The organism is Cohnella cellulosilytica (assembly GCF_042431195.1).
In the GTDB taxonomy this organism is placed as follows: domain Bacteria; phylum Bacillota; class Bacilli; order Paenibacillales; family Paenibacillaceae; genus Cohnella; species Cohnella cellulosilytica.
In genome coordinates, this window is the sequence record NZ_JBHMDN010000029.1 from 1 (window position 1) to 50992 (window position 50992).

Annotated in this window: 45 protein-coding genes, 1 tRNA gene and 1 pseudogene; 42 read left to right on the forward strand and 5 right to left on the reverse strand. The window is 56.9% G+C overall.

The genetic code is table 11. From position 1 onward, the window contains the following. The first annotated feature begins 521 nt into the window (after positions 1–521). From ACFFT4_RS20580 to ACFFT4_RS20610, 7 genes are all read left to right on the forward strand, one after another. Positions 522–1484, forward strand: a complete 963-nt coding sequence (locus ACFFT4_RS20580) for an ABC transporter permease (protein ID WP_378050700.1) — start codon at positions 522–524, stop codon at positions 1482–1484. A gap of 18 nt (positions 1485–1502) precedes the next feature. Continuing rightward, entirely contained in the window at positions 1503–2393 is an 891-nt protein-coding gene (locus ACFFT4_RS20585; protein WP_378050701.1) for a carbohydrate ABC transporter permease, read from the forward strand. A gap of 116 nt (positions 2394–2509) precedes the next feature. Further along, entirely contained in the window at positions 2510–4216 is a 1707-nt protein-coding gene (locus ACFFT4_RS20590) for a type 2 periplasmic-binding domain-containing protein (protein ID WP_378050702.1), read from the forward strand. A 118-nt stretch (positions 4217–4334) separates the two neighbouring features. Continuing rightward, positions 4335–6233, forward strand: coding sequence for a cache domain-containing sensor histidine kinase (locus tag ACFFT4_RS20595; protein ID WP_378050703.1), 1899 nt, complete (start codon positions 4335–4337; stop codon positions 6231–6233). After that, a complete protein-coding gene (locus tag ACFFT4_RS20600; RefSeq protein ID WP_378050704.1) occupies positions 6208–7782 on the forward strand; it encodes a response regulator in 1575 nt (524 codons plus the stop codon). The genes ACFFT4_RS20595 and ACFFT4_RS20600 overlap by 26 nt, the downstream gene beginning before the upstream one ends. A gap of 829 nt (positions 7783–8611) precedes the next feature. Further along, complete coding sequence (locus tag ACFFT4_RS20605) at positions 8612–11827, forward strand: efflux RND transporter permease subunit (protein ID WP_378050705.1); 3216 nt, start codon at positions 8612–8614, stop codon at positions 11825–11827. A 36-nt stretch (positions 11828–11863) separates the two neighbouring features. After that, positions 11864–12760, forward strand: coding sequence for a TetR/AcrR family transcriptional regulator (locus ACFFT4_RS20610; RefSeq protein WP_378050706.1), 897 nt, complete (start codon positions 11864–11866; stop codon positions 12758–12760). A gap of 68 nt (positions 12761–12828) precedes the next feature. Here the strand turns inward: ACFFT4_RS20610 and ACFFT4_RS20615 are convergent, their stop codons facing one another. Beyond that, positions 12829–13704: an aldose epimerase family protein gene (locus ACFFT4_RS20615; RefSeq protein WP_378050707.1), complete on the reverse strand. Its 876-nt coding sequence runs from the start codon at positions 13702–13704 to the stop codon at positions 12829–12831. 152 nt (positions 13705–13856) lie between these two features. Between ACFFT4_RS20615 and ACFFT4_RS20620 the strand changes: the two genes are divergently transcribed. Then, on the forward strand, positions 13857–15017 hold the full coding sequence (locus ACFFT4_RS20620; protein WP_378050860.1) for a phosphodiester glycosidase family protein: 1161 nt from the start codon (positions 13857–13859) through the stop codon (positions 15015–15017). Between the two features lie 45 nt (positions 15018–15062). Continuing rightward, the gene (locus tag ACFFT4_RS20625) at positions 15063–15764 is read left to right on the forward strand and encodes an SDR family oxidoreductase (RefSeq protein ID WP_378050708.1); all 702 of its coding nucleotides are present in this window, start codon (positions 15063–15065) and stop codon (positions 15762–15764) included. Positions 15765–16003: 239 nt separating this feature from the next. Here the strand turns inward: ACFFT4_RS20625 and ACFFT4_RS20630 are convergent, their stop codons facing one another. Together ACFFT4_RS20630 and ACFFT4_RS20635 are read right to left on the reverse strand one after the other, a co-directional pair. Then, positions 16004–16612: a DUF3298 and DUF4163 domain-containing protein gene (locus ACFFT4_RS20630; RefSeq protein WP_378050709.1), complete on the reverse strand. Its 609-nt coding sequence runs from the start codon at positions 16610–16612 to the stop codon at positions 16004–16006. A gap of 85 nt (positions 16613–16697) precedes the next feature. Continuing rightward, entirely contained in the window at positions 16698–17348 is a 651-nt protein-coding gene (locus tag ACFFT4_RS20635) for a response regulator transcription factor (protein WP_378050710.1), read from the reverse strand. A gap of 197 nt (positions 17349–17545) precedes the next feature. Here ACFFT4_RS20635 and ACFFT4_RS20640 point away from each other — a divergent pair, with 197 nt between their 5' ends. From ACFFT4_RS20640 to ACFFT4_RS20725, 18 genes are all read left to right on the forward strand, one after another. Beyond that, positions 17546–18691 (forward strand): HD-GYP domain-containing protein, encoded by a 1146-nt coding sequence (locus ACFFT4_RS20640; protein WP_378050711.1) that lies wholly within the window; start codon positions 17546–17548, stop codon positions 18689–18691. A gap of 73 nt (positions 18692–18764) precedes the next feature. Further along, positions 18765–18840: transfer RNA gene (locus ACFFT4_RS20645), tRNA-Thr, on the forward strand. A 161-nt stretch (positions 18841–19001) separates the two neighbouring features. Beyond that, positions 19002–19889: a glycoside hydrolase family 25 protein gene (locus ACFFT4_RS20650; protein ID WP_378050712.1), complete on the forward strand. Its 888-nt coding sequence runs from the start codon at positions 19002–19004 to the stop codon at positions 19887–19889. Between the two features lie 269 nt (positions 19890–20158). Beyond that, the gene (locus ACFFT4_RS20655) at positions 20159–20860 is read left to right on the forward strand and encodes an LpqN/LpqT family lipoprotein (protein ID WP_378050713.1); all 702 of its coding nucleotides are present in this window, start codon (positions 20159–20161) and stop codon (positions 20858–20860) included. A gap of 172 nt (positions 20861–21032) precedes the next feature. Next, positions 21033–22748 carry a sensor histidine kinase gene (locus tag ACFFT4_RS20660; RefSeq protein ID WP_378050714.1) on the forward strand — a complete coding sequence of 572 codons (1716 nt, stop codon included), beginning with the start codon at positions 21033–21035 and terminating at the stop codon, positions 22746–22748. A 12-nt stretch (positions 22749–22760) separates the two neighbouring features. Further along, entirely contained in the window at positions 22761–24347 is a 1587-nt protein-coding gene (locus ACFFT4_RS20665) for a response regulator transcription factor (RefSeq protein ID WP_378050715.1), read from the forward strand. A 79-nt stretch (positions 24348–24426) separates the two neighbouring features. Next, entirely contained in the window at positions 24427–25725 is a 1299-nt protein-coding gene (locus ACFFT4_RS20670) for an ABC transporter substrate-binding protein (protein WP_378050716.1), read from the forward strand. Between the two features lie 14 nt (positions 25726–25739). Continuing rightward, positions 25740–26633, forward strand: coding sequence for a carbohydrate ABC transporter permease (locus ACFFT4_RS20675; protein ID WP_378050717.1), 894 nt, complete (start codon positions 25740–25742; stop codon positions 26631–26633). A 12-nt stretch (positions 26634–26645) separates the two neighbouring features. Next, positions 26646–27512: a carbohydrate ABC transporter permease gene (locus ACFFT4_RS20680; protein WP_378050718.1), complete on the forward strand. Its 867-nt coding sequence runs from the start codon at positions 26646–26648 to the stop codon at positions 27510–27512. A 20-nt stretch (positions 27513–27532) separates the two neighbouring features. After that, positions 27533–28894 carry a sulfatase family protein gene (locus ACFFT4_RS20685; RefSeq protein ID WP_378050719.1) on the forward strand — a complete coding sequence of 454 codons (1362 nt, stop codon included), beginning with the start codon at positions 27533–27535 and terminating at the stop codon, positions 28892–28894. A gap of 171 nt (positions 28895–29065) precedes the next feature. Further along, positions 29066–30112 carry a LacI family DNA-binding transcriptional regulator gene (locus tag ACFFT4_RS20690; protein WP_378050720.1) on the forward strand — a complete coding sequence of 349 codons (1047 nt, stop codon included), beginning with the start codon at positions 29066–29068 and terminating at the stop codon, positions 30110–30112. A 220-nt stretch (positions 30113–30332) separates the two neighbouring features. After that, positions 30333–31637: an alpha-galactosidase gene (melA, locus tag ACFFT4_RS20695; RefSeq protein WP_378050721.1), complete on the forward strand. Its 1305-nt coding sequence runs from the start codon at positions 30333–30335 to the stop codon at positions 31635–31637. 56 nt (positions 31638–31693) lie between these two features. After that, entirely contained in the window at positions 31694–32992 is a 1299-nt protein-coding gene (locus tag ACFFT4_RS20700) for an ABC transporter substrate-binding protein (protein WP_378050722.1), read from the forward strand. 59 nt (positions 32993–33051) lie between these two features. Further along, positions 33052–33936, forward strand: a complete 885-nt coding sequence (locus ACFFT4_RS20705) for a carbohydrate ABC transporter permease (RefSeq protein ID WP_378050723.1) — start codon at positions 33052–33054, stop codon at positions 33934–33936. A 10-nt stretch (positions 33937–33946) separates the two neighbouring features. Further along, the gene (locus ACFFT4_RS20710) at positions 33947–34774 is read left to right on the forward strand and encodes a carbohydrate ABC transporter permease (protein ID WP_378050724.1); all 828 of its coding nucleotides are present in this window, start codon (positions 33947–33949) and stop codon (positions 34772–34774) included. 41 nt (positions 34775–34815) lie between these two features. Next, positions 34816–36036, forward strand: coding sequence for an MFS transporter (locus tag ACFFT4_RS20715; RefSeq protein ID WP_378050725.1), 1221 nt, complete (start codon positions 34816–34818; stop codon positions 36034–36036). A gap of 1 nt (position 36037) precedes the next feature. Continuing rightward, entirely contained in the window at positions 36038–36973 is a 936-nt protein-coding gene (locus tag ACFFT4_RS20720) for a carbohydrate kinase family protein (RefSeq protein ID WP_378050726.1), read from the forward strand. 346 nt (positions 36974–37319) lie between these two features. Beyond that, positions 37320–38864, forward strand: a complete 1545-nt coding sequence (locus tag ACFFT4_RS20725; RefSeq protein WP_378050727.1) for a choice-of-anchor Q domain-containing protein — start codon at positions 37320–37322, stop codon at positions 38862–38864. Between the two features lie 218 nt (positions 38865–39082). On the opposite strand, the gene ACFFT4_RS20730 is transcribed toward ACFFT4_RS20725, so the two are convergent. Continuing rightward, positions 39083–39634 (reverse strand): ImmA/IrrE family metallo-endopeptidase, encoded by a 552-nt coding sequence (locus tag ACFFT4_RS20730; RefSeq protein ID WP_378050728.1) that lies wholly within the window; start codon positions 39632–39634, stop codon positions 39083–39085. A gap of 80 nt (positions 39635–39714) precedes the next feature. Continuing rightward, entirely contained in the window at positions 39715–40113 is a 399-nt protein-coding gene (locus ACFFT4_RS20735; protein WP_378050729.1) for a helix-turn-helix domain-containing protein, read from the reverse strand. A 258-nt stretch (positions 40114–40371) separates the two neighbouring features. Here ACFFT4_RS20735 and ACFFT4_RS20740 point away from each other — a divergent pair, with 258 nt between their 5' ends. The 15 genes and pseudogenes from ACFFT4_RS20740 to ACFFT4_RS20810 all read left to right on the forward strand — a co-directional run. Beyond that, the gene (locus tag ACFFT4_RS20740) at positions 40372–40938 is read left to right on the forward strand and encodes a sigma factor-like helix-turn-helix DNA-binding protein (RefSeq protein WP_378050730.1); all 567 of its coding nucleotides are present in this window, start codon (positions 40372–40374) and stop codon (positions 40936–40938) included. A gap of 108 nt (positions 40939–41046) precedes the next feature. Beyond that, complete coding sequence (locus ACFFT4_RS20745) at positions 41047–41892, forward strand: hypothetical protein (protein WP_378050731.1); 846 nt, start codon at positions 41047–41049, stop codon at positions 41890–41892. 14 nt (positions 41893–41906) lie between these two features. Next, the gene (locus tag ACFFT4_RS20750; RefSeq protein WP_378050732.1) at positions 41907–42092 is read left to right on the forward strand and encodes a YqzN/YkzM domain-containing protein; all 186 of its coding nucleotides are present in this window, start codon (positions 41907–41909) and stop codon (positions 42090–42092) included. Position 42093: 1 nt separating this feature from the next. Next, positions 42094–43542 carry a phage tail sheath family protein gene (locus ACFFT4_RS20755; protein WP_378050733.1) on the forward strand — a complete coding sequence of 483 codons (1449 nt, stop codon included), beginning with the start codon at positions 42094–42096 and terminating at the stop codon, positions 43540–43542. A gap of 15 nt (positions 43543–43557) precedes the next feature. Continuing rightward, positions 43558–43965, forward strand: coding sequence for a phage tail tube protein (locus ACFFT4_RS20760; protein WP_378050734.1), 408 nt, complete (start codon positions 43558–43560; stop codon positions 43963–43965). 19 nt (positions 43966–43984) lie between these two features. Then, positions 43985–44389, forward strand: coding sequence for a phage tail assembly chaperone (locus tag ACFFT4_RS20765; RefSeq protein ID WP_378050735.1), 405 nt, complete (start codon positions 43985–43987; stop codon positions 44387–44389). Between the two features lie 23 nt (positions 44390–44412). Then, a complete protein-coding gene (locus ACFFT4_RS20770; protein WP_378050736.1) occupies positions 44413–44559 on the forward strand; it encodes a hypothetical protein in 147 nt (48 codons plus the stop codon). A gap of 1 nt (position 44560) precedes the next feature. Next, positions 44561–46027: a glycine zipper domain-containing protein gene (locus ACFFT4_RS20775; RefSeq protein ID WP_378050737.1), complete on the forward strand. Its 1467-nt coding sequence runs from the start codon at positions 44561–44563 to the stop codon at positions 46025–46027. Between the two features lie 33 nt (positions 46028–46060). Next, positions 46061–46678, forward strand: coding sequence for a LysM peptidoglycan-binding domain-containing protein (locus ACFFT4_RS20780; RefSeq protein WP_378050738.1), 618 nt, complete (start codon positions 46061–46063; stop codon positions 46676–46678). Beyond that, positions 46675–47640, forward strand: a complete 966-nt coding sequence (locus ACFFT4_RS20785; protein WP_378050739.1) for an XkdQ/YqbQ family protein — start codon at positions 46675–46677, stop codon at positions 47638–47640. Before ACFFT4_RS20780 ends, ACFFT4_RS20785 begins: the two co-directional genes overlap by 4 nt. After that, positions 47633–48052 (forward strand): hypothetical protein, encoded by a 420-nt coding sequence (locus ACFFT4_RS20790; protein ID WP_378050740.1) that lies wholly within the window; start codon positions 47633–47635, stop codon positions 48050–48052. The genes ACFFT4_RS20785 and ACFFT4_RS20790 overlap by 8 nt, the downstream gene beginning before the upstream one ends. After that, on the forward strand, positions 48045–48494 hold the full coding sequence (locus ACFFT4_RS20795) for a DUF2634 domain-containing protein (protein ID WP_378050741.1): 450 nt from the start codon (positions 48045–48047) through the stop codon (positions 48492–48494). Before ACFFT4_RS20790 ends, ACFFT4_RS20795 begins: the two co-directional genes overlap by 8 nt. Continuing rightward, complete coding sequence (locus tag ACFFT4_RS20800) at positions 48494–49606, forward strand: baseplate J/gp47 family protein (RefSeq protein WP_378050742.1); 1113 nt, start codon at positions 48494–48496, stop codon at positions 49604–49606. Before ACFFT4_RS20795 ends, ACFFT4_RS20800 begins: the two co-directional genes overlap by 1 nt. A gap of 7 nt (positions 49607–49613) precedes the next feature. Then, positions 49614–50168, forward strand: a complete 555-nt coding sequence (locus ACFFT4_RS20805) for a YmfQ family protein (RefSeq protein ID WP_378050861.1) — start codon at positions 49614–49616, stop codon at positions 50166–50168. Beyond that, a pseudogene (locus tag ACFFT4_RS20810) lies at positions 50168–50992 on the forward strand (hypothetical protein); the annotation flags it as partial. The gene ACFFT4_RS20805 and the pseudogene ACFFT4_RS20810, both read left to right, overlap by 1 nt.

Genomic DNA, 50992 nt, shown 5'->3' on the forward strand with positions numbered 1-50992 from the left:
ATACCAAGGTTAGCGGCGGGGAGGGGGAGAAAAAGCACGGTCGCAATGACCATGCCTTTTCCACAGTTAATCGACAGCTTCTGTCAGACCGCTAAAAGCGGGCATCTGCCCGAATGGGCCTGCGTAACGGCCTGGCAGACCGCTAAAAGCAGGCATCTGCCCGAATGGGCCTGGGTAACGGCCTGGCAGACCGCTAAAAGCAAGCATCTACCCGAATGGGCTTGCGTAACGGCCTGGCAGACCGCTAAAAGCGGGCATCTGCCCGAATGGGCCTGCGTAACGGCCTGGCAGACCGCTAAAAGCGGGCATCTGCCCGAATGGGCCTGCCGAGCCGTAAGGAAGGTTGGTTGAGTAGGGGGGAGCGATTTTTCGAGTTCATGTATGCGAATTGGTCGGTCATAATTTTTTTATACCCGAAAAAATGCAACCTCCGGAGAAATTTGAAGCCTTATGCTCCCGGAGAGAAATGCTTATACTCGATGAAGAAAGTGCTTACAAGCTTGCGAGGAGATGTGGCCGTCATGGAAGCGAACGCAGAGGTTCAGGTCCCGGTGCGAAAGCCAGACAACAGAAGAAGGACGAGTCTGCTGCGGAAATTTTACGGCCAGCGCTATTTGCAGGCGATGGCGCTGCTCGGCGTCGCCTGGATGCTGCTGTTCCATTACGCGCCGATGTACGGAATCGTGATCGCGTTTAAGCAGTACATCGGAATCGGAGAAATCAAGAACGCGCCCTGGGCGGGCTGGGAGCACTTCCGGGCAATCTTCGAGGACGATCTGATGCTCAAGGTCATTCGGAACACGCTCGGCATCAGCTTGCTCAAACTGATCATCGGCTTCCCCATTCCCATTCTGTTCGCGTTGTTCCTCAATGAACTGCGTTCGTTAAGATTCAACCGGATCGTGCAGACGATTACTTACCTGCCCCATTTTCTGTCCTGGGTTATTCTCGGCGGCATCTTGATTACCTGGTTGTCCGATGTGGGCGTCGTGAACGACTTGCTTATGAGCCTCGGACTCGTCAAGGAACCGATCTTCTATCTGGGCGAGCCGCAATATTTCTGGAGCATCGTAATTGCGTCCGACATCTGGAAGGAGTTCGGCTGGTCGGCCATCATCTATATCGCGGCCATTGCGAGCATCTCCCCGGAGCTGTACGAGGCGGCCACGATCGACGGAGCCGGCAGGTTCCAGAGAATGCGGTACGTGACCGTGCCTTCCATCAAGGGGACGATCTCGATTCTGTTCATTTTGTCGGTCGGCAGCATTCTGAACTCGAACTTCGATCAGATTCTGGTGCTGAAAAACCAGGTGAACGAAAGCGCCAGCAGCGTAATCGATATTTACGTCTATGAGATCGGCATCAAGCAAGGGCGGTTCTCGTATTCTGCCGCGGTAGGGTTGGTTAAAGGCGTCATCGCTCTCTTCCTGCTGCTTCTTGCGAATTCCTTCTCGAAGAGAATGAACCAATCTTCCCTATTCTAGCCAAGGCGGTGAGACACAATGTTTGCTCGAGATCGCAGAACCCGCGGAGAAATGCTGTTCGACCGCGCCAACGTTATCGCGATGCTGGTCATCTGCTTCGTGACGCTGTACCCGATCTGGTACGTGCTCGTCAATTCGTTTAACGACGGAACGGACGCGATGACGGGCGGGCTGATCTACTGGATTCCGCGCAAGTTCAGCCTGGAAAACTATCAAATCGTGTTTTCCAACGCCGGCATTATGACCGCGATGGGCATTACGGTAGCCAAGACGCTGATCGGAACGGTCATTCACGTCTTCTTCACCGCGATGGTCGCTTACGCGCTGTCCCGCAAGGAGCTGATGTTCCGCAAGCTTTACATGGTAATGGGAACGATCACGCTGTTCTTCAGCGCCCCGCTCATCCCCAACTACTTGTGGCTGCGGGATCTGGGGCTGCTCGATACCTTCGGGGTGTACATCTACCCGGCGATGTTCAGCTTCTTCGATCTGATCATCTTCCTGACGTTTTTCCGGGAAATCCCGGAAGGTCTGGAGGAGGCGGCCAAGATCGACGGAGCCAACGATTTCTCCATCTTCGTCCGCATCGTGCTGCCGGTATCGCTGCCGGTGGTCGCCACGATCGCTCTGTTCCACGGCGTCTGGCAATGGAACGACTACTTCGTCGGGGTGCTCTATACAAACAGCGATCAGCTGCAGCCAATCCAGACGTTCCTATATCGGGTTATCGCCCAGTCCAGCTCGAATCAGATCGTGGGAGCGACGGGCGGCGCAATTAACCGAACCGTCACCTCGCAGTCGATCAAGCTGGCGACGATGATCATTACGACCGTCCCGATTATCGTGGCGTATCCGTTCCTGCAGCGTTATTTCGTCAAAGGCCTCATGATCGGATCGTTGAAAGGCTGACAGGAAAGTGCCGTCCGACCGAAGATACAGCAAAGCGCAGACCCGATGGGCCGAAAAAGGGTTTTACTCTCCCGCAAGGGAATTTTCATAACAATATCGTTCAAAGGGGTATGACAATGAAAAAGTGGCTTAGCTTGTCCATCGTCGCCGCGCTGATGATTGCTCTCGTCGCCTGCTCCGGCGGTAACAACAAGGAGGAAGCAAGCGGCAGCCCGAGCGCTCCCGCAAGCCAGACGCCCTCGGCCAGCTCCGAAAGCCCAAGCGCCAGCGAGGAACAGCCGGCCGCGGACGAGGCGGGCTGGAAGGCCGATACGTCGCCGATTACATTCGACTGGTATTTGAATTTCGCCTGGTTCCCGAACAAGTGGGGCGTCGACCCGACTTCGCAGTACATTACGAAGAAAACCGGCGTCGAGCTGAATCTGATCGTCCCCGCCGGCAACGAGAACGAGAAGCTGAACGCGATGATCGCGGCCAACCAGCTGCCCGATTTCATTACGCTCGGCTGGTGGGAGGAAGGCGTGAAGAAGATGGTCGAAGGCGGCCTCGTCGAGTCGTTGACCGATCTCGCCGAGCAGTACGATCCGTACTTCTTCAAAGTCGCGGACGGCGCCAAGCTGAGCTGGTACGCGCAGCCGGACGGCAAAACGTACGTATATCCGAACGCGTCCTCGTCTCCAATGGACTTCAAAAACTTCGGCACGAAGTTTACGTCCAACCAGACTTTCGTCGTGCGCAAGGATATGTATGAAGCGATCGGCAGCCCGGACATGCGGACTCCGGAAGGCTTCGTCAACGCCTTGAAAGCGGCCAAGGAGAAGTTCCCGCAAGTGAACGGCCAGCCGCTCATTCCGATCGGCTTCCACGAATTCGGCGAAGACGGCAACTATTCGTTCTTCGACGTAGGGCAGGATTCCTCGTACTTGTCCCAATTCCTTGCGCTTCCGCGAGAGAAGGACGGCCAGCTGTACGACCGTCTGACCGATCCGGAGTTCGTCCGGTGGTTGAAGACGTTCCGCCAGGCGAACGAGGAAGGCTTGATCTCCAAGGACGTGTTCGTCGACAAACGCGCGCAGATGGAGGAGAAAATCGCGCAAGGACGTTACTTCGCGATGCTGTATCAGCGCACGGACTTCGCCGCCCAGCAGAACGTGCTGTTCGCGAACGATCCGAACTCCGTCTACATCGCGGTCGACGGACCGGCGAACTCGAATCTGGATGCGCCGACGCTGGCCGGTCCGGCGATCTCCGGATGGACGGTTACGCTCATCTCCAAGAACGTCAAGGACAAGGAACGCGCGATCAAGTTCCTGAGCTATCTGATCAGCGAGGAAGGCCAGAAGGATATGTACCTCGGCGAGAAGGGCGTCTCGTACGACACGATCGACGGCAAAGACCAATTCAAGCCGGAGGCTCTGGAGCTGATGAACACGGACCGCTCCGCGTTCGATAAGCAGTACGGCTCCTCGCATACGTTCTGGATGCTGATGGACACGAATATGCAGCTGCAATGGCAGCCGCCTTCCGTGGAGCCGTCCAAGCAGCTGGAAGACTGGACGATGGGCAAGACGAAGAGCTATTCGGAATACGATCTGATCAACCCGCCGGCGACCTCCAAGGAGGGCATCAACGCCAAGAAGATCGCCACCGAGTGGGGGAAAGTGCTGCCGAAGCTGCTGCTTGCCAAGTCGGACGCGGAATTCGACCAGACGTTTAACGATTTTATCGCCAAGCGCGACAAGACGGGCTTCGCCGAACTGATGCAATACCGTCAGACGAAATACGAAGAGAACGTGAAGAAGCTAGCGGACTTCATGAAATAAATCCGGTAGTCTGTCCGAAAAACCCAGAAACCCTGGGTTTTTCGGACATTTTCCGGACGCGGCAGCGACCGCGCATGATAGAATAAATGCACGACGCCGCGAAAGAGATGTGACGATCATGCCGCGCTATTGGAAGCAGAAGCGGGACAGAATACGATTCCAGCTGGAACAGCTCACCTTGCAGAAGAGACTCGTCATCGCGTACATCCTGATCATGCTGCTTCCGAGCCTTTTGATTTCCATGTATATTTTCAGAGGACAAACGGGCAACGCGGTCCAGGAGCTGGAGAGGAACAACGAATACGCGCTGGAGATCGAGCAGATCAATCTGAGAAACAGCATGGAGACGGTCAAACGGGCGGCGGAGAGGGCTCTGGTCGATCGGCAGATCATTCAATATCTCATGCAGCCCGAGCAGCTCAGCACGCTGGAGCTGATCGATCTGGACCGGATCAGTCTGCAAAATATCGTGTGGATTCAGTACAACAATCCGAGCATCGAAAGGATTCAACTGTTTGCCGGCAACCCGATGACAAACGAAATGATGCCGGTGCTGCTGCACGAGAGCCGGGTCCGGGAAGATCCGTGGTACAAGGAAGTCATGAGCTCCGATAAAAAAGAAGTATGGATATTCAGCCATTCCACCCGCGAGCTCATTCAGAATCGTCCGGGCTTGGAGGAGGATTTTAATCCGAAAATATCGCTTTTTCGACAGCTGCAGTATCCGGAAGGGACTCACGTCGGCCTGCTGCAGGTCGACATGCTGCTGACGAACTCGTTTCCGAATACGTTCAGTCCGCTGCAAGACGAGCAGTCCCAGATGGTCGTGTACGACCGGAACGGCGACATTATCCGCAATCCGGCCAACCATTTTCTGGAGCTGAACGGGGTGGACGACGACCTGTTGAGAAAGCAGTTTTCGACGCTCGCGCCGGAACGGAAAGAGAAGGGGAGCTTTCAATTCCATGCGGGCGGCGTCCCTTATCTTGGCGTGTACTCCTATATCGATCAACTGGAGGCCTACATGCTGAAGGTAGCGGCGCTCAAGCCCGTCTACGACGGCATTAACGATGCGCGCAACCGGATCATTTGGGCCAATGTCATTCTGCTCTCCATTCTCGCGCTTGCGACGTATTACTTGAACGCGATCATTCTCAAGAAGCTGCACGTGCTCACCGATACGATGAAGAAGGTGCGGCAAGGGGATTTCGGCATCGACCTGAACATCCGAGGCGGCGGGGAGGTCGGCGATCTGGCCCACCATTTCCGCAAAATGCTGCGCAAGATCAACGAGCTGATCGCCGACGCGGTCAACAAGCAGGCCGCGGCCAAGGAAGCGGAGCTGGCGACGCTGAAAAATCAGATCGATTCCCATTTTCTGTACAACACGCTGGAAAACATCAAGATGATGGCCGAAATCAACGATCAGAGGGAAATTTCGAACGCGCTGACTTCGTTGGGCGGCATGATGCGCTACAATATGCGCTGGACGAGCGAATACGTCCGTTTGGGAGACGAGCTCAACCATATCGGCAACTACGTGAGCATCGCGAACATTCGTTTTGACGACCGGATTCGGCTGGTGACGGACATTCCGGACGCTTATTTGAATCTGGAGCTGCTCAAAATGTCGCTGCAGCCCGTTGTGGAGAACGCGGTCAAGCACGGGCTGCGGGACGAGGAAATGACGATTGAAATTCGCGCGGTCAAAGAGGACGACGCGGTACTGATCTCGATCCGCGACGACGGAGCGGGCATCGAACCCGAGCGCGTCAGGGAGCTGAACGGGCGCATCGAGCGGGGCGAGCCCGAGGGCAGCTTGCGAGACGGCGGGAGCAAGGGCAACGGGATCGGGCTGGCGAACGTGCACAGCCGGATACAGATGCATTTCGGCAAGGAGTACGGACTGCGGGTCGACAGCGAGCCGGGACAATACACCCGGGTGACGCTCCGCATCCCCTGCATGATAATGAACGGAGGGCTGACGGCCGATGCGAAAGCTGCTGATCGCGGATGACGAGAAAAATATCCGGCTCGGGCTTAAGGCGATGATCGAGCGGGAATATCCCGGCGCGTATTCGATCCGTCTGGCGGCCGACGGGCGACAGGCTTTGGAGGAGCATGGCCGGGAGCCGGCGGATATTCTTCTGACGGACATCCGCATGCCGAATATGGACGGGATCGCGCTGATCCGCAAGCTCGCGGAGCTGGGGAATTCTCCGGTGCTGCTCATTCTGAGCGGTTACGACGATTTTCAGTACGCCAAGGAAGCGATCAAGCACAAGGTCAAAGAATATTTGCTGAAGCCGATCGTGCGCGAGGATCTGTTCGCGGCGCTGGACAAGGCGGAAGCCGAGCTGGAGGAGCGGGAAGCGCTGCGCGGCCGTTTGGAAGAGACGGACAAATATCGCGAAGGCATGAGGCTGAATACGCTGCGGCACGTCTGGTCGGCGCCCGAGCTGGAGCCGGAAGAGGTCGCGGCATTGGCAGGAGAAGCCGGTCTTCAGGATTACGCCTCCGGCTTCTGCGTCGGCATTCTGGATACGTCGGGGCATCAGCGCAACGTAATCAAAGTCATCGAATATCTGGGCGTCTTCGGCAAAGACGATCCGTACATCTGTCTGGAGGACAAAGAAGGACGTGTCGTCGTGCTCGCGGTCCGGGAGGAGCTGCTGACCGGGATGGTGCGGGAGCTTTCCGCCGCTTCGGGCGGCTTGGGGACGTTCTTTGCCGGGCTCAGCGGCAAGGGAGAAGGGCTGGCTCAGCTCAGAATCAAGTACGAGGAAGCGCGCCATGCGCTCAAGTATCGGGTGCTGCTCGGCCGATCGAACGATGCGCTGATCCGCTACGATCAGCTGGCGCTCCGGGATTGCGGCTACCCCATCCCCGCGGAGAAGATCGGCCGGCTGGCGAATATGATGGGAACGGACAGGGACCGGGAGATGAAAACGCTGCTGCAGGAGATGTTCGCCGCGGACGCGCTGGCCCGCGCGGATATCGGGTACTTCGAGGAAGTCGGCCGCCTGCTGAACGAATCGATTTTCGACCAGGTGTTCCACACGTACGGCGAAGCGTCGGTGGACATCATCAAGATGTATAAGCAAGCGGGCAGCTTGTACAATTTTGCGCATATTCAGGACTACATCCATTGCGTGCAAAATTTGCTGCTCGGCCTGAACGACTTTATCCGCCACCTCAGATCGATTCACGTGGATCGCAAGGACATGGACCGGGCGCTTGAGTACATTCACGCCAACTACGCCAAAGATCTCAACATGGCGATGGTGTCCAATTACGTCTCGCTGAATTACACCTATTTCAGCCAGGCGTTCAAAGAATTCGCGGGCGTCAGCTTCGTTCAATATTTGAAAAACGTACGCATCGACAAAGCGAAGGAGCTGCTGGCGACAACCGAGCTGAAGGTGATGGACATCAGCGAGCGCTCCGGGTTCGACAATACGAAGCACTTCAATCGCGTGTTCCGGGAAACCGTCGGCGTCACGCCGCTCGAATTTCGGCAAAGCGTCTCCGAACAGACGGTCAAGCACAAGGAAGAACCTCGCTAATAAGCCCGCTTTGCGGGCTTGTTTTCGTCTTGGCTGGAGCTCTCCCCCCTCGCAATTCCGTCCCAACGCCGCCCCAATGTTCTACAGAATCGATTATCTCCGGGCGAAAAGCCTCGATCCGAGCCACAATGTTCTAAAGAATCGAGTAACTCCTCGCAATTCCGTCCCAACGCCGCCCCAATGTTCTATAGAATTGATTATCTCCGGACGCAAAGCCTCGATCCGAGCCACAATGTTCTAAAAAATCGAGTAACTCCTCGCAATTCCGTCCCAACGCCGCCCCAATGTTCTACAGAATCGATTATCTCCGCGCGAAAAGCCTCGATCTGAGCCGCGATGTTCTACAGAAGAGACTGGCGATTAATTTGTTTCCAAAAGTCTCCCGTCTCTTTTCTTCATGAATTTCAGAAAAGCGAGGGGTCTGATATATATTGATTTATACTCCGCCGTAAGTAATTATCCTGTGTTGCAGCTTTTCCAGGGCTTAGAGTCGATTCTGGGCAGTTTTCGAGTACATTTGTTGTTAAAGCTCCGGCAATAGAACCGTTGCGCAAAAGAGCAGTTCGCTAACCTCCCCCATCACCATGCGATTGTTCCGTACACGAAATGGCGCGAAGCGGGGGATGCTATTGAAGGTGCGGGGACAGGCCTTCGTCTTCGCCCATATGTCTGCTCATCAGTCTGCTATCAGTCTTCCACATTGGAATTGACCGAACGTTCGATAGATATTTCATTGATTTTACACATTTAATTCTTGTATTGCATTTGACATTTGAACGATCGTTCGATAATATTTCAGCAGAGAGACAGTGGAGGAGGAAGAGGACAAATGAAGAGTGTTATCGGATTTTCGTTAAAAAACAAATTCGCGTTATGGATGATCACGATCATTGTCGTCGTCGCGGGTTTGTATTCCGGAATGACGATGAAGCAGGAGAGTCTGCCCAACTTGAGCTTTCCGTTCCTTAGCGTTACGACGGTGGCTCCGGGCGCAGCCCCGGATACGGTCGTACAAGATATTACGGAACCGCTCGAAAAAAGACTCAAAAATACGGAGGGCGTCAAAAATATGACGTCGACTTCGATGGAGAACGTCTCTTCGATCTTCATCGAATACGACTTCGGACAGGACATGGACCAGGCGATCGCCCAGCTTAGGGAAGCGGCCGCGGACGTCAAGCTGCCCGAGGGCGTGCAGACGCCGAACATTTCCAAGTTTTCGATTAACTCGTTCCCGGTCATTTCCTTAAGCGCGTCGGGACACGGCGATCTCGAAGAGCTGACGAGAATCGTATCGGAAGAAGTTCAGCCGGCGTTGGAAGGCGTGCCGGGAGTCGCTTCCGTGCAAATCGCCGGCCAATACGTGAAGGAAGTCACGCTGAAATTCAATCAAGCGAAGCTCGCCGAGCTGGGACTGACCGAGGATACGGTCAAAGGAATCGTCCAGGGCTCGGCTCTGAAAGCACCGCTTGGCCTGTTCCAATTGGACGACACGCAGAAGACGGTCGTTGTGGACGGAAGAATCACGACGATCGACGATCTGAAGAAGGTCGCAATCCCGGTTATGCCGACCGGCGCGGCCGCAGGAGGCGGAGCCGGACAAGCGGGAGCCGGACAAGCCGCACCCGGAACCGATGCCGGACAAGCGGTTCCCGGAGCGGGAGAAGCCGCGGAAGCGCCGGACATGGGCGCGGCTCCGGACACGGACGACGCGATCGATGGCGCTCCGGCGCCGAACTTCGGCTTGCCGACGGTACCGCTCGGCGATCTGGCCGACATCGAGGTGGTGGGCAAAGCTGAATCCATCTCGCGCACGAACGGCTCGGAGTCGATCGGCATTCAAGTCGTAAAAGCCAACGATGCCAACACCGTTGAAGTGGTGAACGGGGTCAAAGACGAAGCCGATAAGCTGAAAGAGAAATTCAGCGATCTCAAGCTCGACATTATGCTGGATCAGGGCAAGCCGATCGAGGACTCGGTCGAGACGATGCTCAGCAAAGCGTTGTTCGGCGCCCTGTTCGCGGTTATCGTTATTATGCTGTTCTTGAGAAACATCCGCACGACGCTGATCTCGATCGTCTCGATTCCGCTGTCGCTCATTATTGCGGTGCTGTTCCTGAAGCAATTCGATATTACGCTGAACATTATGACGCTCGGCGCGATGACCGTCGCGATCGGCCGGGTCGTGGACGATTCGATCGTCGTCATCGAGAACATCTATCGACGGATGTCGCTGAAGGGCGAGAAGCTGAAAGGCAGCGAGCTGGTCAAGGAAGCGACGAGAGAGATGTTCCTGCCGATCATGTCCTCGACGATCGTGACGATCGCCGTATTCCTGCCGCTGGGTCTCGTCAGCGGGATGGTCGGCCAGATTTTCCTGCCGTTCGCCTTAACGATTGTGTTCGCTCTTCTGGCGTCCCTGCTCGTGGCGATTACGGTTGTGCCGATGCTGGCTCATCAGATGTTCAAGAAAGGCGTGAAGGAAGGCAAAGGGCACGATCACGAAGAGAACAGCGGCAAGCTGGCTCGCAGCTATCGCAGCCTCTTGTCCGCCGCGCTGAATCATAAAATCATCACGCTCGTCATCTCGTTCGCGCTGCTGGTCGGAAGCTTGTTCCTCGTTCCGCTGATCGGCGCAAGCTTCCTGCCGGACCAGGAAGACAAATTCGCGATGGTGACCTACAGTCCCGATCCCGGAGATCGGATCGAAGACGTCGAACAGAAGGCGCTGACCGCCGAGAAAATCATCATGGATCAGTCGGACGTCACAAGCGTGCAGTACTCGGTCGGAGGAGAGAATCCCCTGCAGCCGGGACCGTCCAAGTCGGGGCTGTTCTTCCTGCAGTACGACAGCGACACGAAGGATTTTGCGGATAAGAAGTCGGCGCTCATCGAAGAGCTGCGCAAAGCCGTTCCGACCGGAGAATGGGCGGAGATGGATCAGACCGGCGGATTTGGCGGAAGCCAATTCAGCTTAAGCGTCTTCGGCGAATCGCTCGACGATATCGCTCCGGTCGCCAATCAGATCGCCGATCTGATGAATGCCGGCGATTCCTTCGAGAAAGTAAAAACCAGCCTGTCCAAGACGTACGAGCAGTACACGTTCGTCGCCGATCAGGAGAAGCTGAGCGAATACGGCCTCGTAGCCGGCCAGATTGCGATGGAGCTTAGCCCGCAGCGCATCCGCCCCGTATTGACGCAGGTCGAAGAGGACGGCAAGCGTTACGAGGTATTCGTCGCGGTCGAGCAAACGGAATACAACAGCGTAGAAGACATTCTGAACAAAAAGCTGCGCTCTCCGCTCGGATTCGAAGTGCCGATCAGGGAAGTCGCTACCGTCGAAGAAGGGACGTCTCCCAACTCGATCGCCAGACAGAACGGCAAGATGGTCGTCAACGTGACCGGCAACATCACGGAATCCGACGTGGCCAAAGTGTCGAGCGATCTGCAGGCCCAAGTAGACAAGCTGGATTTGCCTGCCGGCGTCGAAGTGCAGTTCGGCGGCGTCACCGAACAGATCAACGAGACGTTTACCCAGCTGGGACTCGCGATGCTGGCGGCAATCGCCATCGTGTACTTGGCGCTCGTGCTTACGTTCGGCGGCGGCCTCGCGCCGTTCGCGATCATGTTCTCCCTGCCGTTCGCGATTATCGGCGGCCTGGTCGCGCTGTACCTGACGGGTGAGACGCTCAGCGTATCGGCTCTGATGGGCGCTCTGATGCTGATCGGTATCGTCGTCACGAACGCGATCGTGCTCATCGACCGCGTCATCCACAAGGAACGCGAAGGCCTGTCCACTCGCGAGGCGCTGCTCGAAGCGGGCGGCACGCGTCTGCGGCCGATCCTGATGACCGCCTTGGCGACGATCGGCGCGCTGCTGCCGCTGGCGTTCGGCTTCGAGAGCGCGGGCATCATTTCCAAAGGGCTCGGCGTGACGGTTATCGGCGGTCTGATCAGCTCCACGCTGCTGACGCTCCTGATCGTTCCGATCATTTACGAGCTGTTGATGAAAATGAGACGCAAACCGAAAAATGCGAATGCATGATGAACGGGTTACCGTCGGAAGGAAGGGAAGTCAGCCATGCAGGATAAAAAAAAGCTGATTCTCGAGGCGGCGATTCGCTGCTTTGCCCGCAAAGGCTTCAACGCGACATCGATCCAGGAAATCGTGGACGAGTTGGGCATGGCGAAAGGCTCCATCTACTTTTACTTCAAATCCAAGGACGATCTTCTCGTCTCGGTCATCGACTATTATGGAGAAATGCTGTACTTGGAAATGAGAGAGCATCCCGGGGAGACGATTCTCCCTCCCCGGGAGAAGTTCGCCATCCAGCTCGAACGCCAATATCGCTTTGTCCATCAGCATCTGGATTTCATGAAAATGCTGCTGAAGGAACCGTTCACCGGTCTGCACCCGCAGATCCAGCAGATGATCATTCGCCTTCGGGCCCGCTCGCAGCTATGGAACGCTTCCCATCTGATGGCGATCTACGGCGAAACCGCGACCCTTTATTTGGCGGATGCGTGCGCGTTGGTGTCGGGGATGTGGTCGCAGTATTTCGAAGCGCTGCTCTTCGGGGAATTGGTGTTCGACGGGCGGCAGCTGAGCCGGTTTATTACGCGTCGTCTGGACGATCTGGTGAACGGCATGCTCCGCTCCGAAGAAACGCCGCTGCTGCCTCCGCTGGATCTGGTCAAGCTTCGGTGCCTGGCGGGGGTAACGGAAGAGGATTTGACCGAGGAGCTCCGGCTGCTGGCCGCGATTAAAAGTCGAATCGTCTCCTGCGAATTTTCGGAGGTTCTGCGAAGGGATCTGAACGAGGCGTTGGCGCTGCTGAAGGAAATGATCGAGATGCCGTCCGCGGGCCATCGTCTGCTGGCGCGAGGGATGCTGGCCTTGCTAAAGCAGAATGGACCGTCGGATCTGGCGGAGACGATCGACCGATTGGACGGCCTGATCGGTTCGATGGAAGCCTGAGAATAAAACCAACAAAGCAGCAGCCCGCACATCGCCGTGCGGGCTGCTGCTTTGCTATGGCGGCAAGCTTACTTATCCAGGGCGAAGCTGAGGTTCAGCTCGAGCTTCTCTCCGGGTTCGATCATAAGCAGCCCTTTCTTGTCGTTCAGCGCCTCGTTCAGCGCGGTCCAAGGCTCCACGCAGACGAACGGCTTGCCTTCGACCGACCACAGCACAACATAACGGAACTGCTCGCTGTAGCTCAGGCGAACGCTGCGGCCTTGGCGCAGCGGGAACGCAATTTCCCGTTTGCCGGCATCCAGCAGGGCGGCGGATTCGACCATGCCCTCCAGCGCCAAGTGCCCTTCGAACGGTTTTTCACGGTTGTCGTTGTAATCCAGCATGCGAGCGGCGTCCGTATCGTAGATGAGGTTTTTGCTCTCCGCGGCAAAATACGGATGGAATCCGGCGACCATCGGCATCGGCTCTCGCGACAAGTTGCGATATTGCTGTTCGATCGACAGAACGCCGTTCTTCAGACGATAGGTGAAGCTTAGCTCGAATTCGAACGGGTAAGCGGCCAGCGTCTCCTCGCTGCTGCGCAAACGCAGCGTAATATAAGCCGAATCCCCGGTGCCCGTCTCCGCGACTTCCCATGCCGACGTGCGCGCCACGCCGTGATTTTTCATCCGGTACGTCTTGCCGTTCCACTCGTATTCCCCGTTCACGAGCTGGCCCGCAATCGGGAACAGCACGGGATTGCCGCCCCGAATATTCGCCTGCGGGTTCGTAAACGTCTCCCGGTCCAAATAAAACAGCTCTTGGCCGTGCAGACGGCAGCTTATGACGATTCCGCCGCGCTCGGGACAGATCGCAAAGGAGGAATCGGTATGTATTTCCTGTAATTCGTAAAGCGGAAAACCGTCGGTATAGGTGCGGATCGTATGATTTTCGTTGGCGGTCAAGGCTCGTTCCTCCTGCTCGTTGGCTTGTGTTCCCTTCATTATACCCTACAAACAGAAGAGTCGTATGCAGGAATGCAACAACCTGACGGTATCGCTCGTATAAAAGAGGTACGAAATTAGAGAGCAGAGGAGCGTGGACGTCCGTGCAGCCATTGCCGCCCAGAACCTCCAGGGCGTCTTCGTTATCCGCGGGCAGCGGGAGAGCCAATCCGGCCGCGCCGAACCGAAGCGGGAAGCCCGCCAGAAGGAAGCGGTCGTTCTTATGGAGCTTATACAAATTTGTTTTCGTGACGGGCTGCTTGTCCGTATTGCTGCTGGCGGGCTGGTTCTACCTTACCCCGTCCGGCAACACGTACCGTTATATGCTGGCCGATACGCTGATTACGACCCAGCACAGAGAATGGGCGAAGTACATTATCGGGGAGAAGGCGCTCCGGGAACGGGTCGCGGCTTACGTGAAGCAGTTCGAGGAGATGGGAGAGGAGCGCGACACGCATACGATTCCGATTGCCGAAGACGGGCCGACAACCGGGGAGCAGGCTGCGGAAGAGCCGACTTCGATTCAAGAGGTCGACGGGGAAGGCTTTCACGGCTATCTGTTGACCGTGCGGGATCCGAAAACGGTACGGCTGGTCGTGCCCAATAAAACGGGCCGCGGCGAGAAGGTGTCCAGCATGGTGAAGCGGACGGGTGCGATCGCGGGCGTGAATGCGGGCGGTTTTGCCGATCCGAACTGGAAGGGGAACGGCTTCAAGCCGATCGGCCTGGTCATCAGCCAGGGCAAAGTCTACTATAACGGCTTGGGCAATACGAAAAGCGTGCAGATCGTCGGGATCGACAAGAACGGCAAGATGCTTGCCGGCAAATATTCGCTCGACGAGCTGATGGAGCTCGGCATCTCCGAGGCGGTCAGCTTCTCGCCCCGAATCATCGTGAACGGCAAAGGGCTGATTCCCAATCGCGCGCAAGGCTGGGGAGTCGCTCCGCGCACCGTCATGGGGCAGCGAGAGGACGGGGCGATGCTGTTCCTCCTCATCGACGGACGGCAGCCGGGTTACAGCATCGGGGCGACGCTGTACGACGCCCAGGAAATTTTGCTGGAGCATGGCGCGGTTATTGCCGCCAATCTGGACGGCGGTTCGTCGACGGTGCTCGTGACGGAAGGCGGGGAGATCGTCAACAAGCCGTCCTCTTCCTCCGGCGAGAGGTATTTGCCGACCGCTTTCCTCGTGTTCGAGCATCCGGAGGCGGTCGACGTGCCGAATATTTGGGCAGGATTGAAACCTTCCGACATCGATGCGGGAAAGTGGTAAAATGGATAAGCTGGGGAAAAACATACGACGGGAGGAAGAAGCGATATGCATATTCTGATTACGGGAGCCGGGAGAGGGCTTGGCTTGGAGCTCGCCAAGCTGGCGGCGGAGAAGGGGCACGAGGTTATCGCCTGCGTGCGCGATCCGGAGAACGTTCCCGGTCCTTTGAACGAACTGAAGGACAAGCATCCCGGGAAAGTGCGAATCGAGCGTCTCGGCGTAACGAACGAGGCGGAGGCGAAGGCATTGGCGGACAAGCTTGGCTCGGAAGGGATCCGGCTGGGCGGTCTCGTCAATAACGCGGCCGTTCTGCTCGGCAGGGAGCATAAGCTGGGCGAGCTGCCGATAGAGCTTGTCCGGGAATCGCTGGAAGTGAATCTGCTCGGACCGATGAGCGCAGCCAAGTATCTGGCTCCGCTCATGGCCAACCATGCGGGGGCAGTCGTTGCCAATATTTCGTCGGAGGCCGGCAGCTTCGCATCCGCGTACGGCGGCGATTATCCGTACGCGCTCTCGAAGGCGGCGCTTAATTACTTCTCCAAGCAGCTCGGCTCCGAGCTGAAGGGCAGAGGCATTCGGACGATCGCCGTTCATCCCGGCTGGATTCGCACCGACATGGGCGGCCAGGCCGCGCCGATGGGCCCTTCCGAGAGCGCGGAGGGTATTCTCGCGATACTGGAAGGACGCGTGCGCCTCGAGGACGACGATTTCTTCGTCGATCACAAGGGGCAGCGGATGCCGCTGTAGGCCGCGATTAACGCGGGGGTGTCCCCTGAGCACAGCTGCTTAAGATATTCGATAGATTAAAGAAGGGGTATGTACCTCCTGGAGAATGCCTCCTACGCTCCTGAAATCACCGATTAACGGGTTTACCTATTCAGGTTTCAGGAGCGTATAGCATCGGAAGGAGGTACATACCCCTTGTATCGTTAATATCGATTATCTTTCCAAGCAGCTTGGTACGCTCAGGGGACAGCCCCCGGCGTTCAATACATCATCGTGCCCAGCGGTCCGTCTTCGTCGATAATATCCTGAATCTCGAACACGGAGATCGGGAAGTAGGGGAAGCCCCAGGCATAGGGGACGAGATCGTATAATTGGAAGTAGATGACGAGCGATTTGTCGGCGATATAGTACTCCTGGTCGTCGCTGATTCCGGGGTAGGGGCCGAGTATGGGCAGCGACCTCGACTTGATCTGCGCTTCGATGATTTTGTTCAGGCGCGCTTTGTAGTCGACGCCCGGCTTGAACAGCTCGCCGAGCTTGTAGCTGCGTCCAGTGTCGGCGTCGAAAGTCAGCGAACGCTGCAGCGTGTTGCCGTGGGCCCCGCCCGTGAACACGTAATTGAGCAGGGAAAGGCTGAGCACGCCTCGTTCGTTCGTCTTGATCTCGTACGTGCCGTCCATCTGCTGGATATCGCTGCTGGGAAAGCCTTGATCCTTCATAAGCCGCTGCGTCGCCGCCGCGATGGCGTTGTTCATTTTTTCCTGCGCCGCAGGCGTCGTGCCTCCGGTGATATAAGGCACGTTAACCTTGACGTTCTTCGCGGTGAACGTGCGCGTACGAATCGGGAGCATTAAAGTCTGCCCGTTCATCTGGATTCCCCCTAATCGGCATGGGCTGTTGTCACCCCATTCTATGCAAGGCGGAGGAATCGTGTGAAGCGAACGGGGACGGCGGTCATACGACCGCCATTTCTTTGAGCCAAATGACGGCCTGCGTCCGGTCGTTCGTGCCGATTTTGTCGTAGATGGCGCTAATGTAATTTTTGACGGTGCCTTCGCTCATGAACAGCTGCTGGGCGATGTCTCTGTTGGTGCGCCCTTCCACCATCAAGGCGATGATGCTCATCTCCCGATTGGTGAATTTCAGGTCGGCGGCGCGGTTTCGGGTGCGGGCTGCGGCCGAGGCGGGCGCGGCCAGTCTGGCCGCCAGCTTGGCGGCGATGGGCGACGGAAGCATGAGCTCTCCTCGCGCCGCATCGCGGATAGCCTGCAGCAGCTTGTCGGTCGGAATGTCCTTCAGCAGAAAACCGACCGCTCCCCCGGCAAGGGCCTCGATTATATATTCGTCTTCGTCGAATGTCGTCAGGACAAGCACTTTCGTGCGCGGAGACTCGGCACGCAGCTTCTTGACTGCCTCGATCCCGTTCATGACCGGCATGCGGATGTCCATCAATACCAGGTCCGGATCGTGAGCCGCGGCAAGACGGCAAGCCTCTTCTCCGTTCTCGGCGGTGGCGATGACCTCGATATCGTCCTCAAGCTGGAGGATCGTCTGCAAGCCATCCCTCATCAGCGCTTGATCGTCGGCAATCAGTACTCTGAGCATGCTGCCTTCTCCCCTTTCTTTTCCATTATAATGGATCGGATGCATTAGAAACAGGTGCAACTCTTTCCGCGGCCGTCCGGAGCCCTCGATATGACGGAAACAGTGACAGGCGTCACTGGTCATATGACGAAGTCTTCCGCTACGATGAGGGAAGGAATGGCATGCGGTGTCCGCACGCGGAAAAGGGAGTGGAAGGCATGATTATTATGCATACGAGTCAATGTCGCCCGGGAATGACGCTGGGGCGGTCTATCTATACGGAACAAGGCCATGTACTGGCGGGAAGAGGTTTCGTGCTGACCGGGCACGCAATCGCCAAGCTGCGGCAGCTGGGCATGCCGTATTTGCATATCGAGGAGCAGGGGACGGAGGATATCGCTCCGGACCAGGCGATCCGCGACGAGACGATGATCGTTATGCACGGGGCGATGGTGCACAGCGTGGAGGAACTGCAAGGAGGCGGCAGGGAGAAGTTGTCCCAGGGCGTCGTCCGTTTTGTGTGCGACGCAACGAAGCTGCTGATAGAAGATTTGAAATCGCGGCGCAACGAGCTTAGCTTGCCGGTTTACTTGACGACGACGCTGGCGGACGGGGACAAGCAGCATTTTCTCGAGCATGCGATGAACGTTGGCGTCTGCGCGACCCGGCTCGGCCTGGAGGAGGGCTTGGCCGCAGAGGAGCTGCATGCGCTGGCGATCGGCGCGATGCTGCACGACATCGGCAGGCTGCTGCTTCCGGACGGGCTGAAGGCGCGCGCGGCGCAAAATGACCCGCTGCACATGAAGCATGCCGAGCTGGGCTACAGGCTGATCCGCGACAGCGGCTTCCCGATTAGAGCCGCCCACTGCGCTTTGTTCCACCACGAAAGATTGGACGGAAGCGGCTACCCGTTCGGGCTGGAGGGGAAGAAGATTCATCCCCATCACCAATGGATCAGTATTTTCGACAGGTTCGATACGTTGGTGAACGGCCGCGACAACGGGACGCCGATGCTGCCGCATGAAGCTTTGGAGGTGCTGTACGGAGGCGCCGGGACCTTGTACGATATGGACAAGGTACGCAGGCTGCGCGACAATATGGCGCTGTTCCCGAGAGGCACGTCCGTGCGGCTGAATACGGGCGAGCTGGGCGTCGTGTCCGCTCTGCACGAGGACAGCAAGCAGCGCCCGATCGTACGGGTCATTCGCACCTCCGGCGGCGAGCTGCTGCCCAAGCCGTACGAAGTCGATCTGAAGCGCCAGCTGCATCTAATGATCAGCGGAATCGGCAGCGAACAATCGTCGGGGAGCGCACCTGCGGAAAGGCGCGAAATGCGTTCGAACAAGGTGTTTCATGTCGTTTGAGCAAAGACCATAAAATACCAGGGACAAAACGCTTGACTTTTTCTCCCGGAATGACTAAGATAATAAAGGATTTGCTGATGTAGCTCAGCTGGTAGAGCAACGCATTCGTAATGCGTAGGTCGGGGGTTCGAATCCCTTCATCAGCACCACTAAATAAATCCTTTAACGACGCGTCTTCCGAAGCTCTCGGGGGATGCGTTTTTGACGTGCTTGAACGGCAGCAATCACCGGGAATTCGGGAGGATCGGTCCATTCGTCGCCTCCGCGGCGGTTGATCCTGAATAGGATATAAGCACGGAGGTGAAGCCGTATGCAAGCAAAGAGCAGCACAAATATAAAAGGAATCGACGTGAGCCGATGGCAGGGCGTTATCGATTGGACCAAAGTCGCCGCGGATGGCGTCCGATACGCCTTCGTTAAGGCGACCGAAGGAGTGACCGGCGCAGACGTTATGCTGAAGACGAATGCCTTGGGGGCAAACGCTGCGGGCGTCAAGGTCGGCTACTACCATTATGCGCGCCCGGAGAACAACGAGGCCGTCGCGGAGGCGCGCCATTTTGCGGCAGCCGTTGCCGGATACCCCTGCCATTGGCCGCTTGCGCTCGACGTGGAGGGAGAAGCGGCCAAGCTGGGGGCCGCCGCGCTGACCCGGTGGTGCGCGGCGTTTCTGACGGAGCTGGAGCGGGTGAGCGGGAGACGCGCCATGATCTACAGCGGTGCCAGCTTCGCCAAAACCTATTTGGGCAAGGAGCTCGCCGGTTGGCCGCTCTGGATCGCCCATTACGGCGTCGACAAGCCGATGAGCAATCCCACTTGGGATAGATGGTCGGTGTTCCAGTATTCGGACAAGGGCCGGGTGGCCGGCATCCAGGGGAACGTCGATCTTAACGCGATGGAGGCGGATTTCTACGGCCGTTACGCGGCCGGGGAGGAGGATAAGCCGATGACGAAGGAAGAGAAGGAAGCGTTCGAGCAATTAAACGCGCAGGTTGCGCGGCTGACGGGCATGGTGGATACGCTGACGAAGCAATTGGAGACCGCAACGGCGAAGATTCCCGCGCCGAAGTGGTTCGTGACCGAATTCGGAGCAAGCGTCGTGGCGCAGATGAGCGATCCGACCGGCACGATGGAATTTTGGCGGGCGGTGGCCGTGTCCCTGCGGGCTCTGAAGCCAACCGGCACGGGAGATTCGGCGTAAAAGAGTAAAAAGAACAGCCGGCTTGTAATCGGCAGGTTGGGGTCAAGTCCTCTGGCTTGCCCCTTCTAGCGCAAAGCATTTCGTCCCTCGATTGCAAGGGGCGGAATGCTTTTTTTGTTTATTTTTCCAGACCGGAAACGAAGGGGAACGTTACCTAAAGATAAGGTTAAATAAGTTTACTTCGCGGGAGAAATGCTGTAGTCTGGTCGAAGGCGCTTAGGGAAAGGGAAATTTTCCCTGAACGTCCATAGAGAGAGGGGAAATGGAGAATGAAGAAACCATCTGCAAATCTGTTGAAAATGTCGTTGTTTCTGGCGCTGCTGGCTTTGGCGCTGAGCGCTTGCGGCGGTAAGGACAACAATGGAGGGGCGCCGTCGGAATCGCCGTCCGCGTCGGAATCGTCCTCGCCTTCGTCTTCGCCGGCGGAGTCGCCGTCCGAAAGCCCGTCGGAATCGCCGTCTGCGTCCGAGAGTCCGTCCGCCGAAGCGAACGAGCCCGCGTCCGTTCCGGAAGGCTACAAGCTGTTCGAGGACAAGACGTTCGGCACGACCATTCAATATCCGGAAGACTGGACCTTGAAGGAAGGCCTGGTCGGCATCGCGGCCTTTATCGCGCCGTCGGAAGGCGCCAACGATACGTTTAACGAGAACATTAACTTTATCGTCGAGGATCTTGGCGGCCAGAGCATCAACGCCAAGGACTATATCGAGCTTACGAAGCAGCAGCTCGGCTCCGGGCAGCTGATCCAGGATTTTAACATCGTGGAAGAAGAGCTGAGCGACGAAGAAGGAATAGATGCGGCCTATATCGCTTATACCGGCAAGCAGGGAGACATGGAATTGACCTGGGCCCAGACGGTGGAAATTCACGAGGGCAAAGCCTATATCGTTACGTTCACCGCGACTCGCGACAGCTTCGACCAATACATCGAACAGGCGGGCATCATTGCCGATTCCTGGACGATCAACTAATCGCATTAACGAGCGCGGCCCATACGGGCCGCGTTTTTTGCATGCCATCGCGGCGCAATTTTGTCCGGCTCCCTTCGCGGAAGAAGTGTGATACGATAAGAAAGCTCGGTTCGACCCGCGCATACTTCTTTTCGGGCGGCCGGCGAGACAGCGAGGGAAGGCGGCGGCGCGGATGCTGACCGGAACGTTTAACAACATGAGAATTCAAAACAAGCTCTTCGTAACGATCGCGCCGTTGTTCCTGATCGGCATCGTCGTGCTCACCTCCGTTGCGTACGAGGCCGCGAGACAAAGCATCGTGCGCCAGGTCAAGGAGTCCAAGCAGCTTCTGCTGCAGCAGGTGGGGGAGAAGCTGGAAGCGATCAATCAGAACATGCTGTCGGTTTCGAATATGTATTATTTGAATCCGAACGTTCGAGATTGGTTAAGAGGCAGCACCCGTTCCACCGAATACGAAAAATACAGGGCGCTGAAACGAGTCGTCGAGACGGTTGGAGATACGGGGAACTATTTTGAACACTTGAAATATTCGACCGCCTTTATCGGATTTAACGGGGCGGTCTATTCGAGCTCGGCGGACGAGCAGGGGCAGTACGATTTCGGCGAAGAGCTGAAAATGAGGGAACGGATGCCCGACAAAAATAAAATGTACTGGAGCGATACGTATCTGCACCACGGGAAGTATGTTTTCTCCGCCGCGCGTTATTTGCGCGATATCTACACCGGAGAAGAGCTGGGTCTGCTCGTTCTGGACTTCGAGGAGCGTCTGCTGTTCGATGCCTATAAAAACTTAACGGGCGTACAGCTGCGAATCGTCAACGAGGCCGGGCGGATTTTGTCCGCGCGCGACCAGTCGGCCGTCGGGAGCTCCATCTCGGACGAAGCTTATTTCGCCAAGCTGTCCCCCTACGCCAGCGGCAGCTTCATGGCGGAAGCGGAAGGGGAGAGCTCGCTGATTACGTTCCGCAAGGTGCCGCAGATGGACTGGATTCTGGTGGAAACGACGCCGGTATCCGTTCTCTTGCAGGACATCAATCAGGTTCGCGATCTGATTCTGTATGCGGCGGCCTTTATTTTAGCCGGGTTGTTCGTTCTGTCCTACTATTTGTCTTATCGGATTTCAGCTCCGATCAAAAGGCTGGTTCGCTCGATGCAGCAGGCGCAGAGCGGGGACTTCAACGTCCCGGTGCACGTCGACCGGAAGGATGAGATCGGCTTCCTGATGAAAAAATACAATACGATGCTCGTCCGGATCGAACAGCTGCTGGACCAGGTCAGACGGGAAAACGAATTGAAGCGATCCGCGGAAATCCAGGCGCTCTATTCCCAGATCAATCCCCACTTTCTGTACAATACCTTAAACTCAATACGCTGGATGGCCAAAACGAACGATACCGCCATGGTCAACCGGATGATCATCTCTCTCGTTCGCTTGCTTCGGCAAAGCTTCAGGCAGGGACAGGAAACGATAACCTTCGAAGAGGAGATGGAGTTTCTCAAGGATTACATTTTGATTCAGAAGGTTCGCTACGGAGATAAGTTCGATGTCGCGTTCCGGATCGAAAACGATGTGAGAGCTTGTAAAACGCTGAATTTGCTGCTGCAGCCTTTGCTGGAGAACGCGATTTTCCATGGAATCGAACCGAAGCCGGGCAAAGGCCTGATTACGATCGGAGCCGGAATCCGGGAAGGGGACGTATGGATTGCGATCGAAGACGACGGAGTCGGAATCGATCTCGACAAAGGGCGGCGCGGTCTCGGCATTCGCAGCGTAGAGCAGCGAATCAAGCTGCATTTCGGGGAGACGTACGGAGTGGAGCTGGAGCGGCTGGAGGAAGGCGGAACGAGGGTTACGGTTCGCATACCGGCGATCAAGGATAACAGCTAGGGGGGACAGCGGATGCTAAAAGTATTGATTGTCGACGACGAGAAACCGATTCGTCAATGGTTCGAGCACGTCATCCGGCAGAACGGGGACGAGTTCGAGATCGCCGGATTGGCGGCCAACGGACGGGAGGCTTTGACCCTGTGCATGTCCTCCGCTCCGGATATTGTGATCACGGATATCAAAATGCCCGTTATGGACGGCCTGGAGCTGATCGAGCAGGCGAGCAAGCTGAATCCGGAAATTTCCTTTCTTATTTTGAGCAATTACGACGAATTCGAGTTCGTCCGTCACGGGCTGAGAATCGGAGTGAAGGACTATCTGCTGAAGGCGGAAACGGACGATCAGGATATCGTGGCCGCTCTGCGGAAAATGGCGGAGGATCGCAGCGGACGGACGCAGGCTAAAGACCGCTGGCAGCTCCGGGACGTGCTGAACAGTCCCGAGGACTGGCTGCCGCCGGAAATGCTGCAGGGCGCCATGCGCTGGCTGATCTGCGGCCGCGACGGGACGCCGAATACGGAAGAGGACGCCGCGTCTTCAACGCTGCTGGAAGCCTGCAAGCGGTGGGCGGCCCAATCTTTTCCTCTGGCGCGGCTGCAAGGCTTTGTCGATGAAGGGGACAATGCGGCACTGCTGCTTGCCTTCACCGACACGGCTCCGCCTTCCGGGGAAGAGCTTGCAAGCCGGTGCAGAGACTGGGGCGCGGAAGCGAGGCTTCGCTTTTCCTACACGGTATCGTTCGGAATCGGGGCGGCTTTCTCGTCCGCCGGAGCGGTGAAGAATGAATTCAGGAAAGCGAAGAGGGCATTCCGCTGCCGGTTCTATACGGGGGAGATGAGCGTGAACGCGGCGAATGCCGGCATGAGCTCGGACCCGTCCGAGGAGCACGCCGAGCTGGCCGAGCTCATGCGTCCGCTGAAATCCGCCGAGCTGCTGGAGCCCGGCTTGATCGAGAGCGTGCTGGAGAAGCTCGATGCCTTGAAAATCAGGAATGTGGATCCCGCGGAGGCCAAGGAGGCGTTCCGTTCCTTCCTGGAGCGGATGGAGGCCCAGTTGCCGGAAGAGACCGGACAGCGCGACGCGAAGCGTCCCGACGCTTTCGGAGAATTGGATCGGCTCGCTTACTGGGAGGAGCTTCGGGATGCGGTTCGGCGGCATTTGCGGAAAATGCAGGAGACAGCCTATCGCCGCACGTTCGTGTACAGCGAGACGACGAATCGGATCATGGCTTATATCCGCGAGCATTACGCGGACAAGCTGTCGATGACCGTGCTGGCGGAACAAGTGCATCTGAACGAAAACTATTTGTCGCAAATGTTCAAGAAAGAGACCGGCAAGACGATTACCCGCTACATGATCGAAGTCCGAATGGAACAGGCGAAGCAGCGACTGGCGACTCTGCGCCACAAGATCAATCGCGTGGCGGCCGAAGTAGGCTATGCCAGCGAAGCGCATTTCAGCACTGCGTTCAAAGCTCATTACGGGATTACGCCCTCTCAATACGTCGATTCTCTAAGATCGCCGAAACCCAATCTAAGCGAGCCGCAAGACAAGACAGACCGCGGCGAAGAAAGCTGGATTGAACGAAACAAAGTCTAATCGGCTCGTATGGTTCGCCGTGCTCCGCTCCTTTAACATGTGATTGTAAGCCATTACAAAATCCTAAAGGAGAATCGGAATGAACAGAAAAACAGGGGGGCTTCTCGCCTCGGTCGTTACGCTGTCCATAGCGCTGGGCGCTTGCTCCGGAGCGGGCGACGGCGACCAGTTAAGCAAAGGAAACGAGTCCGGAGCCGGACAGGCACAGCAAAAGGTGCTTAAATTCTGGATGAGGGGCTCGGGCCCCAACGAAGCGTTAACCCGCAGCGTCGCCTCCGATATTCAAGCCTTCGAAGCGCAAAACCCCGACATTAAGGTTGAGATCGACTATATCCCTTACGCGGACGTGGAAGCCAAGTGGAACACCGCATTCGCGGGCGGAACGGCTCCGGATCTGTTCGAGGTCGGCATTATCAACATCGCCAGCCGCGCCAATCTGGAGCAATTCGCTCCGCTCGACGAGTATATCGACGGCTGGGCCGGCAAGGACGACATCATCGACAATATTTATAAGCTGGGCAGCTACAAGGACCAAATTTACGGAATGGGCTACATGCCGTCTCCGAACGTTTTCGCCTACCGCAAGGATTACTTCGCCGAGGCGAATCTCGATCCGGAACGGCCGCCGCAAAGCTGGGCGGAGCTGATGGACTATTCCAAGAAGCTGGCCGTCGTCGAGAACGGCCAGACGGTCCGGGGCGGGTTCGACGTGCCGAAGCAGAACGGTTCGTTCTGGCTGGAAATCTTCGGCCATCAGAACGGAAGCGCGGTCGTCGACGAGTCGAACGAGACGCCGGTCTTCGACGAGCCGGCGGCGGTGGAAGCTTTGGAGTTCGTCAAGGAGCTGTCGCAGTATTCGATTCCTTACGATGCTCAGAAAGCGGAGACGGTTCCTTTCCGTCTGGGCCAATCGGCGATGACGTATATCGCTCCGGACGCGATCGGCGAAATGATCAGGAACGATCCGAGCCTGGAGGGCAAGATCGGCGTAGTCAGCAACGTGCCGGGCAAGCAGCCGTCCACCTTCAACGGTCTCCGTCTGTTCTCGATTGCCAGCACGAGCAAGCAGAAGGACGAAGCCTGGAGACTGATCGAGTTCTTCCTGAGCAAGGAGCGGGCGGAGCTGAGAATGAAGGAGCTGATGGTTCCGGTCGTGAACAAATCGCTGTCCGACCGCTTCGTCGAAATGGATCCGGAGATGAATGCCGCGATTATGGAAGCGGTTCAAATCGGGGTTGGCAGACCGAAAGTTACCTGGTCGCCGCTGTTCGAGAAATACGCCAATCAAGGGTACGAGGAAGCGATGTACGGAGTGAAGCCCGTCGCGGAGGCGCTTAAGGACGCCGTCGCCGAGCTGAAGAAAGAAATCGGGCGATAAGCGCGGAGGCCATTATGCGATACTTGCGCAGCAAAAACGTGTTTACGGACCGCTCGGGTTATCTGTTCATTCTGCCCTTTTACGCTCTGTTCGCTTACTTTCTGCTGATCCCGATCGCGGAGGTGATCTATTACAGCTTCACGGATTTTAATCTGTTCTCGGGAAGCAAGCTGGTCGGATTGCGCAATTTCGATGACATGCTGCAGGATCAGGTGTTCTGGAAGGCGATGAGGAATACGGCCGTCTATTTCTCGTTCACTTTGATTCCGACGATGGCGCTCGGTCTTCTCACCGCCGTGCTGCTCAATACGACTCTGATCAAGACCTCCTGGGCGCGGGCGCTTGTGTTCATGCCGCATATCGTCTCTATGGTTTCGGTATCCATGGTATGGATGTGGCTGTATGATCCGACCTACGGGCTGTTTAACCGCGTACTGAGCGCGCTGGGCTTTAACCCCGTGCAATGGCTGCTGGATCCCCGGACGGCGCTGCCCTCGGTCATCGCGATGAGCATCTGGAAAGGGATCGGCTATAACATGATTATTTTCCTGGCCGGATTGCAGGGGATTCCGAAGGATTATTACGAGGCGGCCGAGGTCGACGGCGCCGGCCGGTTCAGGCAGTTCGCGAACATTACCGTTCCGCTGCTCGCTCCGGCGACCTTCTTCCTGTTCGTGACGGGAGTCATTAACTCCTTTAACGTCTTCGAGCAGATCAACGTCATGACCTCCGGCGGCCCGGTCAACTCGACGACGACGATGGTGCATCAGATCTATTTGCGGGCGTTCACGGAGTTCAAGATGGGCTATGCTTCCGCGCAATCGGTCGCTCTGCTGTGCGGAGTCGTATTGATCACCGCGCTGAACTACCGGTTCGGAGGCTCGAGGAAAAAGTATGGGGAAGATTAAGGGGGGACTGCGTTGAAGCGGCCGTTGTACCGTAAAATGCTGCTGTGTGCCGCGATCGCGCTCGTGTCCGCGACGGTCGCGCTGCCGTTCGCGCTGATGCTCCTGAGCTCGTTCAAAACGATGGCGGAGATCCAGTCTCCCGTGTTCCGGATATTGCCGCAATCCTTCTCGCTCAGCAACTACTCGGAGGCGATGCGGCAGGGGGATTGGGGGCGCTATTTCACCAATTCGCTAGTCGTTACGCTAATCACCGTGAGTCTGGGTCTGGTGATCATGTCGATGGCGGGTTACGCGTTCGCCCGATTAAACTTCAAAGGCCGCGACCTGCTGTTCTTCTTTTCGCTTATCGGGCTCATGATTCCGGAGCAAGTCATTCTGGTCCCGGTATTTCTGAAAATCAAGCAATTTCCGTTGTTCGGGGGCAACGACCTGTGGGGGGAAGGCGGGATCGGCCTGCTCAATTCCTATCTCGGCCTCATCGTGCCGCAGATTGCCCATCCCTTCGGCGTATTTTTGTTCCGGCAATTTTTCCTGCAGTTTCCCAAGGCGCTGGACGAGGCGGCGAAGATCGACGGCTGCTCCCGCCTGCGGGCCTTGCTTCGAATCTACGTGCCCGCCAGCTTGCCGGTGTTCGCCACCGTCGCGCTGCTCAAGTCCATCGGTTCATGGAACCAGTACACCTGGCCGCTTGTCATTACCAACGACAACAGCATGAGAACCGTGCAGCTGGCGCTTAGCATTTTCAAGACGGAATATTCGGTGCAATGGAATTACATTTTGTCGGCCACCGCCTTGATTGCGCTTCCGGTGCTGCTGTTGTTCTTCGCGCTGCAAAAATACTATGTCAGGGGAATCGTGACCTCGGGCGTAAAAGGGTAACGGGAGAGGAGAAGAACGCAATGAGCGTCAAATCCGCAACGAACGATCGTCCGAACGTCATCTGGGTATTCGGGGATCAGCATCGCGCCCAGGCTCTGGGCTGCAACGGGGACGGGAACGTCCATACGCCGAATATCGACAATCTCGCGGCCGGGGGCGTTCACTTCAACCGCGCGTTGTCCGGCTTTCCGCTCTGCTGCCCGACAAGAGGGTCGCTCATGACCGGACGTTATCCGCATCATTGCGTGCCCGGACACGAGCATCGGCTTCCGGAGGAGCAGCCTACGATTGCCCACGTGCTCAACGACGAAGGGTATGAGACGGCTTATTTCGGCAAATGGCATTTGGACGGCTTTCGCGAGAATCAGGGGCGCGCGGCGTACCACATCGTGCCGCCGGAACGGCGCGGCGGGTTCCGGCATTGGATCGGCTACGAGAACAACAACAGTCCGTGGGACTGCTGGGTGCATGGCGGAGCGGGAGAGGATGCTTTCCACTATCGGCTGCCGGGCTTTGAGACCGACGAACTGACAAATTTGTTTGTCGAGTATATCCGCGAGCGCGGCGAGGAGAAGAAGTCGGGGGCCGGTCGGCCGTTCTTCGCGGTTTTATCGGCGCAGGCGCCGCACAATCCGTATATGGCGCCCGAAGTCTTCCGCGGGAAGCACACTTCCGGGAGCGTGGAGCTGCGTCCGAACGTGCCGCCGATTGCGCGGGTTCGCGAGGAAGCCCGGACGAATCTGGCCGGCTACTATGCGATGATCGAAAATTTGGACTGGAATTTGGGGCGGATCCGGGAAGCGCTGAGCGCCGCCGATCTGGATCTGGATACGCATGTCGTCTTCTTCAGTGACCATGGAGACATGCACGGCAGCCACGGCCAATTCCATAAAACCAGTCCCTGGGAGGAGGCGATCCGCGTCCCCTTCGTCATTGGTGGAGAACGGCCCTTTTACGGCCGAACGACCGGCGTATCCCGGGCGCTGCTCAATCATGTGGACGTTGCGCCGACGACGCTGGGCCTGTGCGGAGTCGCCGTTCCGGAATGGATGGAGGGCACGGATTATTCCTCGCATCGCCTGCCGGACAGAGCCGGGAACGGAGCGGAGGAGCCGGATTCCGCGTATTTGCAGTCGGTTGTCCCGACCGGCCACGGGCACAGTGTGGACAAACCGTGGCGGGGAATCGTCACGAACGACGGCTGGAAGTATGTGTGCTTCGAAGGCGTGTCGTGGCTGATGTTCGATCTGAACGAGGACCCGTACGAGCTGGCGAATATGGCTCATAACAGCTTGTATGCCGGCAAGAGGGCCGAGCTGCTCGGCAAGCTGAAGGCGTGGATCGAACGGACCGGAGATTCGTTTGCCCTGCCGGAGCAATAAGCATCGGGACCGTCCCCATTATGAACTGCCTCCAAAAAGTTAGACGTTCTCTAACGATTTGGGAGGCGGTTCTTCACAAGGGGGACGGTTTTTCTGTTTGACAGATGCGGCCTGTTTTCGCTATGATGAAGAGGTTCGATTTGGGCCCAAAATTCACGAGGCGGTGAAACGATGGCTACTCTAAAGGATATAGCGGAAAAGGTGGGCGTCTCGATATCGACCGTATCCCGGGTGCTGAACAACGACGACAGCAAGATCGTTAACGCCGCGACGAAGGAAAGGATACTGGCGGCCGCCAAGGAGCTCGGATACCGTACGAGCGGATGGTCCAGGCGTTCGGTCGGCAGCGGCGGCGCCAAGCCGGTCCCGTCCAAGCGCGCCGGCTGCATCATCTCGCTTCCGCAGGAGAACTATTCGTATCCGTACTTTTCGCAGGTGTTGAAGGGAATAGAGAAAGGCTTGACCGACAGAGGATACGGTCTGGCTTTCATTCATACGAGGGACGAGCTGCGGGACCCTTCCGTGCAGCAGCAGATCATCCAGGACAGCCATATCGACGGGGCGGTCATTATCGAAGGGATCGACCCGCCGATCTACGAGGCGTTGAAGAAGCATATTCCGACTATCGTCGGCGTCGACGTGAACGATCCGACCGTGCCGACGGTTTCTTACGATCGGGTATCCGCCTCGCAGGCGGCGGTGCGGCATTTGATCGGGCAGGGCCACCGGAAAATCGGCTTCATCGGCGGTCTGGGGCTGTCCGGGGACATGTCGCGCGAGAAGCGGTTCCGCGGCTACCGCTACGCCCTGCTGGAGGCCGGAATCCAGCCCGAGGAGAAGTGGATTCTGAACGCCGACTGGCAGATCGAGACGAGCTTCGAATTGATCAGCCGGCTGGCGAAGGAGCCGCTGTCCGAGCTGCCGACCGCTTTCTTCGCAGCCAGCGACGTCATGGCCATCGCCGCCATGCGCGCCGTGACGGAGGCCGGTCTGCGCGTGCCGGAGGACATCGCTTTCTTCGGGGTGGACAATATCGATATTTCGCAATATACGTCCCCGCCGCTATCGACGATCCATGTGCCCAAATTCGAGATCGGACTGACGGCCGCCTATTTGCTGTCCGATTATTTGGACGGGCGGTTAAGCTTTCCGATCAAGGCGCTGCTTCCTTATGAATTGGTTCTCAGAGGTTCCACGAAAGGGGTCCCGTTCAGGTAAATTCCGTCCCTTCCGGGGCCGGAGCCGCTGCCGGGGCTAGACCCGGAATAAAGCGAAGGCGATCAAGCTGTTTTCCCGATTGGTCGGGGGAATGGCTTTTTTTGTGTTGACAGTTTTGCCCCAAAGGAATTAAGATGGGTTTAGAAAACTTTGGGCGAAAATTATCGGGGTTTTAGGGGATTTTTTGGGCCCAAAGAAAGAAGCGAAGAGGAGCCGGTATATGAACAAAGTGACGATTATAGGCGCAGGCAGCAGCTTCACCAAGGATATCGTCGTGGATATGATCAACATTCCGAACCTGGGCGACGAGGTGACGATCGGCCTGATCGACCTGGACCCGGTGCGGCTGGACCTGGCGAGACAGCTCGTGCGGAAGGTCGTGTCCCTCGCCGGGAAGAACTGGAGCATCGTCGCTTCCACGGATCGCAAGGAGGTGCTGCCGGGCTCGAACTTCGTCGTTAATCAGATCGAGGTTCACGGGCTTCAAACCGTCAAGTACGAATACGAGATTCCGCTCAAGTACGGGGTGAAGCAGTGCATCGGCGATACGCTGGGACCCGGGGGACTGTTCAAAACGTTGAGAACGCTTCCGGCCTGGCTGGAAATCGTCCGCGATATCGAAGCCTATTGTCCGGAATGCGTCATTCTGAACTATACGAATCCGATGTCCGCGGTGACGCTGGCGACCGTCAAGACGACAGAGATTCCCGTTGTCGGCTTGTGCCATTCGATCCAGAACACGTCCTCGCAGCTTGCGAAATATTTGGGCGTTCCCTACGGGGAGCTGAAGTGGAAGGCCGGGGGCATCAACCATATGTCCTGGTTCGTGGAGTTGACGCGAAACGGGCAGGATCAGTATCCCGAGCTCAAGGAGAGAATGAAAAATCCCGAGCTGCTGAGGAAGGACCCGGTCAGGCTGGACGCGATGAAATACTTGGGCGCGTTCGTCTCCGAATCGAGCGGCCATTTCTCGGAGTACATTCCGTACTACCGGAAAAGGGAGGACCTGCTCGAGCGGCATTGCGGAGTCGGCTACAACGGAGGGACCGGATTTTACGCCAACAATTGGCCGATCTGGAGACGGGAGAACGACGAGCAGGTACTGCGCCGCATCTCCGGAGAGGAAGAGATCAGTTTCGAATCGTCCAACGAATACGCGGCCGTCATTATGGACGCCATGATCAATAATACGCCTAAAGTCATCTACGGCAATGTCGCCAACACCGGATTGATCGACAATCTGTCGAACGAAGGGGTCGTCGAGGTCGCCTGCCTGATCGATCGCAACGGGATTCACCCGACGCATTTCGGACGGCTGCCGGAGCACTTGGCCGCCTTGTGCAGAAGCAATATGGCCTTTTTCGACCTGGCGGTAACCGCCGTGCTGAATCGCGACAAAGAGGCTGCGATGCACGCGCTGATGATCGATCCGCTTACGTCCGCGGTCTGCTCTCTGGAGGAAATCCAGGCGATGTTCGAGGAATTGTACGAAGCGGAGAAGCCGTTCATTGGGGAGCTGCGCTAACCGCAGCGGATAAGGCTTTGCAGAAACTATCAACCATTAATCGGGGGGAACGTTTCATGAAAAAGACAATGGCATCGATCCTGGCGCTTCTGCTGATGGCAAGCTTCGCGCTTGCAGGCTGTTCTGACAAGGGGAACCATTCCGGGAGCAACAACGGACAAAGCGACGACAAGCCGGTCAAGCTCGTCTGGTGGGTCCATGAGAACCCGTCCTTCGTCGAAGCGAACAAAAAGCTGATCGAGGATTACAAGAAAGTAAAGCCCAACGTAACAGTCGATCTGCAAGTGTTCCCGTACGATGCGTTCGTGCAAAAAATCCGCGTGTCGATGAACACGAAGAACCCGCCGGATATCGTGCAAATGTTCGGCACCTGGGTGCGGGAGTACGCCAAGAACGGCTTGCTGGAGCCTGCGGCGAACGGGGCCGAGCTTGAGGCGGAGGTCTACCCGGCCGCGATCGGCGGCTTCCAATACGACGGCAAGGTGTACGGCGTTCCCCACGAATTCAACATCGAGAACGCAGCGGCTCTGCGTTATCCGCAGATGTTCAAGGAGGCGGGCATCGACAAGGACCCGTCCACCTGGGCGGAGCTGCTGGAGGACGCCAAGAAATTGACCCGGCGCAGCGGAGACAAAATTACCGTTCGGGGGCTGGACATCACCTCCAACGACAGCATCGTTTTCTATTTCCTCGCGTTTATTCAGCAGCAGGGAGCCGACTTCTGGAACGACGATCAAACGCAGGTCAACTTCTCGACTCCGGAAGCCGCCAAGGCGATGCAGGAGCTGGTCGACCTGGTCAAGGTGCACAAGGTAACCGATCTGACCAAGCTGGGAACGCCGGATGAGCCCTATATGATCTTCTTCAAGGGGCAGTCGGCGATCACGACGGCGGGACCTTGGACGATCGCCGAAGGGATCAACACGTTTAACGTCGAGAACTTCGATTACATGCCGATCCCATCCTTCACCGACCAACCTGCCGTATTCAGCTCCGAGTCGGGCTGGGGCGAGGTCGTATCCAAGCAAAGCCCGAACAGCCAGGCCGCCTGGGAGTTCGTTCAATTCATGATGGAGGAGGAGAACGCGCTGGCCTGGAACTTGCACACCTCTTCCATCCCGGCGAACAAGCACGTAGCCGAAGATCCGAAGTATCTGGAGAGCGCCCCGCTCGTGAAGGCTGCCGTGGAAGCTCTTCCGAACGGACGCTGGATCGGACCGCTGGCCGACCGGGATTATTTCTTCCAGGTGATCATCGATGTGTACGCCGAGATCGTTCACGACAAGACGAGCGTGCAGGACGGTCTGAAGAAGGCGGAGACGGACATCAACAAGATGCTTCAGGCCAAGCAGTAATCGATGAGGCGGAACCGGGGACCTTCGGGTCTCCGTTCCCGATTGGAGGCGGTTCATAGATGTCGAAGCAGCAAGTGTCCGAGCGCAGATTTATCATGCTGTCGCTGGCGCCGATCGTGCTTTTGTTTCTGGTGTTTTCCATCCTGCCGATCGTAATCGGCACGGTGCTGATGTTTTTCGATTATTCTCCTTTATCCTCTTCGGTTCCGTTCGCGGGCTTGAAGCATATTAAGGAGCTGTTTGCCGACGACCTGTTTTTCAAGTCGCTGCGCGTCACCTTCGTTTTCGTCCTGGTGGCGATTCCGGTGAATATCGCCGTCACGCTGATGATTGCGGCCGGCATTAACAAAATTCGCGGCGGCTTCTGGAAAAACAGCTTCCGCACGATGTTCTTCCTCCCGGCGATCGCGCCGTTGGCCGGCTCGGCCGTCATCTGGACGACAATGTTCAACGCGGACAGCGGAGTCGTGAATATGGCGTTTAATCTGGTCGGCCTGGACTCGATCAACTGGCTGACCGATCCGTCCACCGCTTTGCTGTCGATTGTCATCATGACGCTTTGGGCCGACGTCGGCTACAATATCGTGCTGTTCATGGCGGGGCTCGACTCCATTCCGGAGTCGCTCTACGAAGCGGCCGAGCTGGACGGGGCCTCGCCGTGGCACGTTTTCTGGAACATTACGCTGCCCATGCTCAGCCGCACGATGCTGTTTGTTTTCATCATGACGAGCATCTCTTATTTTCAGATGTTCCCCCAATTCCAGATTATGACCAAGGGCGGACCTCTGCATGAAACCTACGTTTTGGCGCTGAACATTTACGACCAGGCTTTTACGTACATGAATATGAGCTACGCGTCCGCGATGGCTTTCGTCATGCTGCTGATCATTCTCGTTCTGACCCTGATCCAGATGCGGATCGGCCGATCCCAATGGGAGCATTAAGGAGGGCGACATGCGGAGGAAAAAACGAAGTTTATCGTATATGCTGCTGTTTACGGTGTTGTTGATCGGGTCTCTGCTGATGTTCGTGCCGTATTTATGGATGGTGCTGACTTCATTCAAGAGCAATTCGGAAATATTGACCGCGTCCAATCATCTGCTTCCGCGCGAGCCGACGCTATCCGGGTACAAAAAAGTGCTGGGAGAGGTGCCGTTCTTCCGCTGGTTCGTCAACAGTCTGTCGACGTCGGCCATCGTTACGGTCACCGCGATGTTTACGAGCGCGTTGGCCGGCTATATTTTCGCCAAGTTTCGTTTTCGCGGCAAACGCGTGCTGTTCGTCGTCATTCTGGCGACGATGATGGTGCCTTTTCAAATCGTGATGGTTCCGACCTACGTCATTATTTCCAAGCTGAATCTGGTCAACGATCTGTCGGCGATCGTCATTCCTTACCTGGTCAGCGCGTTCGGCATCTTCCTGGCCAAGCAGTTTATCGAAGCGATTCCGAGCGAGCTGATCGAAGCGGCCAGAATAGACGGAGCCTCCGAGTTCAAGACGTTCCGGTCGCTTGTCCTGCCGCAGATCAGGCCGGCGCTCTCGGCGCTCGCGATCTTCTCGTTCATGGCCGCGTGGAACAACTATTTGTGGCCGCTGATTATTTTGAACGAAGAGTCGAAAATGACCGTTCCGCTGGCGCTCGTATTCTTCAACGGACAGAACGTGGTCAACTACAACGTCGTCATGTCGGCCGCGGTGCTGATCATGATTCCGGTCATCATTATCTTCCTGATCTTCCAGAAGCAATTCATCAAAGGACTGACGATGACCGGCTTTAAATGAGCGCGGTCGCAGATCGTCCGCGTTCCGGGGGAGCCTGACGCATGGAAACTCGCAAGGACCGCATGCCGCGCGACGCGGTCTTGACCTTGGCGATGCACGGGCTGTTCATTTTCGGCAGCTCCGTGTCCTTGACCTTCTTCAATATTTATTTTTTGCGGCTGAGCGAATCGTTCTCGCTGAATCTCGTCTATAACGCGCTGTTCTACGTGCTGACGCCCATTGGCTTCTGGATAGGAGGCGGCGTCGCCAAAAGATTCGACCGGCTGCATACGCTGCGGATCAGCTTAATGCTTCATATGACGTTTTTCGCGCTTGTGCTGGTTCTGGGCGAGAGAATCGTCGGCGTATACGGCGCGATCGCGCTCTGTCAAGGGCTGGCCGTCGGCTTCTACTGGGCCGGAATTCTGGTGCTGCTGTACGATGTTTCGGCCAAGCTGAACCGGGTTCGCTACGTGGGGATTAGCACGGTGACTTTGACGGGAGCCGGATTGATCGGTCCGCTCGCGGGAGGTTGGCTGATCGGCGGAGGCTTGAGCCTGGGCGGTTACTTGTATGCCTTCGGGCTGACGCTGGCGGTATTCGCGGGCGTGTTCCTGATCTCGTTGTTCATCGGCAAGCAGCCGTCCCGCAGGAGACGTTACATGCTTGGCCTGACTCTGCCGATGGCGCGGCGGAATCCGCTGTGGACGAGGCTGCTCGCACTCTGGTTCTGCACCGGTTTTCTGGAGGGGCTTACGCTATTTATTCCGGCGCTGCTGCTCTACGAGGTGTTCGAGCGCGAAAATATCGTCAGCGTCGCGCTTGCCGCGAGCTCGCTCGTCTCGGTCGCCTCCAGCCTGTATATGTCGCGCAGAGGCAGGCTGGAGCGCGCGTCCGTCTACATGCGCGTATGCTCGTTCGGCATCGTGCTGGGCGCGCTGCTCCTGTCCGGGGGAATGGGGACGGCGCAGACGATCGTATTTTTGCTTGTGGTCGCCTGCTTGAATCCCGTCTATCACAATACGTTTATTTCCCGATTTTTTACCGAGACGGACAAGCTTCCGCTGAAGGGGGCCTTTCGGATCGAATCCGTCGTCCTGTACGAAACTCTGCTGAACTTCGGCCGGGCCGTCCCGCTGATCGTGCTGCTGCCGCTGGCCGATTCGCTGCGGGCGGACGCGCTCTGGATCGCGTTCGCCGGCGCGGGAACGCTGCAGGGAATCGCGGTGTGGATCGCGTTTCGCAAGGAGAAGCATTTCGTCAAGCCAGAGGGAGGGCAATGAAATGAGCAAGGTCGTATATATTGTCGGGGAGCTGAACCCCGATGTCATTTTATCGGGACCGGACGTGAAGCCGGAGCCGAACAAGGAGAAGCTGATCGAGCGGTACGAGCTGACGCTTGGCTCCTCGTCGGCGATTACCGCCTGCGTATTGGCCAGATTGGGTGTGGAGGTCAGGTTCGTCTCGGTCGCGGGCAACGACGAATACGGCCGATTCTGCCTGGAGCAGTTGAAGCGGTACGGCGTCAACGCGGATCGCGTGTCTCTGACCGACCGGGAGAAGACCGGCGTCACCTTCTCGCTCTCCACCCCGTCCGACCGTTCGCTGCTCACTTATATGGGCACGATTCCGCTCATGGAGCCGAGCCTGATCCCGTTGGGCGATATCGCCCGCGAGGCGGACCATGTTCATTTCGGCTCCTTTTTCCTGCAGGAGGGTATGAAGCCGCATTGGCTGGAGCTGTTCCGGCAAGCTCGCGAGAAGGGCGTGACGACCAGCTTCGATACCGGCTACGATCCTCATGAGCGTTGGGATCGCGAGCTCATCGAGCCGCTGCTGGCCTGCACCGATTATTTCGTGCCAAGCGAGACGGAGGCCGAGCATATTTTCGGCACCTCCGATCCTGCCGAACTGGCCGGCCGTCTTCCCGCGAAACGCGGGCTTGTCGCCTTGAAGCGAGGAAGCAGGGGGGCGTCCTTGCTGGGGCCTGGCGGAGAGTGGACCCATGTCGATGCATTCCGCGTCGATCCAATCGATACGACCGGAGCGGGAGACTCCTTTAACGCCGGATTTCTCTATGCGATTCTGCAAGGCGCGTCTCCCGAGGCGAGCCTTCGCTACGCGTCGGCCTGCGGCGCAATGGCGACGCTTCGGGTCGGAGGCGTCAAGGGAGCGCCGACGGCGGACGAGGTGCGGGAGTTTATGGCTCGGCGGATATAAGCGGCGAACGAATGAACGTGGCGATCGAGAGTCGCGATGCGTCGAGATATCGGGGATACGATCGAGGCAAAGCGACAAGACAGTGGGGCCAATAGGCGTGACAGTTGGGCCGGAAGCGCGTTGCGGCACAGTGCCGGGAAACGCGGGGGCCAATTCGGAAAGGAGGTGAGGCCGACCGTCAGAACAGTCGGGAGACGCGCTGCGGCGCGATGCCGGAGCAGCGTGCGAGCAATTGGGAAAGGGAGTGAGGCGGCCAACGAAACCATCGGTTATACATCGGCTTGAATGACATCATGCCTGGAGTAAGCCGGATTTAAAAAATGAGAGAATGGGAGATGAATGAGGAATGAAAAAGTGGATAGTTCTGTTTGCAGCCGTGTTGGCGGTGCTGGGAATTTCTTCGGCTGCCGCCCCGGAAGGGCGCTCGTATGCGGCAGGCACGGATTATTACGTATCGACGACCGGCAGCGACAGCAACGCGGGGACGAGTACGGCGACCGCCTGGAAAACGCTGCAGAAGGCGGCCAATACGGTTCCCGCAGGCAGTACGGTGCATGTCATGGGCGGCGTCTATAATCAAAAGCTGAAAATTACGCGCTCCGGCTCGGCCGCGGCCGGACCGATTACCTTCCAAAATTACGCGTCGCAGTCGCCGATTATAGACGGAACCGGCCTGAGCGTAGCTTCGGAGGACAGCCTGATCGAGATCGAGGATGCCAGCTATATCGTCGTTAAAGGCTTCGAGATCCGCAATCTGCAGACGAGCACGAGAAACCGAGTCCCGATGGGCATCTTCATTCATGGCGCGGGAAGCCATATCGAGATTCGCGACAATAAAATCCACGATATCAAAAATACGGCGACGCTCACCTCCAGCCTGTCCGGGCGGGATGCGCACGGGATCGCCGTGTACGGCACGAAGGCTCCGGCTTCCCTAAACAATTTGATCATAGACGGGAACGAGCTGTACAACCTGGTGCTGGGCTCCAGCGAATCTCTTGTCGTGAACGGCAATGTGGATACGTTCGACATTACGAACAATCTGGTTCACGACAACGACAACATCGGCATCGATCTGATCGGCTTCGAGGGAACGGCGCCTTCTACGGCGTACGATCAAGCGCGCAACGGGACGGTTCGGGGGAATACGGTCTACAACATTACTTCCGTCAACAATCCGTCCTACGGGCGCACGCTTCCGAACGGCTCGTACGGCGCGGACGGAATCTACGTCGACGGGGGCAAGAACAGTCTTATTGAAGGGAACTACAGCTACAACAACGATATCGGCATTGAAATCGCCAGCGAGCATGCCGGCAAATCGACCAGCGGAATTACAATCCGCAACAATTTCGTCTACAATAACAGCTACACCGGCATTGCCATGGGCGGTTACGATACCGGCCGCGGTTCTACCGAAAACTGCGTTATCGTGGGCAATACGCTGTACAAGAACGACACGAAGGGCTTAAACGGCGGCCAGCTGCTTATTCAGTACGATACGAAAAACAATGTCGTGAAAAACAATATTATGGTGGCCAGCTCCAGCAATTATCTGTTCTTCAACGACTATACGCTCAACAGCGGCAACGTCGTCGATTACAATCTGTACGACGCTCCCGGCGGCTCCACCGGGGCCAAATGGAGATGGAAGGGCGTCACCTACACCGGGTTCTCCTCGTACAAGACGGCCAGCGGCAACGATGCCAACTCTTTGTTCGCCAATCCGGGACTGGTAAACGCGGCCGCGGGAGATTTGCATTTGACCTCTACCTCGCCGGCCATTAACGCGGGCGTGATCGATCTGTCCATTATCGGGACGACCGATATCGACGGCGATCCGCGGGTGCAGGGCGCGAGCGTGGACATCGGCGCCGACGAACGTTCGTAATCCAAGCGGCAAAGGCGGTGCGCTTCCCGTTGCGGGAGCGCGCCGTTTTCCTGTTCTAGGGCGTGTATGCATACTCCGAGGACAGCAGATGTTGCCGAATTTTCGTTCCATGCAAGGAACTTTTGTGAAGGCGTACCGGGGGTACGTCAAGCAAAAGTGACGAAGCAGGGGGCGAAAAGGCGGTGATAGATGCCTCTGAGCGGGTTTGCGTACACGCCCTAGCAGGATGAGCTTCGAACGGAGGAGCGCAGCTGATCCTCCGCTTCCCGCCGGATCAGTTCCTCCCACATGATCGTCGCCAGCGTCCGTCTCTGGAGCTGCTCCAGCCTTTTGCCGGCCAGCTCCAGCGTGACTCCGAAGTGCGAGGCGATCGTCTCGACGGCCTCGTCGATTCTCGCCGGGAGCTTGATTTGACGAAGCATGTAAAACGGAATAGCCGCATACAGCACGAACCGGTTGGCCTCCGCCTCCTGTCCTTCGCAGAACAGCTGGGGCATAACGGTCTGGTTGCCCGCATGCCGCAGGACGTGGCAGAGCTCGTGCAGGAAATCCTCCCACTGTGCCTCCTTGTCGAGGCGCCGATCCACCAGGATCGACCGCAGGCCCATATAGTCGAGCGCCCGGCTCGAATCGTTCATGAAATGAACCCATACGTCAAGCCGCGAGGCGACCTCCTCGACGTTTAACTGGGAAGGCTCGGCAATCCCCGATTTGATCCACAAATGCTCGACCCACTGCTCGAAAGGCGTCGTTCGATAATAATTGTACATGGCGTAATCCTCAGCTTTTTTACGAATGTATGTTCGTATTTATGGTGAAAAGAAAAGCCCGTACGGGCTGTCGGCCGTTCTTATTTTTGCCGGTCTCCGGGCTTGCGGCCCTTCTCCTTCTCCATGATGAACTCCCAGAAGCGCCTCATTTCTTCCTTGCGCTCCTCCGGCGCGTTCAAATAATCCTTGAAAAAAACGCCGTGCTCCGGGTTGTTGATAAATTCCTCGAACGCCGGATATTCCCCGATGCCGGGACTGCCGGTCGTATCCATTACGGGGCTGTCGGTGCGCCCAAGCAAATAATCGGTCGTCGTGCGATAAAATTCCGCGAAGCGCGCCAGCATGTCCGGGTCCGGCTTGCGGTCATCCGATTCGTAGCGGGAGAGCTGAACGTTGCTGATGCCGAGTCCTCTGGCCGCTTCCAGCTGGGTCTTCCCCAGCTTCTCCCGACGCTCCCGAAGACGATTGCCAAGTGTCATCCCGATCTTCCTTCTGTTGTTAAGATAAATTCAGTATAACATAATTTCCAAAATGGTAAACAGAAGGTTTTGCCAAAATGGCAAAATAATGATTGACATTGCCCAGTTGGCAAATTATGATGAGTCTATCTCCAAAAAGAGAACGTATGTTTCCATTTTATAATTTGGGGAGCGAGAGAGAAAACAATTCTTAAAGCAGGGGATTTTTTTATCTTTATAGTTTGCCAAATTGGCAAAATTAAAAGGAGTGATTCCATGATGAGCAATCGCATTACGAATCTGGGAGCCGCAACGTTGGAGAGCTATGTCGAAACGAGACGCAATCTGCTTCGCCAAGCGGACGAGCTGACCGTTCGCATTAAGCGAATGGAGCCGGTGCGCACGATGGACGAGCTGAACGCGCTGCTCGATTTGGATCGGGATCGCCGTTTGGTGATGGAAATGGTTGCGAGCTGCTCCTATGTGATCGAATGGCTGGAGACGGGGAGAAGGCCCGGCAATCGGCGGGGCATCGAACGCAGAGCGGGCTATCAGCGCGAGGTGCCGACCGATCCGGCCAGCTTGCCTTCCGCTTCGTTGTGGGAGGAGGCGGCTGAACCGGATCGTCCAACCGACGAGGCCGGCCGATTTCGCCTCGATGCCGCCCTCCGCGGACTGACCGAGCGCGAGCGAAGCTGCTACACGCTGGCCCACGGCGAATGCTTCTCCTTCACGGAGATCGCCGCCATGCTGAACATCAGCAAATCCAGCGTCGGCACCTACATCGTCCGCGCCCAGCGCAAGGTCGACGGCAACGTCGGCAGCCCCCATTTTCTCGTCGGATAGAAGGCTTGTCGTACGATTGCCACTTAGGGGTGAGAGGAACATTTTGAAAGACCAGGAGGTTGAAAACATGGCCATGATCTCATCTTTCCACAGCCGTGAGGTGCTCCCATGAGAGCCGGCATTCGAGAGAGGCTGAGTCAGCAAATCTCATCCATCGGCGGGTGCATCTACGAGGCCCACGAATCGGCGCCGACCTTGGACAAGCCTTACATTCTTCTCATCCAAGGAACGGAGTCGACGGATACCGAATGGACGGGAATCACGACTTTGTTCGAATGCTGGCCCAGCGTATCGCAGCAATCCGATTTTTCCGAAGTGGACGAGCTCTCCGACCTGATCGTGGAGGCGCTGGACGGACAAGCTCTCGTCGATCCCGATTCGCTGATCGAGTTCACTTGCCGTTACGAAGGCACAGTCGGCTCCGACAAAGCCGATGCCGATCGGGACGTCATTACGAGGGGGCTTCGTTTCTCCGTAATGGGGATTCGAACGGCTCAGGAGACGGTGCAGGACGACTGGCTGGACGCGATTTGCGAATGGACGCTGGATACGCTGGGAGATCCCGATTGGCAGGCCTACAGCGGCAGGTGGCCGACGGATTACATTCGTCCTTCCGTGCTCTGGAGATGGGAAGGGATCGAAACGGCAGCGGGCGCCAGAGCTTCTACGATCGAAGTCCGCAAGAAGGCAATCGGGCACGTGATTGGACGAACGGTGAACGAGCAGACGATGACGACCGCGGCGCTTGCGCAAAGCTTGAGCGAGGCCGTGAAAATTCCGCTCAGCCTGCCGGATCGCCGATACTTGACCGTGCTTACGCCGAACGTCGATCTGGCGCGGGACGCCATGACTGAAGGGCAAATCCTTGTCACCTTCTCGCGTAAAATCGAGCGCAATGCCGAGCAAGGCCCGCTGATGCGGGAAGTAAATTTTCAACCGAATCCAAATTCATGAACGAGGTGTTACGGATGGCAAACAGGAAAAGCCCCGAGGCGGTCTATTCTCGGGACGAACTCATTCATCACGCGCCCCAGCTGTTCCAGGTCAGACCTGAAGCCGCAGCCGGCGCGCTGAACTCCGCAGGCAAAAACGAATTTACCGTCGACGAAGCGAGACGCTTGGTCGGCCAATTTCTGAAAGGGAAGGTGCTGTAAGATGGCTGGAGGAACTTGGAGCACGACGGACAAACCGGTATTGCCGGGATTTTATATGACTTTTCAAGCTGCCGCGGCAGCTGCGATTCAACCGGGAGCGAGGGGAACGGCAGTCGTTCCGGTAAGAGCGCACTGGGGCCCGGTTAACGGGTTTGTGGAAATCGCGAGCGAAGCCGAAGCGGCGAAGGAATTTTCTCGGTCGGAGGCGGACGGAGCAACCGCATACCGCACGATCCGATTGGCTCTGCTCGGCGGAGCGAAGAAGGTGATTGCCTACCGGCTTGCGGCAAGCGGCGCGGCCGCTTCCGAGCTGACTTTGGCGGATACGGCAGGAACTCCGGCAGACGTGCTGAAGCTGACGGCGAAGCACCCGGGCGCAAGGGGCAACGACTTCAAGGTGACGGTTCAAGCCAATGCGGTCGATGCGGAGAAAAAAGATCTGAAGCTGTTTGAAGGAACGACGCTTCTGCGGACGTTTACGTTCGATGGCGATTCGATTCAAGCGGCGGCGGACGCCGTTAACGGCGATTCCGGCAATCTGTGGATCGCGGCCGAGAAGCTGGCCGAAGGCAGCGGCACGCTGGCCAATGTATCCGGCGCTTCTCTGAGCGGCGGGGACTCCGGCATTTCCGGCCTGACCAATGCGGACTATCTGGACGCGCTGGCCGCTTTCGAGACGCAGGACTTTAACGTGGTTGCTTTGGACGGCGTGTCCGACGCCTCTCTTCACGCCAGCGTATCGGCTTGGGTTAGCCGCCTGCGCAACGAAGGCAAAGGCATTGTTGCGGTTCTTGGCGGCACGGCTGCGGACGATACGGCGGCGGACGCGGTTGCGAAGGCGATCGCCCGCAGCGCTTCGCTGAATCACGAAGGCATCGTAAATGTCGGTACGGGCGCCAAGCTGGGCGACGCGGTTTACAGCTCCGCTCAAGTCGCCGCCTATGTCGCCGGCCTGATTGCCGGCCAGGGCTTGAGCCAATCCGTTACCTATGCGCCGTCTCCGTTCGAGGACGTGACTCGCCGCTGGACGCGGGCCGAGCAGGAGCAAGCTGTTCGCGGAGGCGTCTTCCTGCTTGTTCACGACGGTCGTCTCGTTAAAGCGCTTCGGGGAATCAACAGCCTCGTCACGCTGCGCGAAGGCCAGAACAATCCATGGAAGAAAATCCGCACGATCCGCGTGATGGACAGCATCAACTCCGATCTGCAGCGGACGGCCGAGGATTCCTACATCGGCAAAGTGAACAACTCCGAGGAAGGCCGCTTGGCTCTGATCAGCGCCTGCAAGCAATACATGCAGTCGCTCGCCCAAGCGGGCGTTATCGAAACCGAAGGCTACGACGTATATGTCGATCCGGAATTTACGCCGGAGCCGGACCAGGTTTTCCTGAAATGGGAAGCTCGTCTGACAGACGTTATGGAACAAATTTTCAGCACGTTTATCGTGCGATAAGGGGGAACGAGGAACATGATGGATCCGACAAGAGCGATTCTGGGTACGTACGGTCAAGTGTTTATCGACGGGGTGTGGCAGACGAACATCAACAAGCTGGAGGCCTCCGTCGAGGTGGAGAAGCGCGAGCTGAAGCTGGCGGGGCAGGACTGGACCGTTCACAAGCTCGGCACGAAGAAGGGCACGGGCACGATGAGCGGCTACAAGGTGACCAGCGATATGATCAGCCGCGGCTTTGCGAAGTTTAATATCATCAACAAGCTGTCCGATCCGGAGGCCTACGGCTTCGAGCGCATCGAGCTGCTTAATTGCGTGCCCGATAAAATCCAGTTGGCCAACTGGACGGCCGGCGAAGAAGTCGCGGAGGAGACGGCGTTCACCTTTGAGGGATACCGTCTGCTCGATCCGATCGTAGCAGGTTAAGAAGGGGAGGAACGAAAACATGTCTTTCGATCAATTGACCGATGAACAGATTTTGCAGCGGCTGCTTGGCGCGGATACGCTGCCCGAGCGCACCGTCCGCCTGGAACGGCTGGACATCCCGGTAAAGCTGCGCGGCCTGACCGGCAAGCAGGTATTCAGTATTCGCGAACGCTGCACGGAGCGCAAGGAGAAGCGGGGGCAGACGATCGAGCGCTTGGACGAGGAATTGTTCAACGTCTCGCTGATCGCCGCTTCTACCGTCTCCCCGAACTGGGGGAATCCTCAACTGCTGACCAAATATTCGGCCAGCGGAGCGGAAGAAGTGATCAAGCGCATTTTGCTGGCGGGGGAAATGTCTGCGCTTGGCGACGTGGTGCTTGACCTGTCCGGCTTTAACACGGAGCTGGAAGACGTAAAAAACTGATCCGATCCGGGGCGCTCGCCGGCATGATTCATGCGCTGTGGGTACGCCACCACCTGCGCCCCGGACAGTTCTGGAACCTGCCTCGCGGCGAGCAGCTGTTCCTGATGGCGAGTATGGAGTTGGAATGGGAAACGGAGAGAACGATGTCGGCGAAGGAAGGAGGGGGATGAGATGGCGGGCGAGGAAATTGAAATTATTATTAACGCCAATGGAGTCGCCAGAACGGAGCAGGTGTTCAAGTCCGTAGACAAGTACCTGGAGAGAATTCACAGACGGGTGGACAAGCTTGGACGCATGAGGGTATACCCGATGGCTCGTTTGAACGACCGGGTAACTCCTCAGATCGAGAAAATCAACCGACTGTTAAATCGGTTAACCGGACAAATTCGTCGGGTTACGATTGTGCCCGTTATTAGGTTTGAAGCGTTGACGAAACTATCCGCCGAGCTGGAAACGGCCTTCAAACCGAGTTTGGAGGTCAAGGTCAAAGCGAATATCAGCGAGGCTCTCAAGGTCGTCGCCACTCTGAAGGCCAAGCTGTCGGAGAGTCTCAAGCTCAAGGTAGTATTGCGGCTGAGGGCATCGCTTACGGTGTTTGTGAAACGCATTATTAAGGAAAAAAGAGATACGGTCAGGAATGGTCCTCCCGGCAAGGACAAAAGTTGTCCTCCGAATACGGGGAAATGCAAGTGTCCTCCGGGCAAAGGCAAAGGGACGGGAGTCGGTCCCGGCAAGGGCAAGTGCCTGCCCGATAAGGGCAAATCGGGACCATCCGGAGGTAGTCGCGGCGGAAAAGGCGGGCTCTTCCCTTGTCCACCTTGCCCTGATAAAGGCGGGCGCCGTCAGCGTCCTGCCAAGGATACGCGCAGAAAAATGCCGCTTTCGGAGCAGGAACCGACCAAAGGCGGAATGCGGACAGGCAAACCCGGCGGAACCAAAACCGGAGGAATGAAAACCTCTACCTTGCCAGGCACTCCAAAGCCTAAGGGACTGCTCGGAAAAGTAACCGAGGGGGCGCGCGGATTGCTTGGAGGCAAAGCGGCGTCTGGTCTTGGCAAAGCGACCAAGATAGCAGGCAAGGCGATTAAGCCGCTTGGATTTATTACCGATGCGGTAGACATTCTGGGCGCCAAGCCGGGAGAAGAACGCAATAAAGCGATTCGAAGCGCGGCCGGAGGCTGGGCCGGCGCGGCTGCCGGCGCCGCTACTGGCGCGGCTATTGGCTCTATTATTCCCGGAGTCGGCACTGCAATCGGAGGTTTGGTCGGCGGAGCGATCGGTGGGCTTGGGGGCAGTGCGATTGCCGAAAATATCGGAAGCATCGGCAAATCCATTGGAGACTTCGGCAAGAAAATGACGGGCTTGTTCTCCTGGGGGAAAAAGAAGAAGAAGGAAGAAGAGGACCCTGCGGCCTTGCCGGCTCCGGAAATGCCCGGTACGTCAACGCATCTGATGCCTGTTCCTTCGACTGTCGGAGGACCTTCTTCCGTTTCTCCCGGACCCCTTAACGTGAATTTACCGGTTGGAGCCGTTCAGCTTACAGTCCAGGGCATGGATCTGAACTATGAAGAACTATCGGCAATGATCGGCAGCAAAGTCGCGGATTCCATAAGGCAAGCGATGGAGAATAGAGCCTGATCAGCAGAACGAAATGAGAGAAGGTGATCCCGGTTGGACTTTATCATTAGGGACCCCGCTGCAAAGGACGACTTCCGGTTTCCTGTAAATCCCGAAGAAGTTCTTATCCGACGGGAGAAGCAGTACGAGACGGCATCGATTTTGTCGCTCGGCGAAATCGATCTCATTCAGGGGGAGAGGGTTAAGGAGATTTCCTTCTCCTCTTTTTTTCCCAAAGAGTACGATCCGATGTACTGCCGCTTTACGGATATTCCCGAGCCTCAAACGGCGATGAATCGATTAACCGCTTTTCTGATGAACAGACAGCCGATCCGGTTGATCATTACCGGAACGATTATTAACACGCTCGCCTACGTTTCCATGCACGACTCTACATTAAAAGGCGGGGAACGCGACGACATTTATTTCGACATTACGTTTCGAACCTACCGGGGAATTAAAGTCGGTAAAGCGCATAAGACAACGGACAGACCCGATACGAAGCCCGTACCCAAAGTGTATACGGTGAAGCCGGGCGACACGTTGACGGCAATTGCCAAGAGGGAACTGGGAAACAGTTCGAAATGGCGCGACATCTATAACGTCAACACGCAAGTGATCGGGCGCGATCCCAACCTGATTAGACCCGGGCAAAAGCTGGTGATGCCATGAGTTACGAGGTTATCTACGCCAACCAGTACGATTTGACCCAATTGATAGAGGAATTGTCTCTTGGGGAATCACTCGATGAAATCGCCTACTGTGCCAACATGAAGCTGGTCGTGACCCCGGACATGCCATTGATTTCTCCGGGCCAAGAAATTCGCGTCTCCGGCATTCCCTTCGGAAGCACCAAGAAGGAAGTTCTGCTGAACCCGGGTGTCGTATGGGAATGTCACAGCTCGAACCTGGGCCGCAAGCATCTCAGCGTCACGGCTTACGAGAAGACGATCTATCTCGCCAAGTCCGATGACGAGCGACTTATGCCGGCAGGACAGACCGCGACTGAAAGGATTAAGCAATACGCCAAGGAGTGGGGAATTCCCGTAGGCAACATAGCCGATACCCGCATCAAGCTTGCCAAAAACATCAAGCGCACGCAGACGATTCTCTCGATGATTATGGAAGACTTGAAGGAAACGGCGGACAAGGGCGGGGCGATGTACAGGACGAGGATGACCGAGCAGGGGCTTGAGTTAGTCGAAATCGGCAGCAATCCGGTCATCTGGGAGCTGACCGCGATCGAGGAGATGACCCAGAATCGGACGCTCGAAGGAGCAATTACTCAGGTCAAGGTGATCGGTCCGCAGGAGAGCGAGAATTGGGTGTCCAAGACGCTTGTTCTGGAGAAAAAGGACACCGAGAAGTACGGTACGCTGCAAAAGCTCATTATGGACAATAAGGTCGAAACGGTGGAGCAGGCAAAAAAGGTTGCGGCCAAAACGCTGCTTGGGCTGCAGGAAACCGTGTCGCTCACAGCGCTGGACATCAATACAATTCGCGCCGGGGACCGGGTGCGTCTGGATGAATGGGAGCTGATCGTCACGAAGGTGCGTCATCAGCTCGGCAATCCGGGACGCATGGAGCTTGAGTTGGCAGCGGAAAGCAAAGTCAGGAGGGATTTCGGTGGCTGATCCATTTAAAAGCCTGGCCGCGACGCTCGAGAATCGGTTTTCCGGCATTGCGGCCAAGTCGTTATCGGGAGTGCCTTCGGAGCTTGGCACGATCACGGGATCGGGCGTTAAGCTGGATTCCTTCAAATATGAAATTCCGGATTATTACGTGGCTGAATGGGTGACCGAGCTGGAACTGCCCGCTTTCTCTCTGATTGGCACGATGGTTGCTCCGGTGGATGAGGCGGGTAATCCGATAGGGGGCGGCACCCCCTCTCAGCAAACTCGTTTTGATTTTAATGAGACGAAAATAGGCGAGGTTCGGCTGAACTGGTCTGCCGGGATCAAGCCCGGAGACCGCGTGCTGGCCGTTCCGGTGAACGGCGGCAAGGATGCCGTCATCGTCTGCAAGGTGGTGAGCTCGAATGGCTAATTTATTTCCGACTGAATTGCCGGCGGAGGAGCCGGAGGAATTGGTAGAACCCGGCGTTTTTTTCGGACGGAGCTGGCGTTTCGATTTCGAAGCGGGCGAGTTCGTAACGACGCCAACCGGAAAGGTGGGCGTCACAGAGGGTAAGGACGCATGGGTCGAATGGTGCAAGAAAGCGCTGCTGACCGAACGGTATCGTCATCTCGTCTACTCTCGCGATTACGGCCAGGAATTCGAAGAGTTGATTCGTTCCGGGCTGCCTTGTTCCGCGATCGAGATGGAGATCCAGAGAATCGCGACCGAAACGCTGATGAGCGATCCCCGTACCGCAAGCGTTGAAGATTTTACTTACGAGTGGTCCGGAGAGAGCTGCCGGTTCAGCTGCGTTGTTTCCAACGTTCGCGACGAAACGGCGGAAATTCAAGGAATGGCGGTGAATGTGTAATGGCGGCGTTACCGGAATTTTTGCAGGATCAGAAGGAAGAGGTCATTTTATCGAGAATGCTGGAGCGCGTGCCGGCCGATCTCGACAAATCGGAAGGTTCATATATTTGGGACTCTTTATCCCCCTCAGCATATCAATTGTATCGCGCTTCCGAATGGGCACGCGAGGTGCTGGAACGGGGGTTTGCGCAGACCACGTTCGGCCCGTATTTGAGAATGCGGTGCGAGGAGCACGGCGTGCTGCCCAGGCCTGCCGTTGCAGCAACCGGAACTGTTGTAATGACCGGGAATGCTGGAGCGACCGTTCCGCTTGGTTCCAGAGTGGCGACTCCGGCCGATGAAATGACGGAGACTTCGTCGATTGAGTACGAAACGACGGAGGAAGCGGTCCTGGACAGCCAAGGCACGGCGGTCATTCCGATTCGAGCGGTCGAGCCAGGCAGTCGCGGCAACGTTCCGATCGGTGCAGTCAGCTTGTTGGCCCAGCCAATCGCTGGCGTAACGGGAATTACAAATACGGCGGCGATTACCGGGGGAGCGGACGAGGAGTCCGATGAATCTTTGCTCGCTCGGTATCTGTTGAAGGTGCGTCAGCCGGGAACTAGCGGCAACCGAGCGGACTATCAGCAATGGGCATTGGAGACGCCGGGAGTAAGCAGGGTTCAGGTCGACCCGCTGTGGGACGGTCCGGGAACGGTCCGGATTTATGTGCTGGATGACACCAAGAGAGCCCCCAGCCAGACGATCGTAGATGCGGTGCAGCAGCATATTTCTCCCGCCGCCGGGCAAGGAGAAGGCAAAGCTCCGATCGGCGCCGCGGTAACGGTAGAGGCGGCGGTCGAAGTGCCGCTTAATATAGAGGCGAAGCTGACGCTGGCTAGCGGATCGACCTTGGAGCAGGCTCGGGAAGATTTCGAAGCGGGATTGGCCGACTATTTGGAGCAGCTTGCTTTTGTCGATTCGCTCGTGCGTTATAACCGAATTTCGGCAATTTTGCTGGATATTCCGCGAATCGTTGATTTTGAAAATTTGAAAGTGAACGACGGCATCGATAATATCGATTTGTCGCTCGGCGAAGTCGCGGTAATCGGGACGGTGAGCCTAATTGAGTAACTATGCGATGACAAGCGTCCGGGGGAAGGAGATGATGTCCTTTCTCCCGGACTATTATGCCACTTCGAGAGTTATGAGCGCCAATATGGAGGCTCAAGGCAAGGAGCTTGACGCCTTGTGGCGGGCGCTTGACGGCACGCTTGAGCAATATTTTGTCTCGACGGCGACTTGGGGATTGGAGCATTGGGAAGGCGAGCTAGGCATTGCGGTCGATACTTCCAAGCCCATTGGGCAAAGACGAAGCGTCATCCTGTCCAAGCTGCGCGGTATCGGTACGGTCACGATCAGCCTCATCAAATCGGTCGCCGAAGCCTACGACGGCGGAACAGTCGACGTGACGCTTCATCCGGAAGCCTACACGTTCACGGTGAAGTTCGTGGATACGCGGGGCATCCCGCCGAACTTGGACGATCTCAAGGCCGTCATCGAAGAAATCAAACCGGCCCATCTCGCTGTGGAATATGCCTTCACTTACACGCAGTGGAGCGAATTGAAACAAAAGACATGGGGCGAACTCAGTACCTTCACCTGGGGTGAAGTGATGACAAGGAGCTGGAGCTAATGGCGGAAGTTACACCGAATATAGGGTTGAAGAAACCGCTGGAAAGCGAATTTGTCAGCATCCATACCTTGAATGAAAATATGGATAAAGTCGACCAGTCGCTTGGCGCAGTGAACGACCTTCCTACGTCTGCGGCCAATGTGGCCGATGCGATCTCGGAAGTATACGATCACTTGGCGGACAAGTCTCCCCATCAGTTGACTCTGACACAAGGTGTCCAAGTCGTCCAAGGCGGGGATGTCCCGGCGATCCTGCATCCGACCATGCAGGGGCGGACTCTTGTTAATTTGTTGGGGCGGGATGGGAATTGTGAAAATACGAGTCGGTGGTCAGCAGAATTAGTATCACTTGCAATAGACACAACCAATGTCGCCTATGGCACAAGCGCTATTAAAATGACTCACACCTCTACTGGTGGGTATATGTATCGAGTAACTCAGTTGGCAGCCGGTAAGTATTATCTCCTAGCAGGAACATTAAAAAATGTAAATATGCTTAATGGATTGGCGGTGCGATTTGTTGCGATTGGAGATCAGAATTTTTACGGAAACTACATTACAGGCACCGATAAGTTCGAAATCAGCTATGCAACAGTCGCTCCAGCGGCCTATGACGGGTCCAGCGGTATTCGCATCGGCATAGGCGCAATGGTTGCGTCCAGTGGTCAGTACGGATACGCCGATGGAATCCGCCTATACGAGATTACAGCCGCCGAAAAGACGTACATCGACGGTTTGACGACCGCCGAGGCCCAGGCGTACATTGCCGCCAATTACCCCTACGTAGACGACATGAAGCACGTCAATGCCGTCTATATCGAGAAT

What these genes read in the sequence shown, in the direction of transcription:
- ACFFT4_RS20765 (WP_378050735.1), top strand. Translation starts at nt 43,985, where the DNA reads ATGTCTTTCGATCAATTGACCGATGAACAGATTTTGCAGCGGCTGCTT.
- ACFFT4_RS20795 (WP_378050741.1), top strand. Translation starts at nt 48,045, where the DNA reads ATGGCTAATTTATTTCCGACTGAATTGCCGGCGGAGGAGCCGGAGGAA.
- melA (WP_378050721.1), top strand. Translation starts at nt 30,333, where the DNA reads ATGAACAAAGTGACGATTATAGGCGCAGGCAGCAGCTTCACCAAGGAT.
- ACFFT4_RS20730 (WP_378050728.1), bottom strand. Translation starts at nt 39,634, where the DNA reads ATGTACAATTATTATCGAACGACGCCTTTCGAGCAGTGGGTCGAGCAT.
- ACFFT4_RS20705 (WP_378050723.1), top strand. Translation starts at nt 33,052, where the DNA reads ATGTCGAAGCAGCAAGTGTCCGAGCGCAGATTTATCATGCTGTCGCTG.
- ACFFT4_RS20715 (WP_378050725.1), top strand. Translation starts at nt 34,816, where the DNA reads ATGGAAACTCGCAAGGACCGCATGCCGCGCGACGCGGTCTTGACCTTG.
- ACFFT4_RS20595 (WP_378050703.1), top strand. Translation starts at nt 4,335, where the DNA reads ATGCCGCGCTATTGGAAGCAGAAGCGGGACAGAATACGATTCCAGCTG.
- ACFFT4_RS20785 (WP_378050739.1), top strand. Translation starts at nt 46,675, where the DNA reads ATGAGTTACGAGGTTATCTACGCCAACCAGTACGATTTGACCCAATTG.
- ACFFT4_RS20800 (WP_378050742.1), top strand. Translation starts at nt 48,494, where the DNA reads ATGGCGGCGTTACCGGAATTTTTGCAGGATCAGAAGGAAGAGGTCATT.
- ACFFT4_RS20665 (WP_378050715.1), top strand. Translation starts at nt 22,761, where the DNA reads ATGCTAAAAGTATTGATTGTCGACGACGAGAAACCGATTCGTCAATGG.
- ACFFT4_RS20735 (WP_378050729.1), bottom strand. Translation starts at nt 40,113, where the DNA reads ATGACACTTGGCAATCGTCTTCGGGAGCGTCGGGAGAAGCTGGGGAAG.
- ACFFT4_RS20805 (WP_378050861.1), top strand. Translation starts at nt 49,614, where the DNA reads ATGACAAGCGTCCGGGGGAAGGAGATGATGTCCTTTCTCCCGGACTAT.
- ACFFT4_RS20775 (WP_378050737.1), top strand. Translation starts at nt 44,561, where the DNA reads ATGGCGGGCGAGGAAATTGAAATTATTATTAACGCCAATGGAGTCGCC.
- ACFFT4_RS20600 (WP_378050704.1), top strand. Translation starts at nt 6,208, where the DNA reads ATGCGAAAGCTGCTGATCGCGGATGACGAGAAAAATATCCGGCTCGGG.
- ACFFT4_RS20750 (WP_378050732.1), top strand. Translation starts at nt 41,907, where the DNA reads ATGGCAAACAGGAAAAGCCCCGAGGCGGTCTATTCTCGGGACGAACTC.
- ACFFT4_RS20635 (WP_378050710.1), bottom strand. Translation starts at nt 17,348, where the DNA reads ATGCTCAGAGTACTGATTGCCGACGATCAAGCGCTGATGAGGGATGGC.
- ACFFT4_RS20580 (WP_378050700.1), top strand. Translation starts at nt 522, where the DNA reads ATGGAAGCGAACGCAGAGGTTCAGGTCCCGGTGCGAAAGCCAGACAAC.
- ACFFT4_RS20690 (WP_378050720.1), top strand. Translation starts at nt 29,066, where the DNA reads ATGGCTACTCTAAAGGATATAGCGGAAAAGGTGGGCGTCTCGATATCG.
- ACFFT4_RS20760 (WP_378050734.1), top strand. Translation starts at nt 43,558, where the DNA reads ATGATGGATCCGACAAGAGCGATTCTGGGTACGTACGGTCAAGTGTTT.
- ACFFT4_RS20605 (WP_378050705.1), top strand. Translation starts at nt 8,612, where the DNA reads ATGAAGAGTGTTATCGGATTTTCGTTAAAAAACAAATTCGCGTTATGG.
- ACFFT4_RS20585 (WP_378050701.1), top strand. Translation starts at nt 1,503, where the DNA reads ATGTTTGCTCGAGATCGCAGAACCCGCGGAGAAATGCTGTTCGACCGC.
- ACFFT4_RS20670 (WP_378050716.1), top strand. Translation starts at nt 24,427, where the DNA reads ATGAACAGAAAAACAGGGGGGCTTCTCGCCTCGGTCGTTACGCTGTCC.
- ACFFT4_RS20685 (WP_378050719.1), top strand. Translation starts at nt 27,533, where the DNA reads ATGAGCGTCAAATCCGCAACGAACGATCGTCCGAACGTCATCTGGGTA.
- ACFFT4_RS20740 (WP_378050730.1), top strand. Translation starts at nt 40,372, where the DNA reads ATGAGCAATCGCATTACGAATCTGGGAGCCGCAACGTTGGAGAGCTAT.
- ACFFT4_RS20610 (WP_378050706.1), top strand. Translation starts at nt 11,864, where the DNA reads ATGCAGGATAAAAAAAAGCTGATTCTCGAGGCGGCGATTCGCTGCTTT.
- ACFFT4_RS20590 (WP_378050702.1), top strand. Translation starts at nt 2,510, where the DNA reads ATGAAAAAGTGGCTTAGCTTGTCCATCGTCGCCGCGCTGATGATTGCT.
- ACFFT4_RS20755 (WP_378050733.1), top strand. Translation starts at nt 42,094, where the DNA reads ATGGCTGGAGGAACTTGGAGCACGACGGACAAACCGGTATTGCCGGGA.
- ACFFT4_RS20720 (WP_378050726.1), top strand. Translation starts at nt 36,038, where the DNA reads ATGAGCAAGGTCGTATATATTGTCGGGGAGCTGAACCCCGATGTCATT.
- ACFFT4_RS20770 (WP_378050736.1), top strand. Translation starts at nt 44,413, where the DNA reads ATGATTCATGCGCTGTGGGTACGCCACCACCTGCGCCCCGGACAGTTC.
- ACFFT4_RS20650 (WP_378050712.1), top strand. Translation starts at nt 19,002, where the DNA reads ATGCAAGCAAAGAGCAGCACAAATATAAAAGGAATCGACGTGAGCCGA.
- ACFFT4_RS20630 (WP_378050709.1), bottom strand. Translation starts at nt 16,612, where the DNA reads ATGAACGGGCAGACTTTAATGCTCCCGATTCGTACGCGCACGTTCACC.
- ACFFT4_RS20655 (WP_378050713.1), top strand. Translation starts at nt 20,159, where the DNA reads ATGAAGAAACCATCTGCAAATCTGTTGAAAATGTCGTTGTTTCTGGCG.
- ACFFT4_RS20725 (WP_378050727.1), top strand. Translation starts at nt 37,320, where the DNA reads ATGAAAAAGTGGATAGTTCTGTTTGCAGCCGTGTTGGCGGTGCTGGGA.
- ACFFT4_RS20625 (WP_378050708.1), top strand. Translation starts at nt 15,063, where the DNA reads ATGCATATTCTGATTACGGGAGCCGGGAGAGGGCTTGGCTTGGAGCTC.
- ACFFT4_RS20660 (WP_378050714.1), top strand. Translation starts at nt 21,033, where the DNA reads ATGCTGACCGGAACGTTTAACAACATGAGAATTCAAAACAAGCTCTTC.
- ACFFT4_RS20710 (WP_378050724.1), top strand. Translation starts at nt 33,947, where the DNA reads ATGCGGAGGAAAAAACGAAGTTTATCGTATATGCTGCTGTTTACGGTG.
- ACFFT4_RS20700 (WP_378050722.1), top strand. Translation starts at nt 31,694, where the DNA reads ATGAAAAAGACAATGGCATCGATCCTGGCGCTTCTGCTGATGGCAAGC.
- ACFFT4_RS20745 (WP_378050731.1), top strand. Translation starts at nt 41,047, where the DNA reads ATGAGAGCCGGCATTCGAGAGAGGCTGAGTCAGCAAATCTCATCCATC.
- ACFFT4_RS20640 (WP_378050711.1), top strand. Translation starts at nt 17,546, where the DNA reads ATGATTATTATGCATACGAGTCAATGTCGCCCGGGAATGACGCTGGGG.
- ACFFT4_RS20675 (WP_378050717.1), top strand. Translation starts at nt 25,740, where the DNA reads ATGCGATACTTGCGCAGCAAAAACGTGTTTACGGACCGCTCGGGTTAT.